This window comes from Bradyrhizobium sp., from assembly GCF_022844465.1.
In the GTDB taxonomy this organism is placed as follows: Bacteria; Pseudomonadota; Alphaproteobacteria; order Rhizobiales; family Xanthobacteraceae; genus Bradyrhizobium.
The window spans coordinates 1-56,462 of sequence record NZ_JALHLP010000007.1 but is presented as its reverse complement, the minus strand read 5'-3'; the positions used below and the strand labels follow the sequence as shown (position 1 = coordinate 56,462).

The window sequence follows — 56,462 nt, the reverse complement described above, 5'->3', positions numbered from 1 at the left end:
GTTGCAGGTCACGCTGCTGTTCCTCGCGGTGTGGTGGGTCTGGGTCTTCACCACATGGGTAACCAATTGGCTCGATCCCGAAAAAACCCCGGTCCGGCTCCTGCTGTTTGCGATGATGCTTGGCGGGCTGGTGCTGTCGACATCGATCCCGGCGGCGTTTGACGGGCGCGGATTGTGGTTCGCCATCGCCTACGTTGCGATGCAGGTCGGTAAGACGGTTTTTCTGTTCATCTCGACGCCGCCGTCGCGTTCCGGAGCTCGCATGAATGCCATCCGGATCGCCGCCTGGCTTTCGACATCGGCCGTATTCTGGATCAGCGGCGGACTGGCCGAGGGCCAGTCGCGGCTGGCGCTTTGGGCCATCGCGCTCGCGATCGAGTACATCTCCCTCGCGGTCGGGTTCTGGATCCCCGGTTACGGCGCGTCATCGGTTGAGGACTGGAAAATCGAAGGCAGCCACATAGCCGAACGGTGCGCGCTGTTCATCATCATCGCGCTCGGCGAATCCATCCTCGTGACCGGCGCGACCTTCGCCAAGCTGACCTGGACCACCGAAAACGTTCTGGCGTTCACGTCCGCGTTTGTCGGCAGTCTCGCCATGTGGTGGATCTACTTTCACAGGGGGGCGGATGCCGGCCTGCAACGGCTTTCCAGGTCGAGTCAGCCAGGCAGGCTGGCGCGGCTTGCCTACACCTATCTCCATATGCCGATCGTGGCCGGCATCATCGTCACCGCCGTAGCGGACGAACTGGTCATCAAGAACCCGACCGGGCAATCCGATCCCAAGACGGTGCTGAGCGCGATCGGGGGCCCCCTGCTGTTCCTGTTCGGAACGATCCTCTTCAAGCAGAGCTTTCGCGGCTATCTCCAGCTCTCGCACGGCGCGGGCATCTTCGCGCTCGCCGCGCTCGCCTGGTTCGCCGGCGGGCTGTCCCCGCTGATGCTGTCGATCCTCACCACCGCGATCTTGATCGCCGTCGCGGCGTGGGAGTCGATCTCGCTGCGGTCAGGTCCGCCCGAATAGACGGGCCTCTCTAATCCCCGGCAGGTTGCAATGTCGGCAGCGATTGCGGCCGGCGTTGCTGATCGACGACACCTCTGAGGACGAGTTCGGAAAGTTTCACCACCAGTGCCCGGAGCCTGGCATTCTCCTCAAGCAGCGACGGCTGCTCGGCATTGCTCTTGCTGCCATGGCCGGCATCTTGTTCCGGGGCAGCGGGCGACGACCCGGAAAAAGGCTTGGAAGGCTTGCCGTTGCCGGGCGCTGGATAGGCGTTCCCCATTACTGAATCCCCTGACACGAACGCGCCCCTAGCCAAGCCAAGAACACTGGCCTGGCTCCGCGTCAAAATTGGGACGTTTCGAAGAAGAAACGATAGCGGGGACGCAGCGAATTGCCGGCGAAATGGATAAAGAATGAAGATTCGTTAAGAAAGTTTGGGTATAGTCGACCGGTCAAGGTGCGTTAACGCTCGGCGGCGCGGCACCTGGCTCACCGGTCGACCAGCGCGATCACTCAGTGCCCACGGACTCCGTGGCTGGGAATGCGCGCCTATGAAGCAAAGTGAAGCAAGAGTGTTGGTTATCGCGGCCTGGGACCAATGGATTTCGTCACAGGCGATCGAGTCGGGTGGGCCGACCGGAAAAGACTCGTTGAAGTTCTTTCATGAACTTGAGGATACCGAGTCTCCGCTCCTGGATTTCCAGGCCCGCGGACAGGACAAGTGGCGAATCATCCACGCCTGGTTGCTCGGCGCCGGGCGGTTGTCCGACGACTGGGTGTTTCCGTCTCACCGGATCTTCGCAAATCGACGGCTGATGGCAGCGCGCGGGAAGTCGGGAGCCAAGACCTGACCGGCAATCAGGCGGGGCCGGCTTGGCTCGCAGCAGCTATCAGGCGACTGTTCAGTCGGATGCCACCAGCGCGTGAACCGAAAACATCCGATCCTGATCAGTCCAGGAGTACCGCACCGACCAGCCGGAGCCGCGGACCAAGTCCGTGAAGCGCTCGAGGCTGTACTTGTAGCTGGATTCGGTATGGATGCTTTCGCCGGGACGAAATGAAAAAACCCGCCCGAGAATGCGTACCGTCTGCGCTTTCCTGGCGATCAGGTGCATCTCGATCCGATGCTGCTCGCGATTGTAGATGGAGCGGTGCATGAAGGCGGATACGTCGAAATTTGCGCCGAGTTCACGGTTTATGCGCACCAGCACATTGAGATTGAATCTCGCGGTGACGCCGGCGGCGTCGTTATAGGCATCATAGAGTACGCGCTCGTTCTTCTCGAGATCGACGCCGACGATCATCTGCGCGCCACGGCCCAGAATGTCGCGCGCGCTCCGCAGGAAAGCCCGCGCTTCCTGCGGCTCGAAATTGCCGAGCGTGGATCCCGGGAAGAAGCCAACCTTTGGCATTCCGGCGACTTGGTCCGGCAGCGCGAACGAAGAGGTGAAGTCGGCGGCGACCGGATAAACGTCCAGATCGGGGAAATCCGCACGCAAGCCGCTGGCCTGCGCTTTCAGGAAGTCGCCGGAAATATCGACCGGGACGTAAGCGCCGAATCCGCTACGCTCCAGCAGCAGCCGGACCTTGGTGCTTGCGCCGGCGCCGAACTCCACCAGCGCGGCGCCTTCCGGAAATGTACCTGCGATCGCGTCGCCGCGGCTGCGCAAAATACCCAGTTCGGTGCGGGTCGGGTAATACTCCGGCAGAACCGTGATCTGCTCGAACAGCTCCGAACCCGCTGCATCGTAGAAATACTTCGGCGACAGCCGCTTGGGAAATTGAGACAGGCCGCCGATCACATCGCTGGCGAAGACCTGAGTCTGCGCGTCGAACTCATGCGCTCGGGCTAAGGCAGGGGCATGCACATTCATGATACTCTCCAGAACGCGCTTGCCGGCGCGCCTTCATCACGGGTTGGGTCAGGCGTAATCGGCGAGGCGTAACCCCGTGAATTGCCAGCGGTGGTGCGGGTAGAAGAAGTTGCGGTAGGTGATACGGCTGTGACCGGGCGCAGTTGCATGTGAGGAGCCGCGGAGCACCATCTGGTTTATCATGAACTTGCCGTTGTACTCCCCGAGCGCGCCCTCGATGGCCCGGTACCCCGGATAGGGCGCGTAGGCGCTGCGGGTCCACTGCCATACGATGCCGAAGGCGTCGTTGAGCTGACCGGCGCGGGCGGCCACTTCCCACTCCATTTCGGTCGGCAAGTGACGACCGGCCCAGCGCGCAAACGCGTCCGCCTCATAGTAACTGACATGGCTGACCGGCGCCGCAGGGTCGATTGGCTGCAAGCCACCGAGCGTCATGACCCGCCATTCGCCATCGACCTGACGCCAGTGACCGGGCGCCCGCCAGCCCTCGCTGGTGACGGCGGCAAAACCGTCCATCAGCCACAGCGCGGGCGAGCCATATCCATCATCATTCATGAACGACAGCCATTCGGCATTGCTCACGAGGTCGCGGGCGAGCCTGACTGGCCCTACCAGCGCGCGGTGCGCGGGCTTTTCATTGTCGAAATGGAAGCTGTCGTCGGCATGTCCGAGAGTGTGGATGCCCTCGTTGAGAGTAAGCCATTCCCCGCCGTTGCGATTCGTCGCCGGCAAGCGCCACGACGGATCGTAGGCCGGCGGGATCGGATTTTGCGCGAAAGCGTGCAGGATGTCTGTCAGCATCAGTTCCTGATGTTGCTGCTCGTGGTTGAGGCCGACTTCGACCAGCGGCGTCAATTGGGCGAGACGTTCCTCGCCGAGGCTCTTGAACAACCTCACCACGGCGGCGTCGACATGCTGACGATAGGCGGTGATTTCCTCGGCACCAGGCCGCGTGAGATGGCCGCGCTGGTGGCGGGCATGCCGCGGCCCGGCACTCACGTAGTAGGAATTGAATAGAAACGCGTAGTCGGGATGGAAGGGCCGGTAGCCCTCGCAATGTTCGCCCAACAGGAACTGCTCGAAGAACCACGTGGTATGGGCGCGATGCCATTTTGCCGGGCTTGCGTCCGGCATCGACTGGATCAGCTGGTCCTCGGCGCTCAGGGGCGCGGCCCGGCGCTCGGTCTCGTTCCGGACCGCCAGATAGGCGTCTACAAGCTTCTGGGCGAGGGCGCCGGAATCGGACGAGGGCGATAGATCGGGGGAGGCAAGCGAGGCGGCGGATACGGATTTCGTCACTAGTGGCTCCAGTCGAGGGAGAGAACGCTTGTTCGGGCAAACTGGTTCCGGACGGGCAATCTGTCCTAGATAGAGGCTTGGTTCCGGGAAAAAAGCCCTCACGGGCTACTTTATCGATGCCGCCGGTGCATCGGCGGCCATCAGCGGGGGAAGCTGCGCCTCCCATTTTGCTTTGGATGCTCAACGGTTTGGGGTACATATATGACCATAATCTGATATCACGGGAACGCCCGGGCCGGTCAGGCGAAGCGGCGGGGTGCCAGAAGGAATCGAATATGAGCATCGAGCAATTCATCGACAACGAAGTGAAGTCGAACGACGTCGTGCTGTTCATGAAGGGCACGCCGCAGTTTCCGCAGTGCGGCTTTTCGGGCCAGGTGGTGCAGATCCTGGATCACGTCGGCATCGGCTATAAGGGCCTCAACGTCCTGGAATCCGCCGACCTGCGCGACGGGATCAAGAGCTATTCGAACTGGCCGACCATTCCGCAGCTCTATGTCAAGGGTGAGTTCGTCGGCGGCTGCGACATCATCCGCGAAATGTTCCAGGCCGGCGAATTGCAGCAGTTGCTCGCCGACAAGGGTATCACCGTCAACTCGGCGGCCTCAGCCTGACTCTCGCCGCGCGCCAGCCCGCTTGGGCGGGTGGGTAGTCATTGTCGCCGTCACCACGTTGTGCGCTGACGCCGCTGTCAGCGCGGCAGACCAGGCGGTCGAGCTCAGCGGCAGCAACAATCTGAGATCGGCACACTCCCTGCCTCTGCAATTCTAGGGAGGCCGGGAAAATTCTGATTGCCGGGTCGGCAAACGCTGTGCCGTTGGTGCCTTACGCGACACAGGTCATTCTCCCGAGATCGCCGGCGCGCGCTGCGCGCGGCGTTGTTTGGCAGCCCTTGTGCCGGCTGATAGGTCGCCGCTACACTGCCTGGGCGAATTCCGGAGGGCTCCAATGAATTCACGTCGATTGCGGGGCGCGCTGGTTTGCGGCGCGCTGATGCTGGCGGCAGCGCCAGCGGTACGCGCCCACGGTACGTTCGACATCCCCGCCGGCGCGCGTTTTAATCAGGACAGGCTTGCGAAAATCACCGAGTTTTTCAGGAACGAGGTGGCGACCGGAAAGATTGCCGGCGCCAATGTCCTGATCCACCAGCGCGGCAAAACGGTGTTTCACCAAACCTTCGGCGTGCAGGACGTGGTGTCCAAGGCGCCGATTACCGACAAGACCATCTTCCGCCTGTCTTCGCTGACCAAGGTGATCACTTCCGTGGTGGCGATGCAGTTGATCGAGGACGGCAAGATCAAGCTCGACGATCCGGTCTCGAAATACATTCCCTCCTTCGCAAACATGAAGGTCGGTGAGGAGAAGAAGGCAGAGGACGGCACCAAGACGCTCGAGCTGGTGCCGCTGACCAGGCCCATTACCGTTCTCGACCTGATGCGCCATACCTCCGGCATCACTTATGGCTTCTATGGCGACAGCCTGGTTCGCAAGGCCTACAAGGAGGCCAATCTCTATGCGGGCGAATTCGACCTCGCCGAATTCGCCGAGCGGATTGCCAGGCTGCCGCTGCACAACCAGCCGGGCGCGCTCTGGCAATACGGCCATTCCACCGACATCCTGGCCCGGATCATGGAGATCGTGTCCGGCAAATCATTGCTCGAGATCGAAAAGGAAAAGCTGTTCGACCCGCTCGGCATGACTGACACCGGCTTCTTCGTCACGGAACCGGAGAGGCTGCAGCGGCTCGCCCAGCCATTGCCAAACGACAGTGATTTCCGGGTCGGTCGCCTGTACAGGACCGAAGTTCGACAGAAGTGGGAATCCGCCAGCGGTGGCATGGTCTCGACCATGGCAGATTTCTCAAAGTTTGCGCAGATGCTGCTCAATGGCGGCACGTTCGAGGGCAGGACCTATCTCAGCCCGAATACGTTCAAACTCATGACATCGGACCACACCGGCAAGGACTCCGGCGTTGCGCGGGATTATTTCTATTTTCCCGGTGACGGTTTCGGCATGGGGCTAGGATTTGCGGTGCGCACCGATCCCGGTAACGCGAAGCCGCCGCCGCCGGGATCGCTCGGCGAGCTGAAATGGGACGGTGCCAGCGGCTGCTATATGGTGGTCGATCGCAAGCAGGAGATGTTCTTCGTGGTGCTGGAGCAGACCCCTACGGAGCGCCAGCGAGTCCAACGGACGCTGAAGCAATTGGTCTATGAAGCGCTGGAGAACTGACCGCGCCACCGGCAGCCTCGTTGCGGCGACGCTGGCGCTGCTTTTCCTCGACCTCTCGCCGCACAAGGCGCAGGCCGAAACCCGGGCGCCGGCCGCAAGTTTCTCACGCCCGGGCCTCGATCGGATCGGCGACTACGTCCGCAATGAGGTGGTGACCGGCAAGATTCCCGGCGCGGTCCTTCTGATCCAGCAGCACGGCAAGCCGGTCTATCTTGAAAGTTTCGGCGTGCGGAGCGTCGCCACCAAACAGCGGATGACGCCGGATACCATCTTCCAGATCTATTCGATGTCAAAGGCCATTTCCTCGGTCGCGGCGATGATGCTGGTTGACGACGGCAAGTTGTCGCTCGACGATTCCGTCTCGAAATACATTCCGGCCTTTGCCGACGCAAAAGTGGGCGTCGATCTTTCCGACGAGGCCGGCGAGCCGCCGCTCAAGCTCGAGCCGCTGCGGCGTCCAATCACGATCAGGGACCTGCTTCGGCACACCTCCGGCATCACTTACGGGTTTTTCGGCGAAACCGCGGTGCGAAAACGCTATGCGAATCCGGACTTGTACAATGGCGATTTCGACAATGCCGAATTCGCCGATCGGATCGCGAGGCTGCCGCTCGCCGACCAGCCCGGAACGCGCTGGGATTATGGCCATTCGACCGACGTGCTGGGGCGCGTCGTCGAGGTGGCGTCGGGGCAGACGCTGTTTCAGTTCGAGAAGCAAAGGCTGTTCGATCCGCTGGTCATGCCCGATACCGGATTCTATGTCCCCAAGGCGAAATGGCCACGGCTCGCCGAGCCATTGCCAAGGGATCGTTTCGGGGAGCGAATCCACTTTGGTCGCCGGATAGCGGGGATCACTACCCCGACATTGCCGCGGCGCTGGGAATCCGGCGGCGCGGGCATGGTCGGAACGGTGCAGGACTACGCCCGCTTCCTGCAGATGCTGCTGAACGGAGGCGCGCTGGAGGGCAGGCGTTACCTCAAGTCCGAGACGGTTGCGTCGATGACATCGGATCAGGTCGGGCCGGAAACCGGGATATTGCTTGACCCATTCTACTTTCCGGGCCCAACCAGCGGCTTCGGCCTTGGCTTTGCCGTGCGTAACCAGGCGCCGCCAGGCACATCGTGGCCGCTCGGCGAGTATCGCTGGGACGGTGCCGGCGGCTCGTTCTTCTTTGTCGCTCCCGGCGAAGATATGTTCGTCGTCTTCATGGTGCAGGCCCCCTCGGAAGGGGGACGAATTCAGCTGGCGCTGAAAACGCTGATCTATGAAGCGATGGGCAGGGGATCGCGCAAGCCTTGACGATCGTCGGGCTACGCCACGGCATTTCTCGCGATCGTCTCGCGATAGAAGGACGCGCTTAGCTTGGCAGTGCGGCGCTTGGTTTCGAAGTCGACGTGGTAGAGGCCGAAGCGCTGTTCAAATCCGTCCGACCATTCAAAGTTATCCATCAGACTCCACAGGAAGTATCCGCCGATGGGCACGCCCTCGGCGGTGGCGCGCTGCAACTGCGTCAGGTAGTTCCGAAGAAACATGATACGGTCGACGTCATAGACGGTGCCATCGGCAGCCGGCTGGTCGCTCCCTGAGGTCCCGTTCTCGGTAATATAGATCGACTTCACATTCCATAGCCTGGCGACGTGACGCGGCACCCAATACATGGTCTCCGGACCGGGCCTGAGCCAGGTCGCTTTCATGCGGGGAAACGAGGCAGGAAACGGCGCCAGCGCGAAGCCGCGTTCATTGTCGGCGGCGACGACATAGTGGTCAGGGGTGTAGATATTCAGGCCGACAAAATCGACCGGCGATGAAATGACGCGTAGATCCTCGGCGGTATGGTCAGGAGCATCCCTGCCAGCCTGCGTGAGATATGCATCGGTGTATTTTCCCTCCATCATCACGGTCAAATAACCGGCATTGAGCTCGCGCGTCGCCATCTCGGCTGCCCGGACATTGGCCGGCGTTTCGATCGCGGGGATGCAACTTACGGCGTTCTCCGCCGGGCCGACCCTGGTGCCGGCGCGTCCATGGGCCCTGACGGCTTGCACCGCGAGGCCGTGCCCAAGTGCAACGTGGTGACGGACCTGATTCAGACCTGCCTGGGACAATTTGAGGCCCGGCGCATCGGCGCCAGTGCCATGGCCGAGCTGAACGAGCCTGGCGCATTCGTTGATCGTAAAGAAATGCTTCACACGGTCGCTCAAACGCTCCGCGACATAGGCGGCGTAGTCCGCAAATGCCTTGGCGGTATCGCGGGAGGTCCAACCGCCGAAGCGGTCCTGAAGCGCCTGCGGCAGGTCCCAGTGATACAGGGTGGCATACGGCGCGATGCCATGCGCCGACAGTTCGTCCAAAAGTCGGTTGTAGAAGTCGAGGCCTTTTGGATTTGGCGAGCCGACGCCTTCCGGGAACACGCGCGGCCACGCGATCGAGAATCGATAGGCCCTTGCTCCCAGAGACTTCATCAACCGAACGTCTTCCTTGTAAAGATGATAGTGGTCGGTCGCAGTGTCTGCAGTGCTTTGATCGGCGATGGCCCCAGGCGTGTGAGCGAAACGGTCCCAGATCGACGGGCCCCGGCCGTCTTTGTCGACAGCCCCCTCGACCTGGTAGGATGAGGTCGCCGTCCCCCATACAAAGCCATCCGGAAAACCTGACCGAGCGCTCCGATCTCGCAAACCGATTTCCGGGCCAGATTGAGCGAGGCCGGGTCCAACCGGCAGCATCGATGCCCCGAGGGCGGACCAGCCCACGATGCTGGCAAACTGGCGGCGGGAAAATCTTGTGAAAGCTCGCTTCAAGGTCGTCGCCTCACTTGCCGATGGTCGGTTTGATCCGTTGTCTGAAGCGTCGCACTCGCAACAGTAGAATATCACTTTTTGCGTAGGCCGGCGCAATTGTAGCGGCGCCAGATCGACACGCTTCCGGCACGCGGTTATACAGGCGGTTTGGTGCCATAATGGAGCCGGACCAATCGGGTTTCGTACGCCGCTGGCGCTCTTCGTCGTCTCTCTGGGTGTGATTGCTGCGGTGTGGTGGTGGATGGCCACGCCGGTGACGCTGACGCGTGCGCCGATCGACGCCGCAGCGAAGCTGGAATGTATTTCCTACGCGCCGTTCCGCAACGATCAGACGCCGCACGATCCGGCGCTGATCGTCAGCCGGGAACAGATCGCGGAGGACCTGCGCGAGCTTGCCAAGATATCCAAGTGCATTCGTACCTATTCCGTCGACAACGGACTGGACAAAGTGCCTGAGCTTGCGTCCGAGTTCGGATTGACAGTTCTGCTCGGGGTCTGGATCGGGCGCGATCGCGCCAAGAATGCTCTCCTCATCGATATCGCGGTCGCGCTGGCCGAGGCTCATCCGGGGGTCATCACAGCGATCATCGTCGGCAGCGAAGTGCTGTTGCGGGGAGAGATGATCGCGTCCGACCTCCGGCAAATCCTACGTTCGGTCAAGCCGCGCGTGGAGGTGCCGGTGACCTACGCCGATGTCTGGGAATTCTGGCTACGCCACCCGGAGGTAGGCGCCGACGTCGATTTCGTCACCATTCATTTTCTGCCCTATTGGGAAGACTTTCCGCCCCGCGCCGAGGACGCGGCCGCGCATGTCGATGGCATCCGCAGGCAAGTGGCGGCCGCCTTTCCGGGCAAGGAGATTCGAATCGGCGAAACCGGGTGGCCGAGTCACGGCCGGATGCGCGCGGCCGCCTTGCCGTCCCGCATCCACCAGGCGCGTTTCGTGTCGGAAATTCTCGATCGGGCGAGACGGGATAATTTTCGCGTCAATCTGTTCGAGGCTTACGACGAGCCGTGGAAGCGCCGGTGGGAAGGAACGGTGGGCGGTTATTGGGGTTTGTTTGACGGAACGGAACGCAAGCCGAAGTATCCGGCCGGCGCGGCAATCAGCAACCATCCGTCATGGAGGCTGCAGATGGCGGGCGGAATGCTTCTCTGCACCTGCGTGTTCGCAACAGCGCTGCTGACGTCAAGAGGGCGGCTGACGCCCCCGCGATCGGCGGCCTGGATTGCGGTCGCGGCGTCTGCGTCCCTCGTTGGGATCTTGTTTGGCCTAAGCGCCGAAAAGCTATTCTACGAGGGGTATGGAGCGGGCGGCTGGTTGGTTCACAGTCTGCTACTGGCCGCGGCAACAACTGCACCGTTGCTGTCAACGGTGGCCCTGATGTCGGGGCGTCCGCTTCCAGTGGTTCTGGACGTATTGGGGCCGGAAAAGATCCGCACGCCGTTGTTCCTGACCAACATGCTCGGATTTGCGCTGATCGTGATGACGGTGATTGCGGCGCAAATTGCCCTTGGCCTCGTTTTCGACGCGCGCTGGCGCGATTTCCCATTCGCCGCCATGACCATGGCGGTGGTGCCGTTCTGGACGCTGGCATTCCTCAACCGTCCAAGGACCGGGTCCCGGCCGCTCGCCGAGGCGGTGTTCGCAGGATTGTTTGTTTTGGCGGCGGTCTACATCATGCTCAACGAAGGGCCTTACAACTGGCAGGCGATGTGGACGGGGGCAACCTATCTCCTGCTGGCCAGCACGCTGTGGCAGGCGCGCGCGGTCACAACTGGAGATTGATGCCTACCGCCAGGCGGTGCGTGGCCTTGGCCCCACGCGCGATCTCGCGCACCAGCCCGACCGTCTCCTCGATCATGCCGGCGCTGACGTCAAGATGGGTGCAGGCGCGGATGCGGCCGTCCATCATCGCCAGCAGCACGCCGCGCCTGCGCAGGGCCGCGACCATGGCTTCGCCGCTGACGCCGGCGCCGTCAGGTTTGAAGAACACCAGATTGGTCTCGGGTTGCTGCACTTCGATGCCGCTGATTTGCGCCAATCCGCGCGCCAGCGCGCGCGCATTGGCGTGATCGTCGGCGAGGCGGTCGACGTGATGGTCGAGTGCATATACGCATGCGGCGGCGCAAATGCCGGCCTGCCGCATCGATCCGCCGAGCCGCTGCTTCCAGCGCCAGACGTCGTCGACAAAGGCGCGCGATCCGGCGATGACGCCGCCGATCGGGGCGCCGAGGCCCTTGGAAAAATCGATCCAGGCGGAATCCCACCCCGCCGCCATGTCGCTTGCCGATGTCCCGGTAGCGACGCAGGCGTTCAACAGCCGCGCGCCGTCCATATGGGTGATCAGCCCGTTCGCCCTGGCGATCTCAACGATTTCATCCAGCGCGGTCTTTTTCCAGATCGTGCCGCCGCCGATATTGGCGGTCTGCTCGACACTGACCACGGTCTGCGGCGGCTGGTAGCGCGAGCGCGGGTGCAGCGCTGCGCGAAAGGTCTCGGGCGTGAATTGCCCGTCGTCGCCCGCCAGCGGCGTGATCTGGAATCCGCCGAGGGCGGCGTGCGCGCCACCCTCGCGGGCGATGATGTGCGCACTGACATGGGCGAGGATTTCGTCGCCCGGCCGGCAATGCGACAGCGTCGCCGCGACGTTGCACATGGTGCCTGACGGCATGAACACCGCGGCCTCCTTGCCCAGCAGGTCGGCCACGCGCTCGCAGAGCAGATTGACCGTCGGGTCGTCGCCGATCTGCTCATCGCCGACCTCCGCGCGCGCCATCGCCTCGCGCATCGCTGGCGTCGGGCGGGTCTGGGTGTCCGACAGCAGGTTGATGCGGACGGGCTCGGCCTTGGGATCGCGCGGGGCGGGGGTGTAGTGCATGGAAGGTCTCACAGCTGTGCTTTATGGCCGATCTGGTGCCTTCTAAGCGTTCCACCCGGACAGCTCAATGATAGTCAGACAAAAAAGAGCCCCGGCGAAACCGGGGCCCTTGATTGCTCGGAACTGAAACCGATCAGCGCGAATAGAACTCGACGATCAAATGCGGCTCCATCTGCACCGCGAACGGCACGTCCGACAGCGCGGGGATGCGGGTGAACTTGGCCGTCATCTTGGAGTGGTCGACTTCGATGAAGTCAGGCACGTCGCGCTCGCCGAGCTGGCTTGCTTCCAGCACATGGGTGAGCTGCTTGGAGGATTCCTTGACCTCGACGAGGTCGCCGGGCTTGACCTTGTAGCTGGAAATGTTGACGCGACGGCCGTTCACCTTGACGTGGCCGTGGTTGATGAACTGGCGCGCGGCGAACATGGTCGCCACGAACTTGGCGCGATAGACCACGGTGTCGAGGCGGCGCTCCAGGAGGCCGATCAGGTTTTCGCCGGTGTCGCCCTTCATCCGGCCGGCTTCGACATAGATGCCGTGGAACTGGCGCTCGCTGATGTTGGCGTAATAGCCCTTCAGCTTCTGCTTGGCGCGGAGCTGGACGCCGAAATCGGACAGCTTGCCCTTGCGGCGCTGGCCGTGCTGGCCGGGACCATATTCCCGGCGATTCACCGGGCTCTTGGGGCGGCCCCAGATATTCTGGCCCATACGGCGGTCGATCTTGTATTTCGCCTCACTGCGCTTTGTCATCGCGTCCTCTGATAGGTTTGAGTCTTGAGGAAACGCGCCCTCCTGTGCACCGGGAATGCCGGGGCCGACAGGTCCGCCTCGAAAGCTCGGGGAAGACCGCGGGTCGCGAAACGCAACGCGGGCCGAAACCGGCCCGCGAGCAAGCGGGTTTTTAGGGAGAAACCGCCGTTCTGTCAACGAAAACAGCCGGTTTTCCGAGTTAAATCGGCTTCCGTCAGGTCCCGACGGCCCGGACCGCTTTTGCCTCGGTTTGCGGCCGGTCGGCGCGCAATTCGGCTGCGATTTCGGTGTTCAGCACCTGTTCCAGCCGGCTGAGGACGCCGGCGATAAAGGCGGCGTCGGTAATCCGGTGATCCCAGCGCAGCACCACGTCGATGGTCTGGTCGGCTTTGGCTAGGCCATAGCTCAGGACGAACGGCCCCGGACTGAGCGCATGCAACTGTCCAGCCCCATAAGCGGCCACCGAGGTTACGCCGAAACTGCCGAAGTAATTGGCCCGCTGGCGGCCGAAATTCAGTCCGATCGCCCAGAACAGGCGCCGCAGCGGCAACGGCAGCCGGGTGATCCGCATGATCCTGCGGAACGCCGGTACTTGCTCGATCGGGGCTTCCTTGGCGCGCCGGATCAGCGCATCGACCTCGGTGAGCGGAATTTCGTCAGGCGCGGCGATCTTTTGCGGCAGCACGCAATCCTGCCCGTCTTCGACCCGCGCGATCGCCACCATGGCGACGCTGCGCGGCAGTTCGTAGAAGGCGGGCGACGGCCATTTGACATAGAGCGTGCGCAGCACCGGCTGTTCTTTCGCCACCAGTGCGAACGCCTTGGCGAAGATCGCCGCCCAGCCCGGCCTGCGCGCGGCTTGGGCCCGGGCATCAAGCAGGCCACGGATGCTGACGGGCCGGATCAGCGAAACCATGGGAACGCGGATCGAAGCGCGCATGAGATCGGCGACGAAGCGGCGCGGCATGGTGATTTTTCGAGCCGTTCCGCGCATCATTCCGCCCAAGATCCTGCCACAGGCCGGTCGGCCATCGGCCGTTCGCCGTGATTGGCCGGTCCGACCGACATCTAGCACGAACAACCCGCTTTGACGCTAGTTGGTTCGGGCATGCCCGCGTCAATAAACCTCCAGTATTTTGAATGGTTTGCCGGGACCATCGGAACTTATCGCCTGATCCCTTCAAGGCTCGCCGCAAGGCCGCGCTGGAACAGCGACCAGTCGAATCCCAGCGCCAGCGCCACGTAGCCGCGGTCGATCATCCGATTGGCTTGCTCGGCCGTTCGCGCGACGCCGCCAATCGGCACACCGCTCTTGAGGATTCCCGCCTCGGCGCGCGCCATCAGTTCGACCACTTCAGGGTCGTCGGGCAGGCCGCGCTTGTTGATGGAGGTGGCGAGGTCGCCGGGGCCGATCACCGCGAGATCGATACCGGGCGTCGCCATGATCTCGTCGATTCGGTTGACCGCCTCGACATGCTCGATCGTGATCATGCAGATCATGTCGTCATCCGCGGTCGCCATGTAATCCGCCATCGACACGCCCCAGCGGAACGGGGCGTGGAACGGGCCCCACAACCGCTCGCCCTTCGGCGGATAGCGGACGCCGCGGACGGCTTTCTCGGCATCGGCGCGGCTGCAGATCATCGGGAAGTTGATTCCGAGGGCGCCGATGTCCATCGGCGCTTTAGCCAGCCAGGGCTCGTTGGCCGCGATCCGCACCATCGGCACGCAGGACGTGCCAGAGGTCGCCGTGATCATCGCATGCGCCGAGCCGAGGTCGATTGGGCCGTGTTCGAGGTCGATGATGATCCAGTCCAGCCCCGAGCGGGCCATGATCTGCACGGTCTGGATCGAGGGAATGGTTGCGATGGCGCCGAAGGTCGGGCGTCCCTGCCGCCATTGCTGGCGCAGGCGATTGAGCGGCGCGGGCCTCGGGGATGTCAAAGCGCTAACTCCTGCCTGTCGAGCTTACGCCGGGACGCGGCCGCCAAAGAACGGCATCAGCGCCCGGCTCAGCCGGTGCGGCCGTCCTGACGTGAATATCATTTCCGCGCCGGCCCGGTCGGATTCGTTTCCGGGAGAGCCGAGCAGATCAGACACACGCCGGGCGATGGCGGGCGCCGGATCGATCCAGTCGACCGGCCAGGGCGCGAGCCTGGTCAGCCGATCGAGCAGCAACGGATAATGGGTGCAGGCCAGCACCACGGTGTCGGTGCGGGCGTCGCCTTCTCCGACAAAGCAGGGAGCCAGTTCGGCCGCGATATCGTCATCGCGGACCTCATTGCCGTTGAGGGCTGCTTCGGCCAGCGAGGCCAGCTCAGCCGAGCCGACCAGCGTCACCTCACAGCCTTGCGCGAAATCCTCGATCAGGCGCTTGGTGTATTCGCGCTGCACGGTGCCCCTGGTGCCCAGAACGGACACGCGCTTTGTCCTTGAACCGGCGCAGGCCGGCTTGATCGCGGGCACGGTGCCGACGAACGGTACGTCATAGGCGCTGCGCAAATGCGACATCACCAGCGTGGAGGCGGTGTTGCAGGCGATCACCACCAGATCGGGGGCATGCCGCGCGGTCAATTCGCCGATCAGCGGCACCACGCGCGCGATGATCTGATCCTCGGTGTGATGGCCATAGGGAAAGAACGCGTCATCAGCGACATAGATGTAATGGGCGTCACGGCGCGCATCGACGATTTCACGAAGCACGGTGAGGCCGCCGAGACCGGAGTCGAAGACGAGGATGGTGGGCGGGGATGACACGCTGCTACCTTAGCCGATGCCGGGTTACAATTCAGTTGTCGTGACGGCGTTGATGGTCATTTTGGGCTTTTCTCCAGGTCCTAGACGGGCAGCAGCGGCCGGTGCGGCCCTGCCGGCAGCACGATGCGGATGGTGTCGCCGGGCCGCACGTCGCCGTCCGCAATGACGATGCTCATGACGCCGGCCTTGCGGATGAGGTTGCCGTCGCGGTCCCGGTCCAGCGTCGCCGCCATCAATCCCTTCTGGAAATCATCGATCTGGATGCAGGGATTGCGCAGGCCCGTCAGTTCGACCGCGGCGTCGGCGCCGAGATGCAGCCGGGTCCCGGTGGGCAGCGCCAGCAGATCGACGCCTGATGTGGTGACGTTCTCGCCGAGGTCCGCGGGGTGAACGACAAAACCTTTTCCGCGCAACTCATCGAACAGTTCGGCGTGGATCAAATGCACCTGCCGCAGATTGGGCTGCGTCGGATCCCTGCGGACGCGGGAGCGGTGCTTGACCTTCTCGCCCATGTGCGCGTCGCCGGCGACGCCAAGGCCATTGAGCAGGCGGATGTAAAGGCTCGGCGTCTTGCTGAAATGATGGCCGCGACGGGCGCTGACGGCGAGGACGTTGCCCACCTGCGAGGCGGCCTCAATCATGCCGTGCCGAACACGCGCTTGAAGATCGTGTCGACGTGCTTGAAGTGATAGCCGAGGTCGAACTGCGCCTCGATCTCGGCGTCGGTCAGGTGCTTCCTCACGTCGGGGTCTTTTTTCAGCAGGGCCAGGAAGTCGCCTTCGCCGCGCCAGACGGGCATCGCGTTGCGCTGCACGTATTTGTAGGCGTCCTCGCGGCTCGCGCCCTTTTGCGTCAGCGCGATCAGGAGCCGCTGCGAATGCACGAGACCGCCGAGTCGGTCGAGGTTCTTTTGCATGTTGGCGGGATAGATCAATAGCTTGTCGATCAGGCCGGCCAGGCGCATCAGCGCGAAGTCCAGCGTCACGGTGGCGTCCGGCCCGATCATGCGTTCGGCCGAGGAGTGCGAGATGTCGCGCTCGTGCCAGAGCGCGACGTTTTCCATCGCCGGCATCGCATAGGCGCGCACCATGCGCGACAAGCCGGTGAGATTTTCCGACAGTACCGGGTTGCGCTTGTGCGGCATTGCGGAGGAGCCCTTCTGGCCCTCGGAGAAGAATTCCTCGGCTTCCAGCACCTCGGTGCGCTGCAAATGGCGGATCTCGGTGGCGAGCCGCTCGACCGAGGAGGCGATCACGCCAAGGGTCGCAAAATACATCGCGTGGCGGTCGCGCGGGATCACCTGGGTCGATATCGGCTCCGGCACCAGCCCCATCGCCTTGGCGACATGGGCTTCCACGCGCGGGTCGATCTGGGCGAAGGTGCCGACGGCGCCCGAAATCGCGCAGGTCGCGACTTCCTTGCGGGCGGCGAGCAGACGCTCGCGGGCGCGGGAAAACTCGGCATAGGCGTAGGCGAGCTTGAGCCCGAACGTCACCGGCTCGGCGTGGATGCCGTGCGAGCGCCCGATCGTCGGCGTCATCTTGTGTTCGAAGGCGCGCTTCTTCAGCGCCGCCAGCACCTTGTCGATATCGGATATCAGGAGGTCGGCGGCGCGGGTGAGCTGGACGTTGAAGCAGGTGTCGAGCACGTCGGAGGAGGTCATGCCCTGGTGGACGAAGCGCGCCTCGGGACCGACGATTTCGGCCAGATGGGTCAGGAAGGCGATGACGTCGTGTTTGGTCTCGCGCTCGATCTCGTCAATGCGCGCCACGTCGAAGGTGGCATCCTTGGCCTTGGCCCAGATCGTCTTCGCCGCCGCCTTTGGGATGGTTCCGAGTTCCGCCAGCGCATCCGCCGCATGCGCCTCGATCTCGAACCAGATCCTGAAGCGGGTCTGCGGCTCCCAAATCGAGGCCATTTCCGGGCGGGTATAGCGGGGGATCATCGACGACTCCGGCGGATTGCCTCTTATGCCGCGCTTTAGCAGAGCGGCCGGAGCGAGACAAACGCGCCGGCCTTGGAGCTGATGACGGCGCGAAACTGGGGGGTGCCTCATAGTCACTGAAATTTGACTGACAGATATTGAAATCTGTCAGCGGGATATGCTATCTCCCCAGCCGACGCCGGGTGTTGGGCGTACCCCGGCTTGTTGGACCGCCGGGGTGCTTGCTGAGGACTGACGCTATGATGATCCAGATCATTCATCTGACCGCACAGATCCAGCGCTGGCTCGATCAGCGCGTCGCCAGCTATCTGGCGGCGGAGGCCGAGCGGCTGGAGCTGTTGAAACATTGACCTGTCGAGCATGACCCGGAAAAGTGGAGTCCGGTTTTCCGAAAAGGTCATGCTCAAACAAAGAGATGAGATCATGATGCGAGACCGCATCATGATCTGGAGGGATTGAATGACCGCCCGTCCCATCGTTTTGAAGGTGCCCGCATGAACGAAATCGTGGTCTTGACCCCCGAGCGGATTTTGGAGGTGACCGAGGACGTTCTGCGGCGCTACGGTCTGGCCAAGGCGACGGTGGTGGACGTCGCCCGCGCCCTCGATGTCAGTCATGGCAGCGTCTACAGGCATTTTCCCAGCAAGGCCTCGCTGCGCGAGGCCGTTGCCAAACGCTGGCTCGACCGGGTAAGCGCGCCGCTGCTCAAGATCGCGGAAGCTTCCGGCCCGGCGCCGGCCAGGCTGGAGCGCTGGCTGCGCACGATGTTTTCGATCAAGCACAAGCGGCTCGGCGACGATCCCGAGATGTTTGCGACCTACCTGACGCTGGCGCGCGAGGCCTGCAGGGCGGTGCATTGCCACAAGGATTGCCTGGTCGATCAGATCGCGCGGATTCTGTCCGACGGCGTCAAGCAGGGCGCGTTCGAGGTCGCGGACGTCAAGGTTGCGGCGCGCGCCATTTTCGATGCCACCAGCCGCTTTCACCATCCCGGCCATGCCGAGGAATGGAACGAACCCGGCGCCCCGGCGCGGATCGATGCGCTGCTGACGCTTTTGCTGAAGGGACTGGAAGCGTCGCGCAAGCGCTGACTTTCTGTCACCCACGGCAATCTCCCGCGACCCCATATGCGCTGTCGGTTCACGGCGCGTGGTTTGATATCCATCAAGACGCGCGCTGGCACCGGCGAGATGATGGACGGGGAGGGCTGCGTGCGTCTCGCCATCTTTGCGGATATCCATGCCAACCGGCAGGCGTTCGAAGCCTGCCTCGCTGTTGCGCACGCGCGGGGGGCGGAGCGGATCATCTGCCTCGGCGACGTCGTAGGCTACGGCGCCGACCCTGAATGGGCTGTCGATGCCGTGATGGGTCTGGTCGAGGACGGCGCCATCGCCGTGATCGGCAACCATGATCATGCCATCGGAAACCATTCCGAGACCATGAACGCCGAAGCCCAGGCCGCGATCGAATGGACCCGCGGCAGACTCAGCGGGCCGCAGCGGCGCTTTCTGGCCGAACTGCCGCTGAAGCGGCAGGAAGGCGACCGCCTCTATGTGCATTCGGAAGCCGCTCACCCGGCGCGATGGCGCTATGTGCACGGCACGTCGGAGGCAGCGCGCAGCATCGAGGCGACCGCCGCCCAGGTCACGTTTTGCGGACACATTCACCGGCCGGCGCTCTATTCGATGTCATCGGCGGCGAAGATGACGAGTTTCATCCCGACATCGGAGGTGCCGGTGCAATTGCTCGGCGGACGGCGCTGGCTTGCCGTTCTCGGCTCGGTCGGGCAACCGCGCGACGGCAATCCGGCGGCCTCGTTTGCGATGCTCGACACCTCGTCCCGCGAGATCACCTATTGCCGCGTGCCCTACGATGTCGAGGCGGCGGCGGAGCGGATCCGCGCCAACGGCCTGCCGCACTGGCTGGCCGACCGCCTGCTTCTGGGGAGATGAGAGATGGCAAGGCCATCAATCGAACCCGGCGCGGAACTGGACGGTTTCACGATCGGCGAACGCGTTCACCAGGGCGGCATGGCAACGCTGTGGACGGTGACCCGCCCCGGCATCACGGCGCCGCTGTTGATGAAGATCCCGCGGATTTCCGAAGGCGAGGATCCGGCGGCGATCGTCAGCTTCGAGATGGAGCAGATGATCCTGCCGCGGCTGGCCGGCCCGCATGTGCCGGCCTGTTTCGGTACCGGCGATTTCGACCGGCAGCCCTACGTCGTCATCGAACGCATTCCCGGCAAGACGCTCTACAGCCGGATCGGCGAATTGCCGCTCCCCTATGAAGAGGCGCGGATCGTCGTCGGCAGAATCGCGACCGCGCTGGCCGACCTGCACCGGCAGAACGTCATCCATCACGACATCAAGCCGAGCAGCGTCATGTTCCGCCCCTCGGGCGAATGCGTGCTGATCGATTTCGGGCTGTCGCACCACAATCAGTTGCCGGACCTGTTGCAGGAGGAATTCCGTCTGCCTTACGGCACCGCGCCGTACATGGCGCCGGAGCGCCTGCTCGGGGTTCGCGACGACCCGCGCAGCGACCTGTTCTCGCTGGGCGTGCTGCTGTATTTCTTCACCACTGGCGAGCGGCCGTTCGGCGAAAGCGAAACTCTGCGCGGCATGCGCCGCCGGCTGTGGCGCGATCCCTATCCGCCGCGCAAGCTGAGGGCAGATTATCCGCCCTGGCTGCAGGAAATCGTGCTGCGGTGCCTGGAGATCGAACCGGTCTGGCGTTATCCGACCGCCGCCCAACTGGCGTTCGAGCTGGCGCACCCCGATCAGGTCAAATTGACGGCGCGCTCGGAGCGACTGCAGCGCGATCCGCTCAGCACGGTGTGGCGCCGCCGCTTCAACCGCGACCTGACCCAGCCGAAACCGAAATCCGATATCGCGGCCCAGCTGGCCGCGGGGCCGATCGTGGTCGTCGCGCTGGACACCGAGGAGGGATCGGCGGCGCTTAACGTGTGCCTGCGCCGGACCGCTGCGCAGCTGCTGGCGACTTTGCCGTCCGCGCGGCTCGCCTGCCTCAACGTTCTCAGGCTCGGACGCATCACCCTCGACCGGACGCTCGACGAACAAGGCAACAACAAGCATATCGACCGGATGGTCGCGCTCCGGCACTGGGCGCAACCGCTGGAACTCGATGAAAGCAGGCTCACGGTGCATGTGCTCGAGGCGATCGACCCCGCGTCGGCGATCCTGGAATTCACTGCTGTCAATCAGGTCGACCACATCGTGATTGGTGCGCGACAGCATTCGATGCTGCGCGCCTTGCTCGGCAGCGTCTCGGCCAGGGTGGCGGCGGAGGCCGCCTGTACGGTGACAGTGGTGCGTCCGCGGCGACTGGCTTCGGCGCCAGAATCGGCCAGGGAGGTAGCGGCGGATCAGGCGTAGGGGGCGCTTATTCGAGCGCCTGGACGGGTGGAAACGCCTTGGAGTTGGACTTGCCGCGCGGTGCGACGCCTTTCGCCTCGGCACGGGCGCTGGCTACGCGCGGCTCGCCGATCGCTTCCGCCCGCGCGGCCCGGACCCCGTCTCCTGAAGCATGTCTCCGGTGCCGCGACGAACGGGGTCGATCAATTCCCCAGGACCGCGATATCGCCGGCCCAGCGGAGTAACCGACGAACGCCCCGGCGATGGCACCGACCGGCCCCAGCACGACGGCGCCGGCCAACGCTCCCAGCGCAGCGTCACCGGCGCGGTGCTGCGCCAGCGCGGAAGCGGGCGCGAGAAGCAGGAGCATTGCAGCAAAAGCGTAGGCTTTGATCATATTCCCGTTCCATCGTGAACACAGTAAATCCTGATCTGCCTTTATGGCCAGAGCATGAAGCTTTGTGGCGAGAGCATGGAGCTTTCGGGTTCGCCCAGCCCTGGCAGCCCAGCGGGTCTGCGTCAGATCATTTCGCCGCGCGCCAGGGCGGCGGCGTTGCGGATCGCAGAAATGTTGGACCTGTAGGCCTCCACGGTTCCGCCCTTGAACACCGCGGAGCCGGCGACCAGCGCGTTGGCGCCGGCGGCGGCGAGCTGGCCCGCGACATCCGGACCGACGCCGCCATCGACCTCGATATCGATCGGCCGGCCCGCCGTCATCGCCCTGAGGTCGCTGACCTTGCCGAGCGCCGACTTGATAAAGGCTTGCCCGCCGAAGCCGGGATTGACCGACATCACCAGCACCAGGTCGATCAGGTCGATCACATATTCGATGGCGCTCACCGGCGTCGCCGGGTTGAGCGAGACGCCGGCTTTTTTCCCGAGTGCCCGGATCGCCTGCAGCGATCGATGCAGATGCGGGCCGGCCTCGGCGTGGACGGTGATGTGGTCGCAGCCGGCCTTGGCGAGGGCTTCCAGATAGGGGTCGCAGGGGGCGATCATCAAGTGTGCGTCGAATATCTTCTTGGTGTGCGGACGCATCGCCTTGATGACATCGGGACCGTAGGAGATGTTGGGCACGAAATGTCCGTCCATCACGTCGAGATGGATCCAGTCGGCGCCCGCCGCATCGACAGCGCGGATTTCCTCACCCAGCCGGGCGAAATCCGCCGCCAGGATTGACGGTGCGATGATGAGGGGACGTGAGGCAAATTGTTGGGACATGCGCGTTTTCCCAGACCTCTCAACGGGGCAGAACGGCCCCGCGTAACATGCAGGACGGCCGGGGGCAATGCGACCGCCGGACCCTGTTGTGGGCGGAAAAATCTGCCGCCGCGGGCATGGATTGCCGGGCCTGGCCGTCGCAGGCGATGCGCGAGATCCTGGTTTTGCAGGGCTTTTTGCCGTGGCACGGCGCTTGCTGAAGAACATGCAGGAGTTATCGGCCGCCGACCACGGCGATTGGAGATCAACCATGTTCCTTGCTTTGGGCGCAGCGTCCTCGGCTCTTGATGCCCTCAAGGCGCTGACGTCGTCGAAATCGTCGTCCGCGCCATCCACCGGACGCGGCCAGAACCCGCAAAGCCCGTTCGACCTGTTGTCTGCGGACACCACTGCTGCGGCGGATGCGAAGCCGGGCGGCGGCGGTCGTTCCCGGATATCGCCGGACACCATGAGCGCGCTGCTGGCCCTGCAGAGCCAGGCCCCGGAAGGATCAGCCCACGCCGCCGCCAAGGGTGGCTCCAGTCTGCTGAAGGACCTGTTCGCGCAAATCGACGGGGACGGCGACGGCAAGATCACGCAGTCGGAATTTGGCGAAGCGCTCGGCGCCGGCGGCACCAATCTCGCGCAAGCCGACAGCGTGTTCGGCAAGCTTGACAAGGACGGCGACGGCGCGGTGAGCCTCGGCGAACTGGCGTCGGTGCTGAAGGGCGCCAAGGGTCGCCACCGCCATGACCACGCCGCAAGCGGCGTCGGCGATTCCAGCGGATCGAATCCGTTCCTGAAGGCCCTGCAGGGCGCCACCACCACGTCGGTCACCAACAGCGACGGCTCGGTGACGACGTCGCTGACCTACGCCGATGGATCGAAGGTGACGATGACGTCGGCGGCGGGCGGCAGTTCGCCCGGCGCCGCGACCTCGTCCTACAATTTCATCGAGCAGATGATCCAGCGCCAGGCCAAGGCGATGGCTTCGGCGGCCAACCCGTCACTGTCGGTCAGTGCCTGAACGCCAGACCCGGCGAACATCCTTCGGAAGCTGCCCTAGCCGAAGCGATTCCCCCACGCCGGTAGCGCGCCCAGAAAGGGCAGCGCGGTCGCTGCATGGACGCCGCGGGCAATCGCGCGCGCAACCGTGTTGGCGGCCACCATTCCAAGTTCGGTGAGGCCGAACAACGGATCGACCGGCTTCTGCCCGGTCGCAGCGGCGAACACGACGTCACCATCCAGCGGGGCGTGAACGGGGTAGATGGCGCGCGCCATTCCGGTCTGCGCGATCATCGCCAGCCGCCGCGCCTGCGGCTTCGTCAACACCGCATCGGTGACGACCACGACCAGCGTGGTGTTCGCCGAGGCCGCGGCTTGCGGCCCGCCCTTGAGCCGCGCCCGCAGCATGTCGGCCGTGAACGAGGGCGGCAGTCCGCGCCCGCCAAACTCGTTGCCGATCTCGAACGGGGCTGCCCAGAACCATGGTCCATCACCGACGGTCACGCTGCCGACCGCATTGACGACCGCTAGCGCGCCGACCATGACGCCGCCTTCGGTTTGCGCGGAGGCGGAGCCGAGGCCGCCCTTGAGATTGGCCGTGGTCGCGCCGAGGCCGGCGCCGACGCTGCCCAGCGCGAAATCGGCGCTCGCCGCGCGGGCCGCGGCGTAGCCGAGGTCACGATAGGGCGGGAAGCGCCCCCAGGCCTTGTCGCCGCCGTTGAGCAGGTCAAAACAGATGGCGCCGGGAACGATCGGAATGATGGCTTCGCGCACCCGAAAGCCGCGCCCCTGTTCGGCGAGCCAGGCCTGCACCCCGCCGCCGGCGTCCAGCCCGAATGCCGAACCTCCGGAAAGCGCGATGCCGTCGATCGCCTCGACCGTGCTGTCGGGCTTGAGGAGCGCGTCCTCGCGGGTGCCGGGCCCGCCGCCGCGCACGTCGACCGAGGCGACCGCGGGGGTGTCGAAGATAATTGCGGTGACACCGGAGGCGAGCGCGGCATCGTCGGCGTGGCCGACGCGCACGCCGGAGATGTCGGTGAGCAGGTTTTTCAAGGCGTATGTCCGCCGGGCCGCCCCGTGCCGGGCCCTCATTATGGATATATCAGGCGTGCGGAATGCATCAACCGCCAAGCGCCGGCCGGACCTGATGTAGGCTCCCCGCGGGCGGGCCTAGTGCTGGGTCCGCCGAGCGGCATTGACATTGGGGGTTGTGTCTTCAGGCGAAACCGCTTCCAAACCGGGCTGGTGTGGCGACAGCGGGACCGAGAGGGAGCAAACCAGACCTTCCGGGCGCCAATCGAATTCTGCCTGCCCGCCGAGCTGGGATTCGATGCTTGCGATCACGCTTCTTGTTCCAAATCCGCGCGACGCCGGCTTTTCAACCGGAGGCCCGCCGGTTTCCGACCACATGATCTTGAGAAGGCTGTCCTGCTCCCCCCAGGCCAGCGACAGCCGGCCCGACAGCGTCGACAGCGCCCCGTACTTTGCCGAATTCGTGACGAGTTCGTGCAGCGCCAGCGCGATCGTCTGCGCAGTAGCCGGCTCCAGTTGCAATTCCTCGCCGCTCAGCGCGATTTGATCGCCTGTCGAATAGGGCGCGAGCTCCTCGTCGATCAGCTTTGTTATTTCGGCGCCTTGCCAACTCGACAGCGAGAGCACGGTGTGAACTCGCGCGAGCGCGTTGATCCGTCCTTCGACCGAGCGGATATAGCTCTTGACGTTGTCACCGCGCGTCAGCCGGACGATGGATTGCGCCAGCGCCAGCGCGTTCTTGGCGCGGTGATCGACCTCCCGCGCCAGCAGGTTCTGGCGTTCCTCGGCCTGCTTGCGCTCGGTGATATCGACCGTGACGCCGCTGACGCGGATGACGCGGCCGTCCTTGTCCATGGTGGCGGCCGCTGTGCCAGCGCACCAGCGCATCTCACCGTCGGGTCGTATGATCCGGAACTCCGCCTCGTAGGATTTGATGCCGTTTGAAAACTGCGCGACCGCTCTGCGCAGCTCATCGATATCGTCAGGGTGCAGGTACTCCTGGACGTTTGACGGGGTCACCACGAAAGTCTTGGGGTCGAGTCCGAAAATCTGGAACTGGCCCTCGTCCCACATCCAGTCGCCCTTGACCCAGTCCCAATCCCAGGAGCCCATCTTGCCCGCGGCGATCGCCAGGCTGCGCCGTTGTTCGCTTTCCAGCAGCCTTGTGTGCGATTCCTCCAGTTCGGCGGTGCGGGCGCGAACACGATCTTCGAGCTCGATGTTGAGCAGCTCGAGCTGGCGGGTCTTGCGATACAGTTCGGCGAAAACCTTGATCTTGGCGCGCAACACCTCCGGCACCACGGGCACCGGTACATAATCCACCGCACCCATCTCGTAGCCGCGCAACCGGTCGATGTCACTGACCTGGATTGCGGAGATGAATATCATCGCGGTTTTCTGAAAACGCGGATGCTCGCGGATCATGGCCGCGAGCTCGAACCCGTCCAGTTCCGGCATGCAGACGTCGACGAGTATGATGGCGACATCGTTCTTGAGCAGGAATTCAAGCGCTTCGCGGCCGGATGAAGCCTTGATCAGGTTCTCGCCGAGCTCCTTCAAAATGACCTCATAGGCAAGCAGCTTCGCTGGCTGATCGTCCACCAGAAGTATGTTTACCTTCTCTTGGTCCATCATCTGCTTGTGCCGATCAACGGTGGAGCCACATTCGTATGGCTAGGAGCAACTGTTCAGTATTGACCGGCTTGGCGAGGTAGTCAGAGGCGCCGGCCTCGAGGCATTTCTCGCGGTCGCCCTTCATCGCCTTGGCGGTCAGCGCAATGATCGGGAGGCGGCCAAAGGACGGGTTTTGCCGGATAACGCCGATGGTCTGATATCCGTCCATCTGCGGCATCATGATATCCATCAGCACGACCGCGATGTCTGGATTCGACTCGACCAGTGCAACGGCCTCGTGGCCGGTCGTAGCGGTCAGCACCTTCATGCCGCGCCGCTCCAGTACGCTGGAGAGCGCGAAAATGTTGCGGGCATCGTCGTCCACCAGAAGAGCGGTCTTGCCAACCAAATCTTCGTCGGAACTGTTCAGCTTTTCAAGCATCCTCTGCTTCTGGATGGGCAATTCCGTAATCACACGGTGCAGAAACAGCGAGGTTTCGTCGAGCAGGCGCTCCGGCGACTCGACGCCCTTCACCACAATGCTTCGAGCCATGGTGTGAAGTTCCGCATCCTCTTCGGCGGAAAGCTCGCGGCCGGTGAACACCACCACAGGCACGTTCGAAAGGGAATCGTCCTGGCGGATCCGGTCGAGGACCTCGAAGCCGCTCATGTCGGGTAGCCGCAAATCCAGCACGACACAGTCGCAGCGGCTGTCGCGCAGGGTCGACAATGCGCTTGCTCCGGTATCCGCCGTAACGATCTCGATATCGTCGTGGCCGAGCAGTTCGGAGATGCTCATCTGCTCGGCGGCATTGTCCTCCACGATGAGGAGCCGCTTGCGGCGCGGCTTCGCGTACTCCTTGATCTGGGACAAGGCGGCGCTGACGCCCTCGGTCGTCGTCGGCTTGTTGACGAACGAGAACGCCCCGCGCGCCAGCGCATGCTGGCGATCCTCGTCCAGCGTGATGATCTGGACCGGGATGTGGCGGGTCAGCGGATTGTGCTTGAGCTGGCTCAGCACCGTCCAGCCCAGCATGTCCGGCAGGAACACGTCGAGGGAGACCGCCGCGGGCTGGAACTGCTTGGCGAGTTCGAGCGCTTCGGCGCCGCGGCTTGCCACCAGAACCTTGAAGCCCTTGTCGCGGGCCAGATCGATCAGCACCCGCGCGTAGTGTGGATCGTCCTCGACGATCAGCAGAATGGTGTCGCCAGGCTCGAGATTAAGCCGGTCGTCCGGCAGCTGCTCGATGATCCGCTCTTGCGTTGCCGCGGCCTGCAGCGCCGGCGCTGCGAATTGCGATGGGGCAGGGGTCCGTGGTGCAACCGTCGGGCCGGAGTATTTCAGCGGCAAGTAGAGCACGAAGGTGCTGCCCTTGCCGGGCGCGCTGCGCAGGTGGATTTCGCCGCCGAGCAGGCTCGCGAGTTCGCGGCTGATGGCCAGACCAAGGCCGGTGCCGCCGTATTTGCGGCTGGTGCCGGCGTCCGCCTGCTGGAACGCCTCGAAAATCAGCTTCTGCTTTTCGAGCGGGATGCCGATCCCGGTGTCGGTCACCTCGAAGGCGATAACGGCCGGCGCCTGGTTCAGGATCGGGTGCTCCGCGCCCCATCCGCCGACGGCGGCCGACACGTTCAGCTTCACGCCGCCCTCGGCGGTGAACTTGAACGCGTTGGAGAGCAGGTTCTTCAGGACCTGCTGCAGCCGCTTGGAGTCGGTGACCATGCTGCGGGGGAGGCTCTCGTCGATCTCGACGTTGAACGAGAGCTGGCGGTTCTCGGCCTCGTGGCGGAACGGGCGTCCGACGGTTTCAAGCAGGCTCGAGGTCAGTATCTCCTCGGCATCCACGGTCACGGTGCCGGATTCGATCTTCGACAGGTCGAGAATGTCGCTGATGAGGTTGAGCAGGTCGGTGCCGGCGCCATGGATGGTGCGGGCGAACTCAACCTGCTTCGGCGACAGGTTGCCGTCCGGGTTCTCGGTGAGCTGCTGGCCGAGAATCAGAATGCTATTGAGCGGTGTGCGCAACTCGTGCGACATGTTGGCGAGGAACTCGGACTTGTACTTCGATGTCAGCGACAGTTCGGTCGCCTTCTCTTCGAGCGCGCGCCGCGCCTGTTCGATTTCCTGGTTCTTTCGCTCGACCTCGACGTTGCGCTCGGCGAGTTGTTGCGCCTTCTGTTCCAGCTGTTCGTTGGTCTGCTGCAGTTCCTTCTGCTGGGTCTGCAGTTCGCCGGCAAGTTGCTGGGACTGCGTCAGCAGGCCCTCCGTCTGCATCGTGGCCTCGATGCTGTTGAGCACGATGCCGATGCTGTCGGTGAGCTGTTCAAGGAAGGTCATCTGCGAGGTGGTGAACGAGTTCACGGAGGAGAGCTCGATTACGGCCTTGACCTGGTTTTCGAACAGGATCGGCAACACCACGAGGTTCTTCGGGACGACGCGCAACAGCGCCGAGTTGATCGGCACCGTGTCGGTCGGAATGTCCGACACCAGCCGCTGGCGCTTGTCCATGGCACACTGTCCGATCAGACCCTCGCCGAATTGGACGACCAGCGGGTGAGGGCTGGCGCCGTCGCCGGCATAGGCCGACAGCAGTCGCAGTTGCGGGGTTTCCGGATTCTCGACCTGGTAGATCACGCCCATATGGGCGTTGATCAGCGGCGCCAGTTCGGTCAGCAGCAGCCGGCCGACCGTGGTCAGGTCGCGCTGTCCCTGCAGCATGTTGGTGAACTTGGCCAGGTTGGTCTTCAGCCAGTCCTGCTCGGTATTGACCTGGGTCGTCAGGCGGAGATTGCCGATCATCGTGTTGATGTTGTCCTTGAGTTCGGCCACCTCGCCGCGGGCGTCGACCTGGATCGAGCGGGTCAGGTCGCCCTTGGTCACGGCGGTCGCCACTTCCGCGATCGCGCGCACCTGGGACGTCAGGTTGGCGGCGAGCAGGTTGACGTTGCCGGTGAGGTCCTTCCAGGTGCCGGCGGCGCCGGGCACGTTGGCCTGGCCGCCGAGCCGACCCTCGACGCCGACTTCGCGCGCCACGCTGGTGACCTGGTCGGCGAAGGTCGCGAGCGTCTCGGTCATGTTGTTGATGGTATCGGCGAGAGCTGCGACCTCGCCCTTCGATTTGACCGTCAGGTTCTGCTTGAGGTCTCCGTTGGCGACCGCCGTCACCACCTTGACGATGCCGCGCACCTGTTCGGTCAGGTTGGCGGCCATGAAGTTCACGGTGTCGGTCAGGTCCTTCCAGGTGCCGGCGACGCCCGGCACCTGCGCCTGACCGCCCAGCTTGCCCTCGGTGCCGACTTCGCGCGCGACGCGCGTCACTTCGCCGGCAAAGGCGTTGAGCTGATCGACCATGGTGTTGATGGTGTTCTTCAGTTCGAGGATTTCGCCTTTCACGTCGACCGTGATCTTGCGCGACAGGTCGCCGCGGGCCACCGCCGTCGTGACTTCGGCGATGTTGCGGACCTGCGTGGTGAGGTTGGCCGCCAGCAGGTTGACGTTGTCGGTCAGGTCCTTCCAGGTGCCGCCGACGCCGGGCACCACGGCCTGGCCGCCGAGCCTGCCTTCGGTGCCGACCTCGCGCGCCACGCGCGTCACCTCGGCGGCGAACGAGCGCAGCTGCTCTACCATGGTGTTGAGGGTATCCTTCAGCAGCAGGATTTCGCCGCGGACATCGACCGTGATTTTCTTGGACAAGTCGCCGCCGGCGATCGCGGTGGCGACTTCGGCGATGTTGCGGACCTGCGCGGTCAGGTTCGAGGCCATGAAGTTGACGTTGTCGGTGAGGTCCTTCCAGGTGCCGGCGACTTCAGGCACCTCGGCCTGGCCGCCCAGCTTGCCCTCGGTGCCGACCTCGCGCGCGACGCGCGTCACTTCCGATGCGAACGCGTTGAGCTGGTCGACCATGGTGTTGACGGTGTTCTTCAGCTCCAGAATCTCGCCTTTGACGTCAACCGTGATCTTCTTCGACAGGTCGCCCTTGGCGACCGCCGTCGTCACTTCGGCGATGTTGCGGACCTGGCCGGTCAAATTGCCGGCCATCGAGTTGACGTTGTCGGTTAAGTCCTTCCAGGTGCCGGCGACGCCGGGCACGTTGGCCTGACCACCCAGCCGTCCCTCGGTGCCGACTTCGCGCGCCACCCGGGTGACTTCGCCCGCAAAGCGGTTGAGCTGGTCGACCATCGTGTTGAGCGTTTCCTTCAGCTGCAGGATCTCGCCGCGCACGTCCACCGTGATCTTTCGCGACAGGTCGCCGCCGGCGATGGCGGTGGCGACTTCGGCGATGTTGCGGACCTGGGCCGTCAGGTTACCGGCCATCGAGTTGACGCTGTCGGTCAGGTCTTTCCAGGTGCCGGCGACGCCGCGCACTTCGGCCTGGCCGCCGAGCTTGCCGTCGGTGCCGACCTCGCGGGCGACGCGGGTCACCTCGCCGGCGAAGGCATTGAGCTGGTCGACCATCGTATTCAGCGTTTCCTTCAATTGAAGGATTTCGCCCGATACGTTCACCGTGATCTTTTTGGACAGATCGCCCTTGGCGACGGCGGTGGCGACCTCGGCGATGTTGCGCACCTGGCCGGTCAGGTTGCTGGCCATCGAGTTGACACTGTCGGTGAGGTCTTTCCAGGTGCCCGCGACGCCGCGCACCATCGCCTGGCCGCCGAGCTTGCCCTCGGTGCCGACCTCGCGCGCGACGCGGGTCACCTCGCCGGCGAAGGCGTTGAGCTGATCGACCATGGTGTTGATGGTGTCTTTCAGTTCGAGAATTTCGCCGCGCACGTCCACCGTGATCTTCTTGGACAGGTCGCCATTGGCGACCGCGGTCGTGACCTCGGCGATGTTGCGAACCTGCGCCGTCAGGTTGCTCGCCATCGAGTTGACGCTTTCGGTCAGGTCCTTCCAGGTTCCGGCGACGCCGAGCACGTTGGCCTGGCCGCCGAGCCGGCCCTCGGTGCCGACCTCCCGCGCCACGCGCGTCACTTCGCCGGCAAAGGCGTTGAGCTGGTCGACCATCGTGTTCAGCGTTTCCTTCAGTTGAAGGATTTCGCCCGATACGGTCACGGTGATCTTCTTGGACAGGTCGCCGCTGGCGATCGCGGTCGCCACGTCGGCGATGTTGCGGACCTGGGCGGTCAGGTTCGAGGCCATGAAGTTGACGTTGTCGGTAAGGTCTTTCCAGGTGCCGGCGACGCCGGGGACCTGGGCCTGGCCGCCGAGCTTGCCCTCGGTGCCGACCTCGCGGGCCACGCGCGTCACTTCGGAGGCGAACGCGTTGAGCTGATCGACCATCGTGTTGATGGTGTCCTTCAGCTCCAGAATTTCACCGCGGACATCCACGGTGATCTTGCGCGACAGGTCGCCGCGGGCGACGGCGGTGGTGACGTTGGCGATATTGCGGACCTGCGCGGTGAGGTTGCCGCACATCGCGTTCACCGAGTCCGTCAGATCCTTCCAGGTGCCGGCGACGCCGGGCACGATCGCCTGGCCGCCGAGCTTGCCGTCGGTTCCGACCTCGCGCGCCACGCGCGTCACTTCCGAGGCAAAGGACCGTAGCTGGTCCACCATGGTATTGATGGCCTCCTTCAGCTGCAGAATTTCACCGCGGACGTCCACCGTGATTTTTTTCGACAAGTCGCCATTCGCCACCGCGATGGTGACTTCCGCGATGTTGCGGACCTGGCCGGTGAGGTTGTTGGCCATCGAGTTGACGCTCTCGGTGAGATCCTTCCAGACGCCGGTCACTTCCGGCACCTGGGCCTGGCCGCCGAGCTTGCCCTCGGTGCCGACCTCGCGCGCCACGCGCGTCACCTCCGAGGTGAACACGCTGAGCTGTTTGATCATCGTATTGACGATGGTGGCCGATTGCAGGAATTCTCCGCCCAACGGACGGCCGTCGACGTCGAGCTGCACGGTTTGCAGCAGATCGCCTTGGGCCACCGCGGCGACCGCGCGCGTCACCTCGCGCGTCGGCCACAGCAGATCGTCGATCAGCGTGTTGACCGAACCTTCCATGTCCGCCCACGATCCGCTGGAAAGGTCGAACTTGACGCGCTGGCGGGTCTTGCCTTCGCGGCCGACGACCTGGCCGACGCGCTCAAGTTGCTGCGCCATCCGCTGGTTGGCGGCGACGATTTCATTGAAGGTGTCTGCGATCTTGCCCTCGATGCCGAGGTGATCGCCGGTCATCCGCACCGAGAAATCGCCCGCGCGCATCGCCTGCAAGGCTTGCAGCAGATCCTGCAGCGGTTCGGCTTTGCCGTTGGCGGCCGATTTGCGCCGGGGCGCGCGCCGTAGCTTTGATGAGGCTCCAGGGGAGAGATCGCTCATAGGTTCTTCCTCAAAATCAGCTGGCACGAATCGGTAGCTGAGAAGCGATTCCAAATCATAGAACCGGCTGCCCACTGCAGATCAAGCTGGAACTACGGTTAAGATCGTTAAATCAACGACATGGAACTCAGCCCGAGGTCCCCAATGCACCCGCAAACAAATTGTTCCCCGAGACGAAAAATTTTCCGGAATCCAAACGAAAACGCCCCGGCAAGCCGGGGCGTCTGGTTTCGACGGGAGGGTAGAGGGTCAAGAGCCCTTGGGATTGATCTCGACGTAGTTGCCCTTGGCGTCCCACTTGTAGACGACATAGTCGATCGCCTTGATGTCGCCCTTGGCGTCAAAGCCCATCTTGCCCAGCACCGTGTTCCACTCGCCGGCCTTGATGGCCTCCATCACCTTCTTGGGATCTGTCGATCCGACCTTCGCCACCGCCTGCGCCCAGACCTGCATCGCGGCGTAAGTATAGAGTGTGTAGCCTTCGGGATCGATGTTCTTGGCCTTGAACTTTTCGACGATCGCTTTCGCGGTCGGCTTGTTGCGGGGATCGGGACCGAAGGTGAACAGGGTGCCTTCGCCGGCCGGTCCAGTGATGGTGGCGAATTCCTTGTCGTTCAGGGCATCGCCGGCCATCAGCACGGTCTTGAGGCCCTGGTCGCGCATCTGGCGCAGGATCAAGCCCGCCTCCTGATGGTAGCCGCCGACAAACACCAGGTCGATGTTGTCGCGCTTCAGCCGCGAGACGATCGAGTTAAAATCCTTGTCGCCCTTGTTATAGGATTCGAACATCTTCTCGGTAAAGCCAGCCTTGTTGAGCGCCTTCTTGGTTTCGTCGGCGAGACCCTTGCCGTAGGTGGTCTTGTCGTTGAGGATGGCGACATTCTTGCCCTTGAAGTTCTTGGCGATGTAGTTGGCGGCGACGAGGCCCTGCTGGTCGTCGCGGCCGCAGACGCGGGCCACGTTCCACAGCTTGCGCTCGGTAAACAGCGGGTTGGTCGAGGCCGGCGTGATCTGAAGTACGTTACCATCGGCGTAGGCCTCCGACGCCGGGATCGACGACGACGAACAGAAATGGCCTGCCACGAACGGGATCTTCGCGCTGGCGAATTTTTCCGCCACCGAGCGCGCTTGCTTGGGGTCGCAGGCGTCGTCGCCGATCTGAAGCGCCAGCTTCTTGCCGAGTACGCCGCCGGCGGCGTTGATGTCGGCCACGGCCTGCTCGGCCCCGTTCTTCATCTGACGTCCGAACGCGGATTCGCCGCCTGTCATCGGGCCGGCCACGGCGATGGAGATATCCTGCGCCAGCGCTGCGGTCGAAAGCGCCAGGGAAGCGCCCAATGCCAGGCCGATGAGTTTCAGTGGTTTCATGAGATGTCCTCGCGGGTGGGTCGATTTCGGGAAACGCCCGGCGGGCCGGGTGCGAAAATCACGGCCATTGTGGCTGATTTTGCGGCGAAGTCATCGGCAATTATCCAGCCTATCCACGATCCGTTCGCAGCATCTTGCCGCAGTCTCCCGCGGCAGACCCCCTTCGCATGCCTGCCGGAAGCTAGGCCCGACGGCCGCCTTCCAGATAGGCGGCACGGATTTCCGGGCGTTGCAGCAATTCGCTGCCGGTGCCCGAAAGCGTGATCAGGCCATTGACCATGACATAGCCGCGGTGGGCGAGCCTCAAGGCGTGATTGGCGTTCTGCTCGACGATCAAGACGGTCAGGCCATCCTGCCGGTTCAGAGCCCGTATCGCGTCGAAAATCTGCCGCGCGATCAGGGGCGCAAGGCCGAGCGAGGGTTCGTCCAGCATCAGCAGGCGTGGCCGGCTCATCAGGGCGCGACCGATCGCCAGCATCTGCTGTTCGCCGCCGGACAGGGTGCCGCCGCGCTGACTCATCCGCTCCTTCAGCCGCGGAAACAGCGTGAAGATGCGCTCCAGGCCGCTGGCGCGCTCCGCCTCGCTGGACGAAGTCGCGTCGGCGCCCATCTGCAGGTTTTCCGCCACGCTCATGCGCGGGAAGATCCGACGGCCCTCGGGGGACTGGGCGATACGGAGCCGTGCGATCTCGTGCGTCGGCACGGCGCTAATGTCCTGGCCGTCGAATTCGATCCGGCCGGAGCGGGCGCGCGGCCGGCCGAAGATCGTCATCATCAGCGTCGACTTGCCGGCGCCGTTGGCGCCGATCAGGGCGACGATTTCGCCGGCGTTGATGTCGAGATCGACGCCCCTCAGCGCCTCGATCTTGCCGTAGGCCGCGTGCAGCGAGCGGATCGCGAGCAGGGGGGCGTTCGATGGCGCGGTCATGTTCCACGCTCCATCACCGCGATGGCTTCCTCCTCGTCGGCGCCGAGATAGGCGGCGATTACCCGGGGATCGTCGCGCACGTGTTGCGGCGTGCCTTCGGCGATCTTGACGCCGTAATCCATCACGACGACATGGTCGGAAATCTCCATCACCACCGACATGTCGTGCTCGATCAGGAGGATCGAGGTGCCGTGATCCGAGCGGATCGAAAGCAGAAGCTCGCTCAGGCCTGCGCTTTCCCGCGCGTTCAGTCCGGCGGCCGGCTCGTCGAGGCACAGCAGTGCCGGATCGGTGCACATCGCGCGCGCGATCTCCAGGCGCCGCTGGTCGCCATAGGGCAGGTTGCCGGCGGCATCGTCAGCGCGATCCAGAAGCCCGATGCGTTCCAGCCAAGTCCGCGCCAGATCGATCGCGGCCTGCTCGGCGACGCGCCAGGACGGCGCGCCGATCAGGCCGAGAAATGTCAGCCCGGAGGCCCGCATCAGCGCGTTGTGCTGGGCCACCATCAGGTTCTCCAGCGCGGTCATGCCCGGAAACAGCCGGATATTCTGGAACGTGCGCGCGACCCGCGCGAGCTTGGAAATCCGGAAGTCGTTCAGCCGTTCGAGCTGGATGATATGGCCGTCGTCATGGGTGAGGCGCAGCACGCCCGAGGTCGGCTTGTAGAAGCCGGTGATGCAGTTGAACACCGTGGTCTTGCCGGCCCCGTTTGGTCCGATCAGCGCGGTGATCTTGCGCCGTTCGGCGTCGAAGGACAGCTCGTTGACGGCGACGATGCCGCCAAAGCGCATCGACAGCCGATCGACGGAGAGGATGTGATCCCCGCTCATCCGCGCCCCTCGTTGACGAGATCGGCGGAGATAGCCTGATTATGGCGCAGGAACACGGTGGGCGCGCGATGGCCGATCAGGCCGCGCGGCCGCCAGATCATCAACAGCACCATCGCCATGCCGAACACCAGCATGCGGTACTGGTCGAGCCCGCGAAACAGCTCGAAGCCGCCGATCATGGCGAGTGCGGCCAGCGCCACGCCGAGCTGGGAGCCCATGCCGCCCAGCACCACGATCGCCAGCACCAGCGCCGATTCATGGAAGGTGAAGGATTCTGGGCTGATGAAGCCCTGCCGCGTCGCAAAGAACGCGCCGGCGAAACCGCCGAACATCGCCCCGGTCGCGAACGCGGTCAGCTTGGTCGTGGTGGTGTTGATGCCGAGCGCGCGGCAGGCGATCTCGTCCTCGCGCAGCGCTTCCCAGGCGCGGCCGATCGGCAGCCGGCGCAGGCGGATCGTGACCCAGTTGGTGAGCAGCGCCAGTGCCAGGATCAGGTAGAACAGAAACACGATGCGGTGGGTCGGCGAGAATTCGATGCCGAGCCGGGCCGCAAGCCCGTCCTCGCCGGGCGAAAGCGGGATGCCGAACAGGGTCGGCCGGGGAATGCCGGTAATGCCGTTTGGCCCGCCGGTCAGGCTCTGCCAGTTGATGATGACAAGACGGATGATCTCGCCGAAGGCCAGCGTGACGATGGCGAGATAATCCCCGCGCAGCCGCAGCACGGGAAATCCCAGCAGCACCCCCCAGAAGGCGGCGAGGATGCCGGCGAGCGGCAGGCAGACCCAGAACGACAGTCCGAAATTGGTCGCCAGCAGGGCGTAGGAGTAGGCGCCGACGGCGTAGAAGGCGACATAGCCGAGGTCGAGCAGGCCGGCGAGGCCGACCACCACGTTCAGTCCCCATCCGAGCATCACGTAGGTCAGGACGAGGATGGCAAGGTCGAGGATGTAGCGCTCGTTGTAGAAGATCACCGGCACCAGGAAGGTGAACACCAGCAGCACCGGTGCGACCAGGCGTCCGGCGAGCGACAGCCCGCTCTGTACCGATGCCGGGACCACCCTGACGGTGCCGACCGGTCCCCACCATTGCCGCAGCAATTCGACGACGATGCTGCCGCCGAATACGGTCGCCACCATGGCGGCGAGGTCGCCGAACCGCGTCCAATAGGTCAGTTGTCCGTCCGGACCGGCATCGGTGCGCACGCCGATCATCAGCGAGAACAGCACCAGCGCGACCAGTGCGCTGATCAGCGCCTTCTTGAAGATGAAAGCGATGCCCGGAACGCGTGAATCTTGCGGGGAGGCGAGGGTTGCGCTCACGCGGCCGGCCATCAGACTTTTTCAACTTCGGGCCGGCCGAGCAGGCCGGTCGGAAGGAAGATCAGGACCACGATCAGGATCGAGAACGCGGCGACGTCCTTGTATTCGACCGAGAAGTAAGCCGACCACATGGTTTCGATCAGGCCGATCAGCAGCCCGCCCAGCATCGCGCCGGGGAGCGAGCCGATGCCGCCGAGAACGGCGGCGGTGAAGGCCTTGATGCCGGCGACGAAGCCCATGAAGAAATCGACCAGGCCGTAATAGAGCAGGTACATCATGCCGGCGACGGCGGCGAGCGCAGCTCCGATCACGAAGGTCATGGAGATGGTGCGGTCGACATCGACGCCGAGCAGCGATGCCATGGTCTGGTCCTGTTCGCAGGCGCGCATGTCGCGGCCGAGCCGCGTGCTCGAGACTAGCCAGGTGAACAGGCCGAGCAGGACGACGGTGGTGACGACGACGATGATCTGGATGTTGGAGAGCTGCACCACGAAGCCGCCTGCGCCCTCGTACAGCGTGTAGCCTCCGGTGATGATCGGCGGCACCGGCTTGACCCGCGCGCCCTGGGCGACCTGCGAAAAATTGATCAGCACGAACGACATGCCGATCGCCGAAAGCATCGGCGCCAGGCGGAACGAGTGCCGCAGCGGCCGGTAGGCGATGCGCTCCACCGTCCAGCCGTACAGCGCCGTGATCGCCATCGACACCAAAAGCACGATCAACAGGATGAGGGGGATGGCGGTAAGGCCGAACGAGACCAGGATCAGGAAGGTGATCAGCGCAATGAAGCCGCCGATCATGAAGATGTCGCCATGGGCGAAATTGATCATGCCGACGATGCCATAGACCATGGTGTAGCCGATGGCGATCAGGCCGTAGATCGAGCCGAGCACGAGGCCGTTGATCAGCTGCTGGGCGAAATAGTCCATGTGCTGCCGTTTGTCTGGATGACGCGGCGGTGGCCCCGGCAGCCGGTACGCCGCGTCGTGTCATTTTCTAACAGCGGGATATGGAAGCGGCAACAGCGGGAGGAGTGGCTGAAACGGCTTGTACACGGTGTCTCCGAGCGCCCGCTACCCATGTTCCCCGCCATGGACTTCGACCGTCCGATCCATTTTCTGCAAAACAACCCCATGCAAAGGATTCCGGGTCCAGCCAGCGCTGTCAGAAACCCAATAAAATCAACAGGTCGTTGATCCCAGGCTTGAGCCTCCGGGCGCCTTCCGGCCTCGGCAGCCTCGCCCGCTATCCCTTCAGCAAATCCAGCTCGGCGAGAACGGCGGCGGCTTCCTTCATGGCGTGGTTGGCCGCCGGCACGCCGCAATAGATCGCCTGCTGCAGCAAGATCTCCTTGATGTCGTCGGCCGTGAAGCCGCCTTCGCTGAGCGCGGCGCGCACATGCAGGCGGAATTCATCCCATTGGCCGAGCGCCACCAAAGTTCCGATGACAAGCACGCGTCGGGTTCGGTGATCAAAATGCGGCCGGGTCCAGATGTCGCTCCAGGCATAGCGGGTGATCAGGTCCTGGAAGTCGGTGTTGAACGCGTTGCGGTTCTTGATCGACTTGTCGACCCATTCATTGCCGAGCACTTTTCGGCGCTGAGCCATGCCCTCGTCACGGCGTTGATTGTCGTCCATCAGTGTCTCCTCCAGGGCGTCATTCCGGGGCACGCGAAGCGTGAACCATGATGTGCAATTGCACATCTGGGAATATCGAGATTCTCAGGTGCGCAATTGCGCACCATAGTTCGCCTCTTCGAGGCGCCCCGGAATGACGACATTCATCTAGCGTTGCGTCAAAAAGCCGACCACGGCGTCGGCGAAGGCGTGCGGTTGCTCGACATTGGAAATATGCGCGGCGTCCAGGATCGTCATGCTGGCGCCTGGTATCCGGCTGCGGATGAATTCGGCGGCCGAAACCGGCGTCGCCACGTCGTGGCGGCCGGCGATCACCAGCGTCGGACTTTTGATCTTCGCCAGCAGATCGCGCTGGTCAAGCGTTGACAGCGCCTCGCAGCAGGCGAGGTAGCCCTCGACCGGCGTGGCCAGCAGCATCGCCTTCATGTTCGCCGCGACCTGCGGCGCGCGCTCGCGAAAATCCGCCGTCAGCCAGCCTGCGATCACGGCATCCGCCACCGCGGCGATGCCGCCTTCCTTCACCGCCTTGATCCGGTTGAGCCAGTTGGTCGGGTCCGGATAGTGGCAGGCGGTGTTGGCGAGGATGATCTTGCCGAGCCGCTCCGGCGCGTTGGCGCCCAGCCATTGCCCGACCATGCCGCCCATCGACAGGCCGCACCAGTGCACTTTCGGGATGTTGAGGTCGTCGAGAATCGCCAGCGCGTCGCGGCCGAACCGCTCCATCGAATAGGGGCCTGATGGCACGCTCGACTTGCCATGGCCGCGGCGGTCGTAACGGATGACGCGGAACACCTGGGTGAGTGCCTTCATCTGCGGCTCCCACATCTGCAAGGTAGCGCCCAGCGAATTCGACAGCATCAGCGTCGGTCCGCCGTCGCGGCCTTCGACGGATACGTTGAGCAGGCACCCGTCGGCGTCGATCATCGGCATCAGTGTTCTCCGGTGTCGTTATTTTTCCAAGCAGGGAGGGAGGGACAGCGACGCGCTCCTCTGCGCGGGACCTACCATTCCCGCCTGCCGCTGCCAATGCTCCCCTTGCCCGGCGCCTGCTGCACTGCGAATAAGCATCGCTCGGGCTCCGGGTGGCTTTCCTTTCGGGCCGGGCGTGCTTTACTTGGGGATGATCAGGGTGAAGCGATCCAGGAGGCAATCCCATGGCCATGACAATGAACGGCGAAGTCCAGCTTGCGGCGCCGCGCGAGGCCGTGTGGGCCAAATTGAACGATCCGGAGGTGCTGAAAGCCTGCATTCCCGGCTGCGAGGAGCTGGAGAAAACCGAGGACAACGGCTTCCGCGCCACTGCCAAGATGAAGGTCGGTCCGGTCTCCGCCCGCTTCAAGGGCAAGGTCACCCTGAGCGATCTCGACCCGCCCAACGGCTACAAGATCTCGGGCGAAGGCGAGGGCGGCGTTGCCGGTTTCGCCAAGGGCGGCGCCACCGTGGCACTGGCCGAACGGGACGGCGGCACCTTGCTCACCTATAATGTCGAGGCGCAGATCGGCGGCAAGCTGGCCCAGCTCGGGCAACGCCTGATCAACGGTTCGGCCAAGAAGCTGGCCGACGAGTTCTTCGCCAATTTTGCCAGGGCCGTGCAGGGCTGATTAAGGCGGTGCCCGTCTCCGACGCTCCGGTCCAATGGCCCGGTTAATCCGACAGGCCATGTCCCAGGCGAGGGGCTCCTGAGGTTGCTCATTGCCGGGATGGCCCATAATATGGCCTTGGAATGAATTTAGACGCCTGCGCGGCCGATCGGCGGCGGCGCAGCTCAAGAGAGTGCTGATGGCCAAGATTTCCCTGATCGTGAACGGCAATCCCGTAAACGCCAATGTCGACCCCCGTACCCTTCTGGTGCAGTTTCTGCGGGAGAACCTGCGGCTGACGGGCACCCATGTCGGCTGCGACACCTCGCAATGCGGCGCCTGCGTCGTGCACCTCGATGGCAAGGCGGTGAAGTCCTGCACCACGCTTGCCGTCATGGCCGATGGCCATGAGGTTCGCACCATCGAGGGGCTGGCCGCCGACGGCGCGCCGCTGCATCCGATGCAGGAAGCCTTCCGCGAGCATCACGGCCTGCAATGCGGCTTCTGCACGCCCGGCATGATCATGACCGCGGTCGATCTGGTTCATCGCAAGGGCCATGACCTCTCGGACCACGTCATTCGCGAGGAGCTCGAAGGCAATCTTTGTCGCTGCACCGGCTACCAGAACATCGTTGTCTCGATCGCCGCGGGCGCCAAGGCAATGGCCAAGTGACCTCGCTCAGGACATTCGACCTCACCCAAGAAGTCTGACCTCGCCTCATCGATTTCATCGCGATCGCGTTCAGGAATTTCTCATGTATGAATTCAAATATCACCGTCCGGCGACCGTGCGGCAGGCTGCCAATCTCCTGGTGAAGAACGAAGACGCCAAGTTGATCGCCGGCGGTCACACGCTGGTGCCGGTCATGAAGCAGCGGCTCGCCAGCCCGCCACATCTGGTCGACCTCTCGCATATCGAAGGGCTCGACACCATCGAGGTCAAGGGGCGCTCGCTGGTGATCGGGGCGACCGCCAGGCATGCCGACGTGGCGAATTCCGCGACCGTGCGCGAGGCGATCCCGGCGCTCGCTGAACTCGCAGGCCAGATCGGCGATCCCGCGGTTCGTCACAAGGGCACGATCGGCGGCTCGCTCGCCAACAACGATCCGACGGCGGATTACCCCGCGGCCGTGCTCGCGCTCGGCGCCACCATCGTCACCAACAAGCGCCGGCTGAAGGCCGAGGAATTCTTCCAGGGCTTGTTCACCACCGCGCTCGAAAGCGACGAGATCATCACCAGGGTGATGTTCCCGATGCCGAAGAAGGCGGCCTACGTCAAATTCCGCAACCAGGCCTCGCGTTACGCGCTGGTCGGCGTGTTCGTCGCCAAGCGCCCGTCCGACGTGCGGGTGGCGGTTACCGGCGCGGGCTCGGAGGGCGTGTTCCGCGCCACCGCGTTCGAGGAGGCGTTGAAGAAGCGCTTCTCGCACAAGGTGCTCGACGGCCTGTCGGTTTCTGCGGAGGGGCTCAACAGCGACCTGCACGGCAGCGCCGAATACCGCGCGCACCTGATCGGCGTGATGACGCGCCGCGCCGTCGAAGCCGCGACCGCGAAGTAGGCTTGCCAATTCCTGGCTTATCGAGACGGGCTTTCCCATGATTGCGTCGGCGCTGCCCACATCCGTCGACGCCATGCTCGATCTCCTGACCTCGCGCGGCTACCTCGCCGAGCGGTCGCTGGCAACCGTGGCCTATCTGTCGCTGCGGATGGGACGGCCGCTGTTTCTGGAGGGCGAGGCAGGCGTCGGCAAGACCGAGATCGCAAAGGTGCTGTCGGCCGCGCTCGGGCGCAAGCTGATCCGCCTGCAATGCTACGAGGGACTGGATGTCGCCTCCGCGGTCTATGAGTGGAACAGCGCGGCGCAGATGATCGCGATCCGGCTCGCGGAAGCGGCCGGCGACACCGATCGCGAGCAATTGTCGTCGGATATTTTCGCCGAGCGCTTTCTGATCAAGCGCCCGCTGCTGCAGGCGCTGGAGCCTGACGTCGCCGGCGCGCCGGTGCTGCTGATCGACGAACTCGACCGCGCCGACGAGGCGTTCGAGGCGTACTTGCTGGAAATCCTCAGCGACTTCCAGGTTACGATTCCCGAATTCGGCACCATCAAGGCGCCGCAGCCGCCGATCGTCATCATCACCTCGAACCGCACCCGCGAGATCCACGACGCGCTGAAGCGCCGCTGTCTGTATCACTGGGTCGACTACCCCGATGCCGTGCGCGAACTGGCGATCGTCAAGTCGCGCGTGCCCAACATTTCCGCAAAGCTGTCGCAGCAGGTGGTGCGCTTCGTGCAGGCGCTGCGCGACCAGGATTTCTACAAGTCGCCGGGCGTCGCCGAAACCATCGACTGGGCGACAGCGCTGACCGAACTCGACGCCCGCTCGCTGACGCCGCAGATGGTCGGCGACACGCTGGGGGCGCTGCTGAAATACCAGGACGACATCGCGCGGATGCAGGGCGACACGCTGCAGAAGGTTTTGAGGGAAGCGACGAGCGAGAATTAGACCGTCGGTCTCGTAATAGCACTAGTCATTCCGGGATGGTCCGAAGGACCAGACCCGGAATCTCGAGATTCCGGGTTCGACGCTGACGCGTCGCCCCGGAATGACGAGGTAAGTAACCGGGTCCCATCATGACCACCATCGATCACCTCAATCCCCCCACGGGCCAGATGGCCGACAACATCGTCGGCTTTGCGCGCGCGCTGCGGGCCGCCGGCATTCCCGTCGGGCCCGGCGCCGTGATCGACGCGCTGAACGCGCTGCAGGCGATCGAGATCGGCCACCGCGCCGACGTTTACGCCACGCTGGAGGCGATCTTCGTCAAGCGCCGCGAACACCGGCTGATCTTCGCGCAGGCGTTCGACCTGTTCTTCCGCGCCGCCGAAGACTGGAAGCACATGCTGGATTCGGTGCCGTTGCCGGACCATGCCCGAAAGAAGCCGCCGCCGGCCTCGCGCCGCGTGCAGGAGGCGCTGGCCCAGCCTTCGATGCGCGACGAGGCGCCACAGATCCAGGAGCAGGAGCTGCGGCTATCGGTCTCCGACAAGGAAATCCTGCAGAAGAAGGATTTTGCGCAGATGAGCGCGGCCGAGATCGCCGAGGTCACCCGCGCGATCGCCGACATGAAGCTGCCGCAAGCCGAACTGCGCACCCGCCGCCACCAGCCCGACGCCAGGGGGCTGCGGCTCGACATGCGGCGCACGCTGCGCAACTCCTTGCGCACCGGCGGCGAGATCATCGATATCCGCAAACTCGGCCGGATCGACAAACCGGCGCCGATCGTGGCGCTGCTCGACATTTCGGGATCGATGAGCGAGTATACCCGTCTGTTTCTTCATTTCCTCCACGCGATCACCGATGCGCGCAAGCGCGTGTCGGTATTCCTGTTCGGTACCCGGCTGAGCAACGTGACGCGCAGCTTGCGGGCGCGCGATCCCGACGAGGCGCTGGCGCGCTGCTCATCGTCGGTAGAGGACTGGGCTGGCGGCACCCGCATCGCCACCTCGCTGCACGGTTTCAACAAATTATGGGGCCGGCGGGTGCTTGGGCAGGGCGCCATCGTGCTATTGATCTCCGACGGGCTGGAGCGGGAGGCCGATGACAGGCTGGGGTTCGAGATGGATCGGCTGCACCGGTCCTGCCGTCGCCTGATCTGGCTCAACCCGCTGTTGCGCTACGGCGGCTTCGAGGCCAAGGCACAGGGCATCAAAATGATGCTGCCGCACGTTGACGAATTCCGCCCGGTGCATAATTTGAGCTCGATGGAGGGGTTGATCGCGGCGCTGTCGGCGCCGCCTCCGCCGCATCATCGCAGCCTGATCCGATCGGCAGCTTGAAAGGGCGTCACATGCTCAACCGCGATGAAGACATTCTGCAGGCGGCCGAGAACTGGCAGAAGGCCGGCCACGGGGTCGCGCTGGCGACCGTGGTCGAGACTTGGGGTTCGGCGCCGCGGCCGGCCGGCTCCAGCCTCGTGATCAACGACGACGGCACGTTTCTGGGGTCGGTCTCTGGCGGCTGCGTCGAGGGCGCGGTCGTCACCGAAGCGCTCGACGTGATCGCCAGCGGAAAACCGAAAATGCTCGAATTCGGCGTCGCCGACGAGACCGCCTGGAATGTCGGCCTGTCCTGCGGCGGCACCATCCGCGTCTTCGTCGAGAAGGTGGGTTGATCGTGAAGCTCGAAACCCTGATGGAAGTGAATGCCGAGCGCGCCGCGCGACGTCCGGTGATCGTGGTCACCGATATCGCCAATGGCGAGCAGCGGCTGGTCAAGGCCAGGGATATCGCCGCCGACCCGCTGAGCGCCGATCTGGCCAGGCAATTGCGGATGGGCAAGAGCGGCATGGTCGAGGCCGGCGGCAAGCAGTTGTTTCTCAACGTCTATGCGCCGACCGCGCGGCTGGTGATCATCGGCGCCGTCCATATCAGCCAGGCCCTGGCGCCGCTGGCGCGCGCGCTCGACTACGACGTCACCGTGGTCGATCCACGCACCGCCTTTGCCAGTCCCGAGCGCTTCCCCGACGTGCCGCTGATCGCGGAATGGCCCGAGGTGGCGTTGCCGCCGCTCAACATCGACCATTACACCGCGTTCGTCGCGGTGACGCATGATCCCAAGATCGACGACCCGGCGCTGCTGCACGCGTTTGCGCGCGACTGCTTCTATATCGGCGCGCTGGGCTCGCGAAAGACCCATGCCAAGCGCGCCGAGCGGCTGAAGGCGCAGGGCGCTTCCGACGCCGACATCGCCCGCATCCACGCACCGATCGGGCTTTCCATCGGCGCGGTCTCGCCCTCCGAAATCGCGGTCTCGATCATGGCCGAGATCACCGCCGAGCTGCGGCTGCCGAAGGCGGCCGCCAAAGTCCAGGCGGCATGAAGTTCGGCCCCGCCAGTCCTGCCGAGGCGATTGGCGGCGTCACCGTGCATACGCTGCGGCAAGGCGAACTGGTGCTCAAGAAGGGCACCACGATCGGGCCGGCCGAGGCCGAGGCGCTCGACAAGGCCGGGGTCAGGGAAATCGTCGTGGTGCGGCTGGAAGAGGGCGACGTCTCCGAGGACGTGGCTGCCGCCAGCATCGCAGAGGCGGTTGCCGGCGAAGGCGTCAATGTCGAGCGCGCCTTTACCGGCCGCGCCAACCTGTTCGCGGCCAGAGCCGGCGTGCTGGTGGTGGACCGCGCCGCCGTCGACCGCATCAACGGCGTCGACGAGGCCATCACCTTTGCGACGCTCGCAGCCTTCAAGCCTGTGGTCGAAGGCGAGATGATCGCGACCGTCAAGCTCATTCCGTTCGGCGTCGAGGCCAGGCTGCGCGACGCTGCCGTGACCGCCGCCGGCAACGGTGCGCTGCGGGTTGCGCCTTACATGGTCAAGCGCGTCGGCGTGGTCTCGACCTTGCTGCCGGGGCTGGCGCCGAAGGTGATCGACAAGACCTTGCGGGTGACCGCGGAGCGGTTGGCGCCGGCGGGCGCCAGCATCATCGCCGAGCGGCGCGTGCCGCATGACCAGGCTGATCTGGCGTCTTCGATCAAAGAACTGCTCGGCCTCGGCGCCGAACTGGTGATCGTGTTCGGCGCCTCCGCAATCGCCGACCGCCGCGACGTGATCCCGGCCGCGATCACGCAGATCGGCGGCGCCATCGAGCATTTCGGCATGCCGGTCGATCCCGGCAATCTGCTGTTGATCGGGAGCGCCGGCGCCGTGCCCGTGCTGGGCGCGCCCGGATGCGCGCGCTCGCCGGTCGAGAACGGGTTTGACTGGGTGCTGATGCGGCTGCTCGCCGGATTGAAGGTCACGCGCGCCGAACTCACTGGCATGGGCGTCGGCGGCCTCTTGATGGAAATCGTGACGCGGCCGCAGCCGCGCACCGTCGTCGACGTCGAAGCCGGTCGCAACGTCGCCGCCATCGTGCTGGCGGCCGGCCGCTCCACACGGATGGGCGGCCCCAACAAGCTGCTGGCTGAAATCGACGGCAGGGCGCTGGTGCGGATCGTGGCCGAGCAGGCGCTGGCGTCGAAGGCGACAGCGGTGATCGTCGTCACCGGCCACCAGGCCGACCTTGTCGAGCAGGCGTTGGCGGGGCTCAAGGTGAAGTTTGTCCGCAATCCGGATTTCGTCGGTGGACTGGCGTCTTCGGTCAAGGCGGGCATTGCGGCGGTGCCCGAGACTGCCGATGGCGCGATCGTGTGCCTCGGCGACATGCCGCTGGTTTCGGCCAGGCTGATCGATCGATTGATCGAGGCCTTCGCGCCGGACCAGGGCCGCCTGATCGCGTTGCCGGTCAGCGACGGTCGCCGCGGCAACCCCGTGCTGTGGTCGCGGCGTTTCTTCCGGGAGCTGATGACGCTGGACGGCGACGTCGGCGCCCGCCATTTGATCGCCAAGCACAACGAGGCGGTGGCCGAAGTCCCGGTCGAAGGCAACGGCGCGTTCCTCGACATCGACACGCCGCAGGCGTTGGAAGCCGCGCGGCGGGGATAGCTGGACGGTCACTGGAAAGATGCCGGTTCAGATCACCTATCGGATGGCCCGCTCGGACGATAGCCGCGACATCGCGCGGTTCATGTGCATCGCCGGCGGCGGCGTTTATGAATTCCTGTTCGACGATCTGATCCCGTTTGTGACGGCGATCGACTTGTTGTCGATCGGCATCGGCGGCGAACAACATCCCATCTCCTATCGCAACTGCTGCGTCGCAACGCTCGGCGGCGACGGTGGGATCATCGCCGCAGCGAACGTGTTTCCCGCCGATAGGCTGAAGCAAGACCAGTTGATGTTGCTTGGCTCCGAACGCCACAACCACATCCGGCCGATGCTGGAGCTGCAGGACTGGGGCAGCATGTTCCTGAACAGCCTGGCGGTCGATGACGCGCATCGCGGTTCCGGCATCGGCGCATCCTTGCTCAATTGGGCCGAAGCCCGGACGGTGGAGGCCGGTTACGATCGATTGAGCCTGCACGTATGGGCCGACAATCTCGACGCCGTCAGTTTCTATGAGGCTCGGCACTTCGTCCGGGTCGGTGTCGCCAGCATTCCAGCGCATCCAAGGCTCTCTCACCATGGCGGGAGCATCCTGATGCGCCATGCAGTGTCCGCCGACGGCGTGGCCGCGGCCAACTCCCTTTAACCGCGCTTCTCGGCGCATCCCGAATGACGAGGGACTGGAAAGATGCAGTTCGACACCAAGATCGCGGTCATCATCCGGACCGACCTGGAGGCGTGGCAGAAGCTCAACGTGGCTTCGTTCCTGGCCGGCGGCATCGCCGCCGCGTTTCCCGAATGTATCGGCGAGCCCTATGGCGATGCGTCGGGCACTAGATACCTGTCGCTGATCGGCCAGCCGATCCTGATCTACGGCGCCGACCGGCCGGCGCTGTCGCGCGCGCTCGAGCGCACGCTCGCCCGCAACGTCACGCCAGCGGTCTATACCGAGGACATGTTCAGGACCACGCATGACGCCGCCAACCGCGAGGCGGTGCGCACCGTGATCCGCGCCGAGCTCAACCTGGTCGGTCTTGCAATGCGCGCCGAGCGCAAGGTGATCGACAAGATCACAGACGGGTTGAAGTTTCACGGCTAAGGCATGGCTGCCGCCGGCCGGGGCACCATCGAAGCCCGCACCGACGTTGAAAAGCCAACCCGTTACCTGGCACCGGCTTTTTCCAGGATCGTCACCATCTCGCGATAGCCGCGGCTCCTGGCGAGCTTGAGCGGTGTTGCCCCACTGCCGTCGGGGATATTGACGTTGGCGCCGGCGTCGACCAGCGCGCGCAGGGTCTCGGTATGGTTCCTGCCGCCGTCGCCGAGCACGATCGACTCGATCAACGCGGTCCATTGCAGATTGTTGACGTGATCGAGCGGTGCTTTGGCGGCAATCAGCATGCGCACGACCTCGACGTGACCGAGATGGGCTGCCGCGATCAGGGCCGTCCCGTCGTAGCGGCTGGTGACGGTGCGGGGATTGCCGCCGCCCTCCAGCGCTATCTTGAGCATCGGCAGATCGTTGGCGACCGAGGCGATGGTGATGATGTCGTAGCGGTCGATGTCGAGCCTGTTCGGATCGGCGCCGAGCCGGAGCAGCGCGCGGGCGGCATCGTACTTTCTGAGATAGACCGCGACGTGCAGCGGCGTGCGCTGGCGGCTGTCGGCCGCTTCCTTGTTTTCCGACGCGGTGATCCGCCTCTCGATGTCGGCGACATCGCCGCGCGCGGCGGCGGCATGCAGGCCGCTATAGGCGCGCAATTCGGCCTCGGTCGGCGCGATCTGGGCAGCCGCCGGCAGCACCGCCACAAGCGCGATCAAAATCGCAACCATCATTTGCATGACGAGAAACACCCAGTTGCATCCCCAAAAACATAGCATCCATCGTTGCGCATACAAGGCGAGTGTTCGGCAGCGTCCGACGCGCCGTTGGCGCCGACATGCCGAGGGGAACGAAGGGCCAAGCCTGCCAGCAGGACGATTGCACTCATTGCACTGAATTTATCTGCGGCGACATTCGCGCGATCTACTTTTGCTGCGCGCGCGATTGGTGCAAATAGGCTGACCGGCGACGTGCGGTGACGCCGCTGGCAGTGTGGCAACCGGTCAAGGGGACCAGACATGCAGCGCCGTTACATCACGGTTGACGTTTTCACGGACCGCGCCTTCGGCGGCAATCCGCTCGCGGTGGTGCTCGATGCCGTCGGGTTGTCGACGCCGCAGATGCAGGCCATCGCCACCGAGTTCAATTTCTCCGAGACGACCTTCGTGCTGCCGCCCCAGGACCCCGGCAACGACGCGCAGGTTCGCATCTTCACCGTGAACCGGGAGATACCGTTCGCCGGCCACCCCAATGTCGGGACCGCCTTCGTGCTGGCGACGCTGGCCGCCAGGCCGCCGGCGCGGCTCCTGTTCGAGGAGAAGGCCGGGTTGGTGCCGGTCGAAATCGAGACCGAGCAGGGAAGGGTCGTCAGCACCGAACTGACGGCGCCGCAGCCTCTGAAACGGCTGTCGTATCTCAGTGCCGAACAGGCCGCGGCTTGCCTGTCGCTGACGGTGGAGGATGTGAGAATCGACCGGCACCGACCGCAGGTCATCTCGGTCGGGCTGGCTTTCCTCGTGGTCGAGATCGCTTCGCGCGATGCGCTGCGCCGGGCCAGGCCGGACGCGGCGGCGTTCGCGGCCAGCTTTCCCTGCGACGGCAGCGACGCGGTCTATTTCTATACGCGCGACGTGCCGGCGCATGAGCAGCCCCGCGATTTGCAGGCGCGGATGTTCCACCCCGCCGCCAGCGGACTGTCGGAGGATCCCGCCACCGGCAGCGCGACCGCCGCCGTTGCGGCGCTGCTGGCCGATCTCGACGTGGTCCGCGACGGCGAGCTGCGGCTGCGGATCGGTCAAGGAGTCGACATGGGGCGGCCGAGCCTGCTGCTGACGCGCGTGCGCAAGCAGAACGGCGCGGTCGCCTCCATTCACGTCGGCGGCAGCAGCGTCAAGATGATGGAAGGCGCGTTCCGGCTCGATGGCGAGGGATGAAAGCAGATTCGCCGGTCACGGCTTGCTTGAATGCTCCCATTGTGCCGACAACGGCGGCTAGACCTGCGGCGCCACCAGATTTTCCACCTTCACGCCATCGCGGTCCTCGATGATCTCAGCGATCCATTGCCGGTGGCACTGGGTGTGGTCGCGCTCATAGCAGAGGATGCAGACCGGGCCTGCCTTCTTGACCAGCGCCGAAAGTTCGTCGAGTTCCTCGCGTGCCTCCGCCGTTTTCAGATGCGCGGAATAGATCCTGTGAAGCAGATCGACCTTGCCGCTGCGCGCGGCCTCTCGGCCGCTCTTGGGGGTGCCGAGCTTCTTCAGGTGCAGATAGCCGATACCGCGCGCGTCGAGGCCGGCGGCGAGCTGGTTCTTGGAAAACCCCGGCCGCCGCGACGACGCGATGGCGCGTACATCGACCAGCAGCTTGACGCCGGCATGCTCGAGTTCGTCGAGCACCGCCTTTGGCGGCGTCTGCTCATAGCCGATGGTGAAAAGGCGGTTGGTCTTGCGGGCCATTGCAGGATCCGGACACTGGGGTGCCGCCCGTCACGGACGACGTTGCGGGGCAAGGGTTTACTCCGATTGAACCCGCGCGATCAGTTCCATGGCCCCGGCGGGGGCGCGCACCTTGCCCTCGTGGATCACATAGGCAAAGACGTCACGCGGCGTCTTCGTTGGCTTCAAGGGATCGACGCGGGGCAGGTCGTCGGGTTCTCCGCCGGCAGCCCAGGACTGGAACCGCTTCGCCCAGGCGTCGAGCTGCTTCGGCGGATAGCAGGTCTTGAGTTCGTCATTGCCCTTCTGCAGCCGGGCATAGACGAAATCGCTGACAACATCGGCGATCGCCGGGTACTTGCCGTGCTCGGCGTACACGACCGGCGTCTTAAAGTTTCGCAACAGCGCGACGAATTCGGGCACGCAGAAACTGTCATGCCGCACCTCGACCACGTGACGGAGCGCGCGGCCCTCGAGTTGGCGCGGCAGCAGTTCGAGGAACTTGCCGAAATCGGCCGCGTCGAACTTCTTGGTCGGCGCGAATTGCCACAGCACCGGGCCGAGCCGGTCGCCGAGCTCAAGCACGCCGGAATCATAGAAGCGCTTGATGGAATCGCCGGCTTCCGCCAGCACGCGACGATTGGTGGCAAAGCGCGGTCCCTTCAACGAGAACACGAATCCGTCGGGCACCTCGCGCGCCCATTTGCGAAAGCTCTCCGGCTTCTGCGAGCCGTAATAGGTGCCGTTGATCTCGATCGAGGTCAGCTTCGAGGCGGCGTAGGACAATTCCTTGGTCTGCGCCAGCTTCTCCGGGTAAAACACGCCGCGCCACGGCGCGAAGGTCCAGCCGCCGATGCCGATGTAGATGTTGCCGCGGTTCCCCGCAGACGGTTTCGAGGGTTTGTTCAACGGAGAACTCGTCGGGATCAGGTCTTGCTACCGGCGTCGGGCGCTTTGCTGACCGCGCCTTGAAGCGGCTGGAGCGTCTGCCTGGCAAGCCGGCTGTGCAACTCGCAGATCCGCTGTGACTCCGCAACGGAGGTCTCGTAAGCTTTCTTCACAAATTCGGTTTGGAGAGTCAGCGCCTTGTCGAGCGAGCGGGCGCCGCTCAATTGCTCGACATAGGAGCCGAACGCCTCGAGCGATTTCTTGGTGTAGTCGCGATAGGCATTGGCGATGATCTGCAGGCTTACCGGCGCGGGCTCGACGGGTGAGGGGGCTGCTGGCGGCGGGACTTCAGCCAGGCGTGGTTCGGGCATCGAGGTTTCGGGCGCCGGGGCTTTGGGTGCGGGGACTTCGTCCGCCGCCGCTTCGGGCAACGGGACTCTGGCCGACGGGCCTTCGGGCGTCACGGCGAGATGATCGATCAGCGCGTGGACAGTCGGCCGGTCAGCCTCCGGCTGCTCGACGCGTGCGGGCTCCGGCTCAGGCTGCGGTGGGGGATTGGGCTCCACGCCTTTCAGCTGAACCGGTGTCGGGCTGACTTGCGAATTCGCCTTCCTGGTCCGCTCCCCCTTCCGGCTGCGCCGTGCTGATTTCCCGCCCGATTTCCCGCCTGATTTACCTTGCTCCGTGCTCGACATTCTATTCCCCGTTCCAATGTTCAAACCAAGTCCCGACCGCGCCATGTTTACGATGGAATCGCGGTTCTTGCATGTCCGTGGCGCGACTCTCGCGTGGAGACATCCTGGAGGCCGTTTCGGTCGGGCGCATTGGACGCCGCGAGCCGAGCTACTCCTCCCGGGTCTTTTTCCATGATACTGATTCCGGATCAGGCGGGGGGATATTTCAGCATGGATTCTCGGTCGGTAGCCGGCATTTTGGGAGCCATTGTCGCGTCGATTGTGCTGGTCATTGCAATCGTCTACGGCCCGATCGGACAGTTCGGCAAGCCTGCCAAGCCCGCCCAGCCGACCATCGTTCAGCCGCCGCCCGCCGCGCCGGCGCCCCGCGGGCCGGTGGTTCGGGAAGTGCCGAACTGAAATCGGCCCCTTGCGGAAAGCCCCGGACGTTCCTAATTACTGAATAACGGCGACGTTGACGCTGCAAAGCTTCCGGCGCTGGGACGACCATGAATAGTTTGGCTGCGCCGGATGTACGCGCGCCCTCTGTTCGTGGTCGTTGGCATTTTGGGGCAAGTTTGACCCTTTTTCCCCTCCCGCATTCAAATTTGAACCAGCCTTGGCATGTCAGCCCGCGGCGGATATACGCTGGCCGCTATGGAACATGCTCCCGATTCCGGCCCCGAAACCGCGTCGCAGGCCGGCTTGCCTGAGCTTTCGGTGGTTGTTCCGACCTTCAACGAGCGCGACAACGTCACTGTGCTCTACCGGCGGCTGGAAGCGACGTTGGCCGGGATCCGCTGGGAGGTCGTCTTTGTCGATGATAACTCCCCTGACGGTACCTGGGAGGTGGTGCGAGGTCTGGCGCGGAAGGATCCGCGGGTCCGCTGCCTGCGCCGGATCGGCCGGCGCGGCCTCTCCGGCGCCTGTATCGAGGGTATCCTGGCGTCGAGCGCTCCCTATGCGGCGGTGATCGACGCCGACCTGCAGCATGATGAGAGCCAACTGCCGAAAATGGTCGCGCTGCTGCGCAGCGGCGAGGCTGAACTCGTGGTCGGCAGCCGCTATATCGAGGGCGGCAGCGCCGACAGCTTCAACAGGCAGCGCGCCGGCGCCAGCGCGCTCGCGACCGAGATCGCCAGGCGGGTGCTCAAGGTCGAGATCGCCGACCCCATGAGCGGGTTCTTCATGATCCGCCGTGACCGTTTCGAGCAACTGGCTCCGCAGCTATCCACCCAGGGCTTCAAGATACTGCTCGATATCGTCGCCACCGCGCAGGGCAAGCTGCGCACCATCGAAATTCCCTACACCTTCGGCGCGCGCCAGCATGGCGAGAGCAAGCTCGATTCCATGGTGGCGCTGGATTTCGTCGGCCTGGTGCTGGCGAAGCTGACCCATGACGTGGTGTCGCTGCGGTTCCTGCTGTTCGCCATGGTCGGTTCGATCGGCCTCGTCGTGCATCTCGTCGCGCTGTTCATCGCGCATGAAGTCTTCAACGCCCCGTTTGCCGAAGCGCAGGCCATCGGCGCGCTGGTCGCCATGACCAGCAACTTCATCCTCAACAACTTTCTCACCTACCGCGACCAGCGGCTGAAGGGTTTTGCGATCCTGCGCGGCTTGCTGCTGTTCTATCTGGTGTGCAGCGTCGGACTTTTCGCCAATGTCGGCGTCGCGTTTTCGGTGTTCGAGCAGGAGCCGATCTGGTGGCTCGCAGGGCTTGCAGGCGCGCTGATGGGCGTGGTCTGGAACTACGCGATGTCCGGGCTGTTCGTCTGGCGCAAGCGATAGCCGGAAATGAGTCCGAGCGGGCCGCGGCTTGTCCTCCAAACGGCTGTTGCCATCCTGGCACTGGTGGCGTTGCGCCTGATCGCCGCGGCCTACACGCCGATCACCTTCGACGAAGCCTATTACTGGATGTGGTCGAAGCATCTCGCCGGCGGCTATTACGACCATCCGCCAATGGTCGCCGTGGTGATCCGGCTCGGCGCCGTGATGGCGGGCGATACCGAACTCGGCGTGCGGCTGGTGTCGATCCTGCTGGCGCTGCCGATGAGCTGGGCGATCTATCAGGCGGCATTGATCCTGTTCGACAGCCGGCGCGTGGCGGCGGCCTCGGCGCTCCTGCTCAACGTGACGCTGATGGGCGCGGTCGGCACCATGATCGTGACCCCGGACGCGCCGCTGCTGGTGGCGTCGAGCTTCCTGCTGTTCGCACTCGCCAAGGTGCTGCAGAGCGGACGCGGAGCGTGGTGGCTCGCCGTCGGCGCCGCGGCCGGCTGCGCGCTGTTGTCGAAATACACCGCGCTGTTCTTCGGACCGGCGATCCTGATCTGGCTCGCCGTCGTCCCCGGATTGCGGCGCTGGCTGATTTCGCCCTGGCTTTATCTTGGCGGTATGGTCGCGCTCGCGATGTTTGCGCCGGTTGTTCTGTGGAATGCCGAACACCGCTGGGTGTCCTTCATCAAGCAGATGGGGCGGGCGCGCATCGAGGATTTCCGCCCGGCCTTCATCGCCGAACTGATCCCGACGCAAATCGCGTTCGCGACGCCGCTGGTGTTTATCCTCGGCGCCATGGGGCTCTATGCGATGTACCGGCGTCGTGCCGGCGCGTTGCCGGCGCGCGTGCTGGTCAATGCGATGTTCTGGACCATCGTGGCTTACTTCGCCTGGCATTCGCTGCATGCGCGCGTGGAAGCCAACTGGTTCGCGCCGGTCTATCCGGCTTTCGCCATGGCCGCCGCGGTCGCTGCCCACCTCGTTCAATGGGAGCCGCGCCAGCAGCGCGCGGTCGACTTCTGCCGCCGCTGGGCGGCGCCGGCGGGCGTCCTGATGTTTGCCCTGCTGGTGGCGCAGGCCAACACCGGCGTGCTCTCCGGCTATCGTCGTGACGCGACCGTGCGCAGTGTCGGCGTCGGCTGGCGCGAAACCGCGCGCGAAATCGAAGCGGTGAGAGTGCGCATCGGCGCAACATGCGTGCTGGCGTCGGACTACGGCACCACCGCCTGGCTCGCGTTTCATCTGCCAAGGGGTACCTGCGTGGCGCAGCAAAACCAGCGCTTCCGCTGGGTCGACATGGCCGAACCCGATGCGGCGCAACTCGCCGGCCCGCTGCTCCATGTCCGCGAGGCGTTTCCCGGCGATCCGCCCTTGAAGGCGATGTTCACCCGCGTTGACAGGATCGCGGAGGTCCAGCGCAGGCGCGGCCCGCTGGTGATAGAGACCTATGCGCTCAACCGGCTCGTCGGGCCGAAGGGCGAGGTGTTCGACCGAGCCCCGCCGCCGGAACTGCGGTAGGAGGCGCGCCGATCACTCCGCCGCGTCCGGGTGCGTGTCCTTGCCCGCTGACTGGTCCTCGCCCCGCCACAGCCAAACCGCGAGTGAGCCGGACCTGCCGCGTATCTGCGCCTCGACGGGACCGGCAAGACTGCCCGTCTTCAGCCGGGCGCCGCTGCGCTCGCCCTCGCGGCGCAGTGTATCGCTCAGTGCCAGCCTGACGCCATGCCGGGCCGCCACTTCCATCAGGCGGCTCGACACGTTCACGGTGTCGCCGGTCGCGGTGATGTGTTGATGGTTTCGACCGCCCAGCCTGGAGGCGACGATCGGCCCGAAATGGGCGCCGATCTTGAAGCCGATCCGCGCCGCGATTTCCGTCGGCAAGGCGTTGATCCAGCGTTCGGTCGCAACGCAAAGAGCGATCGAACATTCGGCCGCGCGCGCGGCGTCATCGGCCGCCGCCTCGGGCAGGCCGAACAGGATCATGGCGCCGTCGCCGAGGAAGCTCGTGATCATGCCGCCGCACTTGGTCGCCTGCTTGCCGACCAGCGCATGAAACGCCTTCAGGAATTGCTGGGTCGCTTCCGGATCGAGGGTCTCGCTGAGCGACGTAAAGCCGGAAAGATCGACGAAGACGATGGCGGCATCCTGCCTGACGGGTGTCAGCAGGAAGTCAGGATTGTTGGTCAGCCATTGCTGCAGGCCGGGCGTCTGGAATTGCTCGAGCAACCTGTTTTGCACGGCCAGATGCTGCGCGCTTTTCTGGCCCGACCACAATTGCAGGGCGCCGAACAGGAGGACGGGCGGCGCGGCCGCGGCGATCGTCGTCGCGGCGTCGAGCCAGATCCCGTAAGCGAAAGCGACGGCATTCGCCACCGCCCATGCCGCGGCCGCGGCGGCGGCGCTCAACAGACCAAGCGCGTTTCGCCGCCAGACCAGCAATCCGACCAGCAGCAGCGGCAGCAGGATCGCCGTCACTGTTTCGACGATGCGAACCGACCGATCGCGCACGACGCCGTCGCCAGCGACCAGTTGCGTAACGGCGGTTGAAATGATTTCCACGCCGGGCATCAGTGAGTCGAAAGGCGTCGGAAAGAAATCGCCCGCGCCGGTCGCCGTCGCGCCAAGGATGACAATCCGACCCCGGATGGCTTCCCGGTCGATCCGGCCGTCGATCAGGCTCGCCGCGCTCACCGTGCGAATGGTGCGACGCGGCCCGTAATAGGAAATCGGCAGCGCATAGTCAGATGCGGTCGCGATCGACCGGTCGCCGAACCGCAGGCGTTCCGGTTCAATCGTGAGCGGCTTGCCGATCGCCATCGCGGCGATCCGAAGCGGAAACGAAAGCTCGATCCTGTCGCTAGTCCGGAACAGCATTGGAACGGCGAGGGGCGTGCCGGTCCGGCCGGTCGATACGTTGGCGATGCCGACTTCGGCGCGGCCGGCAAACGCGGGGAGCGGAAGCAGAAACCGATCGGCGGTCGGCAGTCCGGCAAGGGGAGCATCGCCGTCGGCGGCCGGCTGTACGGTTTCCGGAAACACCGCGGCGGCTGCCAGCACCGTGGGCCGTGCCGCGAAGGATTTCGCAAGCGCGGCGTCGCCGGCTTCGGACCCCTTGTCGACCAGCAGCAGATCAACCGCGATGACTGTGGGTTCGAGCCGCGCGATCGCATCGACGATCGCAGCGATTTCCGAGCGTGGCAGGGGATAGGTGCCGGCTTGGCTTACGACCGCGTCGTCGATCGCGACGATCGTGACGAGATCCGGTGGCGCTCGCACGCCGCGGGCAAGGGTTCGCAGGTCGGCCAATGCCGACTCGATCGGGTCGAGGAATCGCAGCTTGCCGCCATGGTGGG

Annotated in this window: 52 protein-coding genes (1 of these 52 running past the window's edge); 24 read left to right on the top strand and 28 right to left on the bottom strand. The window is 64.5% G+C overall.

Annotated features, from left to right (window positions below):
* Positions 1-1,024: the 3' portion of a low temperature requirement protein A gene (locus Q0D31_RS13785; protein ID WP_291851592.1), read on the top strand. It extends 155 nt beyond the left edge of the window; the window shows 1,024 of its 1,179 coding nt (coding positions 156-1,179); its start codon lies off the left edge, out of view; its stop codon occupies positions 1,022-1,024.
* A gap of 10 nt (positions 1,025-1,034) precedes the next feature.
* Here Q0D31_RS13785 and Q0D31_RS13780 read toward each other — a convergent pair whose 3' ends face one another.
* Positions 1,035-1,283 (bottom strand): hypothetical protein, encoded by a 249-nt coding sequence (locus Q0D31_RS13780; RefSeq protein ID WP_291851589.1) that lies wholly within the window; start codon positions 1,281-1,283, stop codon positions 1,035-1,037.
* A gap of 370 nt (positions 1,284-1,653) precedes the next feature.
* Here Q0D31_RS13780 and Q0D31_RS13775 point away from each other — a divergent pair, with 370 nt between their 5' ends.
* On the top strand, positions 1,654-1,854 hold the full coding sequence (locus Q0D31_RS13775; RefSeq protein ID WP_291851586.1) for a hypothetical protein: 201 nt from the start codon (positions 1,654-1,656) through the stop codon (positions 1,852-1,854).
* Between the two features lie 51 nt (positions 1,855-1,905).
* On the opposite strand, the gene egtD is transcribed toward Q0D31_RS13775, so the two are convergent.
* Together egtD and egtB are read right to left on the bottom strand one after the other, a co-directional pair.
* Positions 1,906-2,877 (bottom strand): L-histidine N(alpha)-methyltransferase, encoded by a 972-nt coding sequence (egtD, locus tag Q0D31_RS13770; RefSeq protein ID WP_291851583.1) that lies wholly within the window; start codon positions 2,875-2,877, stop codon positions 1,906-1,908.
* Between the two features lie 48 nt (positions 2,878-2,925).
* Positions 2,926-4,176 carry an ergothioneine biosynthesis protein EgtB gene (gene egtB, locus Q0D31_RS13765; RefSeq protein WP_291851578.1) on the bottom strand — a complete coding sequence of 417 codons (1,251 nt, stop codon included), beginning with the start codon at positions 4,174-4,176 and terminating at the stop codon, positions 2,926-2,928.
* A 275-nt stretch (positions 4,177-4,451) separates the two neighbouring features.
* On the opposite strand from egtB, the gene grxD reads away from it, so the two are divergent.
* The 3 genes from grxD (at position 4,452) to Q0D31_RS13750 (ending at position 7,708) form a co-directional block, all read left to right on the top strand.
* Positions 4,452-4,790: a Grx4 family monothiol glutaredoxin gene (grxD, locus tag Q0D31_RS13760; RefSeq protein WP_291851574.1), complete on the top strand. Its 339-nt coding sequence runs from the start codon at positions 4,452-4,454 to the stop codon at positions 4,788-4,790.
* A gap of 334 nt (positions 4,791-5,124) precedes the next feature.
* Entirely contained in the window at positions 5,125-6,408 is a 1,284-nt protein-coding gene (locus Q0D31_RS13755; protein ID WP_291851571.1) for a serine hydrolase domain-containing protein, read from the top strand.
* Positions 6,389-7,708 carry a serine hydrolase domain-containing protein gene (locus Q0D31_RS13750; protein WP_291851568.1) on the top strand — a complete coding sequence of 440 codons (1,320 nt, stop codon included), beginning with the start codon at positions 6,389-6,391 and terminating at the stop codon, positions 7,706-7,708. The genes Q0D31_RS13755 and Q0D31_RS13750 overlap by 20 nt, the downstream gene beginning before the upstream one ends.
* An 11-nt stretch (positions 7,709-7,719) precedes the next feature.
* On the opposite strand, the gene Q0D31_RS13745 is transcribed toward Q0D31_RS13750, so the two are convergent.
* Entirely contained in the window at positions 7,720-9,207 is a 1,488-nt protein-coding gene (locus Q0D31_RS13745; RefSeq protein WP_291851966.1) for a GH1 family beta-glucosidase, read from the bottom strand.
* Positions 9,208-9,448: 241 nt separating this feature from the next.
* Here Q0D31_RS13745 and Q0D31_RS13740 point away from each other — a divergent pair, with 241 nt between their 5' ends.
* Positions 9,449-10,996 carry a beta-(1-6) glucans synthase gene (locus Q0D31_RS13740; protein WP_291851565.1) on the top strand — a complete coding sequence of 516 codons (1,548 nt, stop codon included), beginning with the start codon at positions 9,449-9,451 and terminating at the stop codon, positions 10,994-10,996.
* On the opposite strand, the gene Q0D31_RS13735 is transcribed toward Q0D31_RS13740, so the two are convergent.
* From Q0D31_RS13735 to purB, 7 genes are all read right to left on the bottom strand, one after another.
* Positions 10,980-12,089 (bottom strand): threonine aldolase family protein, encoded by a 1,110-nt coding sequence (locus Q0D31_RS13735; RefSeq protein WP_291851562.1) that lies wholly within the window; start codon positions 12,087-12,089, stop codon positions 10,980-10,982. The genes Q0D31_RS13740 and Q0D31_RS13735 overlap by 17 nt on opposite strands.
* Positions 12,090-12,222: 133 nt before the next feature.
* Positions 12,223-12,840, bottom strand: a complete 618-nt coding sequence (gene rpsD / locus Q0D31_RS13730; RefSeq protein WP_291851560.1) for a 30S ribosomal protein S4 — start codon at positions 12,838-12,840, stop codon at positions 12,223-12,225.
* Between the two features lie 214 nt (positions 12,841-13,054).
* A complete protein-coding gene (locus Q0D31_RS13725) occupies positions 13,055-13,834 on the bottom strand; it encodes an acyltransferase (RefSeq protein ID WP_291851963.1) in 780 nt (259 codons plus the stop codon).
* 170 nt (positions 13,835-14,004) lie between these two features.
* Positions 14,005-14,784 carry an aldolase/citrate lyase family protein gene (locus Q0D31_RS13720; RefSeq protein WP_291851557.1) on the bottom strand — a complete coding sequence of 260 codons (780 nt, stop codon included), beginning with the start codon at positions 14,782-14,784 and terminating at the stop codon, positions 14,005-14,007.
* 24 nt (positions 14,785-14,808) lie between these two features.
* Positions 14,809-15,597 (bottom strand): glutamate racemase, encoded by a 789-nt coding sequence (murI, locus tag Q0D31_RS13715; RefSeq protein WP_291851554.1) that lies wholly within the window; start codon positions 15,595-15,597, stop codon positions 14,809-14,811.
* An 80-nt stretch (positions 15,598-15,677) separates the two neighbouring features.
* A complete protein-coding gene (locus Q0D31_RS13710; RefSeq protein WP_291851552.1) occupies positions 15,678-16,238 on the bottom strand; it encodes an MOSC domain-containing protein in 561 nt (186 codons plus the stop codon).
* Positions 16,235-17,542, bottom strand: a complete 1,308-nt coding sequence (purB, locus tag Q0D31_RS13705; RefSeq protein WP_291851550.1) for an adenylosuccinate lyase — start codon at positions 17,540-17,542, stop codon at positions 16,235-16,237. Before purB ends, Q0D31_RS13710 begins: the two co-directional genes overlap by 4 nt.
* 494 nt (positions 17,543-18,036) lie before the next feature.
* On the opposite strand from purB, the gene Q0D31_RS13700 reads away from it, so the two are divergent.
* The 3 genes from Q0D31_RS13700 (at position 18,037) to Q0D31_RS13690 (ending at position 20,940) form a co-directional block, all read left to right on the top strand.
* Complete coding sequence (locus Q0D31_RS13700; protein WP_291851548.1) at positions 18,037-18,633, top strand: TetR family transcriptional regulator; 597 nt, start codon at positions 18,037-18,039, stop codon at positions 18,631-18,633.
* Positions 18,634-18,753: 120 nt separating this feature from the next.
* A complete protein-coding gene (locus Q0D31_RS13695) occupies positions 18,754-19,494 on the top strand; it encodes a metallophosphoesterase family protein (RefSeq protein ID WP_291851546.1) in 741 nt (246 codons plus the stop codon).
* 3 nt (positions 19,495-19,497) lie between these two features.
* Positions 19,498-20,940 carry a bifunctional serine/threonine-protein kinase/universal stress protein gene (locus Q0D31_RS13690; RefSeq protein ID WP_291851544.1) on the top strand — a complete coding sequence of 481 codons (1,443 nt, stop codon included), beginning with the start codon at positions 19,498-19,500 and terminating at the stop codon, positions 20,938-20,940.
* A gap of 7 nt (positions 20,941-20,947) precedes the next feature.
* On the opposite strand, the gene Q0D31_RS13685 is transcribed toward Q0D31_RS13690, so the two are convergent.
* Complete coding sequence (locus Q0D31_RS13685; protein ID WP_366518520.1) at positions 20,948-21,289, bottom strand: DNA-directed RNA polymerase subunit N; 342 nt, start codon at positions 21,287-21,289, stop codon at positions 20,948-20,950.
* Positions 21,290-21,438: 149 nt separating this feature from the next.
* Positions 21,439-22,140 (bottom strand): ribulose-phosphate 3-epimerase, encoded by a 702-nt coding sequence (gene rpe, locus Q0D31_RS13680; protein WP_291851540.1) that lies wholly within the window; start codon positions 22,138-22,140, stop codon positions 21,439-21,441.
* Between the two features lie 250 nt (positions 22,141-22,390).
* Here rpe and Q0D31_RS13675 point away from each other — a divergent pair, with 250 nt between their 5' ends.
* Positions 22,391-23,146: an EF-hand domain-containing protein gene (locus Q0D31_RS13675; RefSeq protein ID WP_291851537.1), complete on the top strand. Its 756-nt coding sequence runs from the start codon at positions 22,391-22,393 to the stop codon at positions 23,144-23,146.
* 35 nt (positions 23,147-23,181) lie between these two features.
* On the opposite strand, the gene Q0D31_RS13670 is transcribed toward Q0D31_RS13675, so the two are convergent.
* From Q0D31_RS13670 to pcaD, 10 genes are all read right to left on the bottom strand, one after another.
* Positions 23,182-24,177, bottom strand: a complete 996-nt coding sequence (locus Q0D31_RS13670) for a P1 family peptidase (protein WP_291851534.1) — start codon at positions 24,175-24,177, stop codon at positions 23,182-23,184.
* Positions 24,178-24,294: 117 nt separating this feature from the next.
* Positions 24,295-25,788 carry an HWE histidine kinase domain-containing protein gene (locus Q0D31_RS13665; RefSeq protein ID WP_291851961.1) on the bottom strand — a complete coding sequence of 498 codons (1,494 nt, stop codon included), beginning with the start codon at positions 25,786-25,788 and terminating at the stop codon, positions 24,295-24,297.
* Positions 25,789-25,804: 16 nt separating this feature from the next.
* Positions 25,805-32,089 (bottom strand): HAMP domain-containing protein, encoded by a 6,285-nt coding sequence (locus Q0D31_RS13660; RefSeq protein ID WP_291851531.1) that lies wholly within the window; start codon positions 32,087-32,089, stop codon positions 25,805-25,807.
* A 249-nt stretch (positions 32,090-32,338) separates the two neighbouring features.
* Positions 32,339-33,457 carry a branched-chain amino acid ABC transporter substrate-binding protein gene (locus Q0D31_RS13655; RefSeq protein ID WP_291851527.1) on the bottom strand — a complete coding sequence of 373 codons (1,119 nt, stop codon included), beginning with the start codon at positions 33,455-33,457 and terminating at the stop codon, positions 32,339-32,341.
* A gap of 181 nt (positions 33,458-33,638) precedes the next feature.
* Positions 33,639-34,385: an ABC transporter ATP-binding protein gene (locus Q0D31_RS13650; RefSeq protein WP_291851524.1), complete on the bottom strand. Its 747-nt coding sequence runs from the start codon at positions 34,383-34,385 to the stop codon at positions 33,639-33,641.
* Positions 34,382-35,215 (bottom strand): ABC transporter ATP-binding protein, encoded by an 834-nt coding sequence (locus tag Q0D31_RS13645; RefSeq protein ID WP_291851521.1) that lies wholly within the window; start codon positions 35,213-35,215, stop codon positions 34,382-34,384. Before Q0D31_RS13645 ends, Q0D31_RS13650 begins: the two co-directional genes overlap by 4 nt.
* Entirely contained in the window at positions 35,212-36,546 is a 1,335-nt protein-coding gene (livM, locus tag Q0D31_RS13640; RefSeq protein WP_291851517.1) for a high-affinity branched-chain amino acid ABC transporter permease LivM, read from the bottom strand. Before livM ends, Q0D31_RS13645 begins: the two co-directional genes overlap by 4 nt.
* On the bottom strand, positions 36,546-37,463 hold the full coding sequence (locus tag Q0D31_RS13635) for a branched-chain amino acid ABC transporter permease LivH (protein WP_291851514.1): 918 nt from the start codon (positions 37,461-37,463) through the stop codon (positions 36,546-36,548). The genes livM and Q0D31_RS13635 overlap by 1 nt, the downstream gene beginning before the upstream one ends.
* Before the next feature lie 316 nt (positions 37,464-37,779).
* Positions 37,780-38,172 carry a carboxymuconolactone decarboxylase family protein gene (locus Q0D31_RS13630; RefSeq protein ID WP_291851511.1) on the bottom strand — a complete coding sequence of 131 codons (393 nt, stop codon included), beginning with the start codon at positions 38,170-38,172 and terminating at the stop codon, positions 37,780-37,782.
* 147 nt (positions 38,173-38,319) lie between these two features.
* Entirely contained in the window at positions 38,320-39,102 is a 783-nt protein-coding gene (gene pcaD / locus Q0D31_RS13625) for a 3-oxoadipate enol-lactonase (RefSeq protein WP_291851509.1), read from the bottom strand.
* A gap of 224 nt (positions 39,103-39,326) precedes the next feature.
* Here pcaD and Q0D31_RS13620 point away from each other — a divergent pair, with 224 nt between their 5' ends.
* From Q0D31_RS13620 to Q0D31_RS13575, 10 genes are all read left to right on the top strand, one after another.
* Complete coding sequence (locus tag Q0D31_RS13620) at positions 39,327-39,773, top strand: carbon monoxide dehydrogenase subunit G (protein ID WP_291851505.1); 447 nt, start codon at positions 39,327-39,329, stop codon at positions 39,771-39,773.
* 178 nt (positions 39,774-39,951) lie between these two features.
* Entirely contained in the window at positions 39,952-40,425 is a 474-nt protein-coding gene (locus Q0D31_RS13615) for a (2Fe-2S)-binding protein (protein WP_291851501.1), read from the top strand.
* 82 nt (positions 40,426-40,507) lie between these two features.
* Positions 40,508-41,311 (top strand): xanthine dehydrogenase family protein subunit M, encoded by an 804-nt coding sequence (locus Q0D31_RS13610; RefSeq protein ID WP_291851498.1) that lies wholly within the window; start codon positions 40,508-40,510, stop codon positions 41,309-41,311.
* A 37-nt stretch (positions 41,312-41,348) separates the two neighbouring features.
* A complete protein-coding gene (locus tag Q0D31_RS13605; protein ID WP_291851495.1) occupies positions 41,349-42,257 on the top strand; it encodes a MoxR family ATPase in 909 nt (302 codons plus the stop codon).
* Positions 42,258-42,385: 128 nt separating this feature from the next.
* Positions 42,386-43,591: a VWA domain-containing protein gene (locus Q0D31_RS13600; RefSeq protein ID WP_291851492.1), complete on the top strand. Its 1,206-nt coding sequence runs from the start codon at positions 42,386-42,388 to the stop codon at positions 43,589-43,591.
* Positions 43,592-43,602: 11 nt separating this feature from the next.
* Positions 43,603-43,926: an XdhC family protein gene (locus Q0D31_RS13595; protein WP_291851489.1), complete on the top strand. Its 324-nt coding sequence runs from the start codon at positions 43,603-43,605 to the stop codon at positions 43,924-43,926.
* Between the two features lie 2 nt (positions 43,927-43,928).
* A complete protein-coding gene (locus Q0D31_RS13590; RefSeq protein WP_291851486.1) occupies positions 43,929-44,633 on the top strand; it encodes an XdhC family protein in 705 nt (234 codons plus the stop codon).
* Entirely contained in the window at positions 44,630-46,234 is a 1,605-nt protein-coding gene (locus Q0D31_RS13585) for a molybdopterin-binding/glycosyltransferase family 2 protein (protein ID WP_291851483.1), read from the top strand. Before Q0D31_RS13590 ends, Q0D31_RS13585 begins: the two co-directional genes overlap by 4 nt.
* A 19-nt stretch (positions 46,235-46,253) precedes the next feature.
* Positions 46,254-46,880 (top strand): GNAT family N-acetyltransferase, encoded by a 627-nt coding sequence (locus tag Q0D31_RS13580; RefSeq protein WP_291851480.1) that lies wholly within the window; start codon positions 46,254-46,256, stop codon positions 46,878-46,880.
* A 42-nt stretch (positions 46,881-46,922) separates the two neighbouring features.
* Positions 46,923-47,333, top strand: coding sequence for a DUF2000 family protein (locus Q0D31_RS13575; protein ID WP_291851477.1), 411 nt, complete (start codon positions 46,923-46,925; stop codon positions 47,331-47,333).
* Positions 47,334-47,395: 62 nt separating this feature from the next.
* Here Q0D31_RS13575 and Q0D31_RS13570 read toward each other — a convergent pair whose 3' ends face one another.
* Positions 47,396-48,076: an ankyrin repeat domain-containing protein gene (locus tag Q0D31_RS13570; protein WP_291851474.1), complete on the bottom strand. Its 681-nt coding sequence runs from the start codon at positions 48,074-48,076 to the stop codon at positions 47,396-47,398.
* A 279-nt stretch (positions 48,077-48,355) separates the two neighbouring features.
* Between Q0D31_RS13570 and Q0D31_RS13565 the strand changes: the two genes are divergently transcribed.
* Positions 48,356-49,270, top strand: a complete 915-nt coding sequence (locus Q0D31_RS13565) for a PhzF family phenazine biosynthesis protein (RefSeq protein WP_291851471.1) — start codon at positions 48,356-48,358, stop codon at positions 49,268-49,270.
* Positions 49,271-49,327: 57 nt separating this feature from the next.
* On the opposite strand, the gene Q0D31_RS13560 is transcribed toward Q0D31_RS13565, so the two are convergent.
* Genes Q0D31_RS13560 through Q0D31_RS13550 form a run of 3 tightly spaced genes read right to left on the bottom strand, consistent with a single transcriptional unit; the run spans position 49,328 to position 51,225 of the window.
* Entirely contained in the window at positions 49,328-49,792 is a 465-nt protein-coding gene (locus tag Q0D31_RS13560) for a DUF488 domain-containing protein (protein ID WP_291851468.1), read from the bottom strand.
* A 57-nt stretch (positions 49,793-49,849) separates the two neighbouring features.
* Positions 49,850-50,680: a DUF72 domain-containing protein gene (locus tag Q0D31_RS13555; protein WP_291851465.1), complete on the bottom strand. Its 831-nt coding sequence runs from the start codon at positions 50,678-50,680 to the stop codon at positions 49,850-49,852.
* A 17-nt stretch (positions 50,681-50,697) separates the two neighbouring features.
* The gene (locus Q0D31_RS13550; protein WP_291851462.1) at positions 50,698-51,225 is read right to left on the bottom strand and encodes a phasin family protein; all 528 of its coding nucleotides are present in this window, start codon (positions 51,223-51,225) and stop codon (positions 50,698-50,700) included.
* Between the two features lie 339 nt (positions 51,226-51,564).
* Here Q0D31_RS13550 and Q0D31_RS13545 point away from each other — a divergent pair, with 339 nt between their 5' ends.
* The 3 genes from Q0D31_RS13545 (at position 51,565) to Q0D31_RS13535 (ending at position 54,627) form a co-directional block, all read left to right on the top strand.
* On the top strand, positions 51,565-51,753 hold the full coding sequence (locus tag Q0D31_RS13545; protein WP_291851459.1) for a hypothetical protein: 189 nt from the start codon (positions 51,565-51,567) through the stop codon (positions 51,751-51,753).
* Between the two features lie 237 nt (positions 51,754-51,990).
* Entirely contained in the window at positions 51,991-53,121 is a 1,131-nt protein-coding gene (locus tag Q0D31_RS13540) for a glycosyltransferase family 2 protein (RefSeq protein ID WP_291851957.1), read from the top strand.
* Positions 53,122-53,127: 6 nt separating this feature from the next.
* Positions 53,128-54,627 carry a glycosyltransferase family 39 protein gene (locus tag Q0D31_RS13535; RefSeq protein ID WP_291851456.1) on the top strand — a complete coding sequence of 500 codons (1,500 nt, stop codon included), beginning with the start codon at positions 53,128-53,130 and terminating at the stop codon, positions 54,625-54,627.
* Positions 54,628-54,639: 12 nt separating this feature from the next.
* Here Q0D31_RS13535 and Q0D31_RS13530 read toward each other — a convergent pair.
* Positions 54,640-56,462, bottom strand: a 1,823-nt coding sequence (locus Q0D31_RS13530) for an adenylate/guanylate cyclase domain-containing protein (protein WP_291851452.1), incomplete at its 5' end; no start/stop codon positions are given.

Excerpts from the sequence above, each read along its gene's own strand:
- Q0D31_RS13630 (WP_291851511.1), bottom strand. The coding sequence starts at position 38,172 with ATGGACGACAATCAACGCCGTGACGAGGGCATGGCTCAGCGCCGAAAA.
- Q0D31_RS13655 (WP_291851527.1), bottom strand. The coding sequence starts at position 33,457 with ATGAAACCACTGAAACTCATCGGCCTGGCATTGGGCGCTTCCCTGGCG.
- pcaD (WP_291851509.1), bottom strand. The coding sequence starts at position 39,102 with ATGCCGATGATCGACGCCGACGGGTGCCTGCTCAACGTATCCGTCGAA.
- Q0D31_RS13650 (WP_291851524.1), bottom strand. The coding sequence starts at position 34,385 with ATGACCGCGCCATCGAACGCCCCCCTGCTCGCGATCCGCTCGCTGCAC.
- Q0D31_RS13620 (WP_291851505.1), top strand. The coding sequence starts at position 39,327 with ATGGCCATGACAATGAACGGCGAAGTCCAGCTTGCGGCGCCGCGCGAG.
- Q0D31_RS13585 (WP_291851483.1), top strand. The coding sequence starts at position 44,630 with ATGAAGTTCGGCCCCGCCAGTCCTGCCGAGGCGATTGGCGGCGTCACC.
- Q0D31_RS13675 (WP_291851537.1), top strand. The coding sequence starts at position 22,391 with ATGTTCCTTGCTTTGGGCGCAGCGTCCTCGGCTCTTGATGCCCTCAAG.
- rpe (WP_291851540.1), bottom strand. The coding sequence starts at position 22,140 with ATGTCCCAACAATTTGCCTCACGTCCCCTCATCATCGCACCGTCAATC.
- Q0D31_RS13635 (WP_291851514.1), bottom strand. The coding sequence starts at position 37,463 with ATGGACTATTTCGCCCAGCAGCTGATCAACGGCCTCGTGCTCGGCTCG.
- Q0D31_RS13540 (WP_291851957.1), top strand. The coding sequence starts at position 51,991 with ATGGAACATGCTCCCGATTCCGGCCCCGAAACCGCGTCGCAGGCCGGC.
- Q0D31_RS13575 (WP_291851477.1), top strand. The coding sequence starts at position 46,923 with ATGCAGTTCGACACCAAGATCGCGGTCATCATCCGGACCGACCTGGAG.
- Q0D31_RS13750 (WP_291851568.1), top strand. The coding sequence starts at position 6,389 with ATGAAGCGCTGGAGAACTGACCGCGCCACCGGCAGCCTCGTTGCGGCG.
- Q0D31_RS13535 (WP_291851456.1), top strand. The coding sequence starts at position 53,128 with ATGAGTCCGAGCGGGCCGCGGCTTGTCCTCCAAACGGCTGTTGCCATC.
- Q0D31_RS13570 (WP_291851474.1), bottom strand. The coding sequence starts at position 48,076 with ATGCAAATGATGGTTGCGATTTTGATCGCGCTTGTGGCGGTGCTGCCG.
- Q0D31_RS13660 (WP_291851531.1), bottom strand. The coding sequence starts at position 32,089 with ATGAGCGATCTCTCCCCTGGAGCCTCATCAAAGCTACGGCGCGCGCCC.
- Q0D31_RS13725 (WP_291851963.1), bottom strand. The coding sequence starts at position 13,834 with ATGCGCGGAACGGCTCGAAAAATCACCATGCCGCGCCGCTTCGTCGCC.
- Q0D31_RS13700 (WP_291851548.1), top strand. The coding sequence starts at position 18,037 with ATGAACGAAATCGTGGTCTTGACCCCCGAGCGGATTTTGGAGGTGACC.
- egtD (WP_291851583.1), bottom strand. The coding sequence starts at position 2,877 with ATGAATGTGCATGCCCCTGCCTTAGCCCGAGCGCATGAGTTCGACGCG.
- rpsD (WP_291851560.1), bottom strand. The coding sequence starts at position 12,840 with ATGACAAAGCGCAGTGAGGCGAAATACAAGATCGACCGCCGTATGGGC.
- Q0D31_RS13545 (WP_291851459.1), top strand. The coding sequence starts at position 51,565 with ATGGATTCTCGGTCGGTAGCCGGCATTTTGGGAGCCATTGTCGCGTCG.
- Q0D31_RS13600 (WP_291851492.1), top strand. The coding sequence starts at position 42,386 with ATGACCACCATCGATCACCTCAATCCCCCCACGGGCCAGATGGCCGAC.
- Q0D31_RS13560 (WP_291851468.1), bottom strand. The coding sequence starts at position 49,792 with ATGGCCCGCAAGACCAACCGCCTTTTCACCATCGGCTATGAGCAGACG.
- grxD (WP_291851574.1), top strand. The coding sequence starts at position 4,452 with ATGAGCATCGAGCAATTCATCGACAACGAAGTGAAGTCGAACGACGTC.
- Q0D31_RS13740 (WP_291851565.1), top strand. The coding sequence starts at position 9,449 with ATGGCCACGCCGGTGACGCTGACGCGTGCGCCGATCGACGCCGCAGCG.
- Q0D31_RS13710 (WP_291851552.1), bottom strand. The coding sequence starts at position 16,238 with ATGATTGAGGCCGCCTCGCAGGTGGGCAACGTCCTCGCCGTCAGCGCC.
- Q0D31_RS13780 (WP_291851589.1), bottom strand. The coding sequence starts at position 1,283 with ATGGGGAACGCCTATCCAGCGCCCGGCAACGGCAAGCCTTCCAAGCCT.
- Q0D31_RS13685 (WP_366518520.1), bottom strand. The coding sequence starts at position 21,289 with ATGCTCCTGCTTCTCGCGCCCGCTTCCGCGCTGGCGCAGCACCGCGCC.
- Q0D31_RS13565 (WP_291851471.1), top strand. The coding sequence starts at position 48,356 with ATGCAGCGCCGTTACATCACGGTTGACGTTTTCACGGACCGCGCCTTC.
- livM (WP_291851517.1), bottom strand. The coding sequence starts at position 36,546 with ATGGCCGGCCGCGTGAGCGCAACCCTCGCCTCCCCGCAAGATTCACGC.
- Q0D31_RS13665 (WP_291851961.1), bottom strand. The coding sequence starts at position 25,788 with ATGGACCAAGAGAAGGTAAACATACTTCTGGTGGACGATCAGCCAGCG.
- Q0D31_RS13690 (WP_291851544.1), top strand. The coding sequence starts at position 19,498 with ATGGCAAGGCCATCAATCGAACCCGGCGCGGAACTGGACGGTTTCACG.
- Q0D31_RS13610 (WP_291851498.1), top strand. The coding sequence starts at position 40,508 with ATGTATGAATTCAAATATCACCGTCCGGCGACCGTGCGGCAGGCTGCC.
- Q0D31_RS13615 (WP_291851501.1), top strand. The coding sequence starts at position 39,952 with ATGGCCAAGATTTCCCTGATCGTGAACGGCAATCCCGTAAACGCCAAT.
- Q0D31_RS13605 (WP_291851495.1), top strand. The coding sequence starts at position 41,349 with ATGATTGCGTCGGCGCTGCCCACATCCGTCGACGCCATGCTCGATCTC.
- Q0D31_RS13735 (WP_291851562.1), bottom strand. The coding sequence starts at position 12,089 with ATGCACTACACCCCCGCCCCGCGCGATCCCAAGGCCGAGCCCGTCCGC.
- Q0D31_RS13645 (WP_291851521.1), bottom strand. The coding sequence starts at position 35,215 with ATGAGCGGGGATCACATCCTCTCCGTCGATCGGCTGTCGATGCGCTTT.
- Q0D31_RS13580 (WP_291851480.1), top strand. The coding sequence starts at position 46,254 with ATGCCGGTTCAGATCACCTATCGGATGGCCCGCTCGGACGATAGCCGC.
- Q0D31_RS13595 (WP_291851489.1), top strand. The coding sequence starts at position 43,603 with ATGCTCAACCGCGATGAAGACATTCTGCAGGCGGCCGAGAACTGGCAG.
- purB (WP_291851550.1), bottom strand. The coding sequence starts at position 17,542 with ATGATCCCCCGCTATACCCGCCCGGAAATGGCCTCGATTTGGGAGCCG.
- Q0D31_RS13755 (WP_291851571.1), top strand. The coding sequence starts at position 5,125 with ATGAATTCACGTCGATTGCGGGGCGCGCTGGTTTGCGGCGCGCTGATG.